We start from the raw sequence: 57460 nt of genomic DNA, 5'->3' as shown, positions 1-57460 counted from the left end.
TTGAGCGGCACCAGCGTCTCGCGCAGCGCGTCGTTCGGCGCATGCAGCGACACCGCCAGCGACACGTCGCTTTCGGCAGACAGGCGGTCGATCTGCGGCACCAGGCCAGAGGTCGACAGGGTCACGCGCTTGTTGGCCAGGCCGTAGCCCAGGTCGTCGCGCATCACACTCATGGCGCGCACGACGTTGTCGAAATTCATCAGCGGCTCGCCCATGCCCATCATCACCACGTTGGTGAGGCGGCGCATCTGGTGCGGCACGTTGCCCAGGTGGCGTGCGGCAACCCACACCTGGCCGATGATCTCGGCGGTGGTCAGGTTGCGGTTGAAGCCCTGGGTGGCGGTGGAGCAGAACGTGCAGTTCAGGCCGCAACCGACCTGCGAGGACACGCACAGCGTGCCGCGGGTCTTGTCCGGGATGTACACGGTCTCGATGGCGTTCTTGCCATCCACGCCCATCGCCAGCAGCCACTTGTGGGTGCCGTCGGCGGAGGGCTTGTCGAACACGATGTTGGGAACCAGCACCTCGGCATGGGCCTGCAGCTTGGCGCGCAGGACCTTGCCGAGGTCGGTCATTTCATCGAAGTCGGTGACGTAGCGATGGTGGATCCACTTCATCACCTGATGGGCACGGAACTTCTTTTCGCCGAGAACCTCGACGAAAAACTTCTCCAGGCCCGCGCGATCGAGGTCGAGCAGGTTCTGCTTGCCAGCCGTGGGTGCCGACTTCGGCAGCGGCTGGATGGCGGGGGACTGTACGACCTCGTTCACGGCATTACTCTCAGCGCGAGACGACTTCGGTGGCGGCGAAGAAGTAGGCGATCTCAATCGCGGCATTCTCGACCGAGTCCGAGCCGTGGGCGGCATTGGCATCGATGGATTCGGCGAAGTCGGCGCGGATGGTGCCCGGCGCGGCTTCCTTCGGGTTGGTGGCGCCCAGCAGGTCGCGGTGGGCCAGGACGGCGTTCTCGCCTTCCAGGGCCTGGATCATCACCGGGCCGGAGATCATGAACTCGACCAGCGCGTTGAAGAACGGACGCTCGCGGTGCACGGCGTAGAAGCCTTCGGCTTCACGGCGGGACAGCTGCTTGTACTTGGCGGCCACGACCTTCAGGCCGGCCTTCTCGAAGCGGGCGTAGATTTCGCCGATGACGTTCTTGGCAACGGCGTCCGGCTTGATGATCGAAAGGGTGCGCTCCAGCGCCATGGGATGTCTCCAATGGAATCGGGCCGCTGATGGCCCGAAGGGTAACATGAAAAAAACCCGCGTCGGGACGCGGGCTTAGCCTGATAAACGTAGGCGAATTGTAAAAGATAACGCGGCTGGGTGGTAGAGGGCCTGCGGCCCTCCTGTAGAGCCGAGCCCATGCTCGGCTGACCTTTGGAAAGAGCAGCCGAGCATGGGCTCGGCTCTACAGGTTCAGATCCACCCATTCACCCACCTGAGTGAAATCTGACCGGCCCGGGCAATTTTGCTGCACTGCAAAATGCCATACGCTACCGTCTGGTTCTAGTATCAAACAATCGTTTGATTAAGGTCCGCCCACCGATGGCCAAGCCCGCACACTTCTCGACCAAGGACCGGATCCTCGGCGCGGCCGAGGAGCTGTTCGCACAGCACGGCTTCGCCGGCACCTCGCTGCGCCAGGTCACCAGCCAGGCCGACGTCAACATCGCGGCGGTCAACTACCACTTCGGTTCCAAGGAAAACCTGGTCAACGAGGTATTCCGCCGCCGCATGGACGAGATGACCGGCGCCCGCCTGTCTCAGCTCGAACGCGCCCGCGCCGAGCACCCTGGCGAACTGCGCCCGGTGCTGGCCGCCTTCGTCGAGCCGGCCCTGGCGCTGGCCCAGGACCGCCAGAACGGCGGCGCCTTCGTGCGCGTGATCGCCCGCGCCTATGCCGAGAAGAACGACAACCTGCGCAAGTTCCTGTCCGACCACTACGGCCACGTGCTGCGTGCATTCGGCAAGGCCATCGGCGAATGCGTGCCCGGCCTGAGCAAGGAAGAGTTGTACTGGCGCCTGGACTTCCTGGCCGGTTCGCTCACCTATGCCATGGCCGACTTCGGGCTGATCAAGCGTCCCGCCGGTGTCACCGAAGCGGCGCATCGTGCCCATGCCGCCCACGAACTGATCCATTTCGCCGAAGCCGGGTTCCGCGCCGCCGCACGCGCCAGCGCCCTGCCCGCTTCCGTTTGATTCCACCCAGTAACTGCTGACCAACAAAGGCCCTACACCATGTCCAATTCCCTGCTAGTCCGCCGCGCCGCCGTGCTGGGTGCCGGCGTCATGGGTGCCCAGATCGCCGCCCACCTCACCAACGCCGGCGTCGACACCGTGCTGTTCGACCTGCCTGCAAAGGAAGGTCCGGCCGACGGCATCGTGCTGAAGGCGATCGCCAACCTGGGCAAGCTGAGTCCCGCGCCGCTGGCCAGCAAGTCGCTTGCCGAAGCCATCACCCCGGCAAACTACGAGTCCGGCCTGGAGCAGCTGAAGGACTGCGACCTGATCATCGAGGCCATCGCCGAGCGCATGGACTGGAAGCAGGACCTGTACAAGAAGATCGCCCCGTTCGTGGCCGACCACGCGGTGCTGGCCTCCAACACCTCGGGCCTGGGCATCAACAAGCTCGCCGACGTGCTGCCCGAGCAGCTGCGCCACCGCTTCTGCGGCGTGCACTTCTTCAATCCGCCGCGCTACATGCACCTGGCCGAGCTGATCCCGGCCACCACCACCGATGCCGCCGTGCTGGAAGGCCTGGAAGCTTTCTTGGTCACCACCCTGGGCAAGGGCGTGGTGTACGCCAAGGACACCCCGAACTTCATCGGCAACCGCATCGGCGTGTTCTCGATCCTGTCGACCATCCACCATACCCAGCAGTTCGGCCTGGGCTTCGACGAAGTGGACGGCCTGACCGGCCCGCTGGTCGGCCGCCCGAAGTCGGCCACCTACCGCACCTCCGACGTGGTCGGCCTGGACACCATGGCGCACGTCATCAAGACCATGGGCGACACCCTGCCGAATGACCCGTGGCATGAATTCTTCAAGTCCCCGAAGTGGCTGGACGCGCTGATTGCCAAGGGCGCGCTGGGCCAGAAGACCGGCGCCGGCATCTTCCGCAAGGTCGGCAAGGACATCGTCGTGCTGGACCTGGAGAAGCAGGACTACCGCCCGGCCGACCGCACCGCCGCCCCGGAAGTGGTCGAGATCCTGAAGATCAAGAACCCGGCCGAGAAGTTCGCCAAGCTGCGGGAAAGCCAGCACCCGCAGGCGCAGTTCCTGTGGGCGACCTTCCGCGACCTGTTCCACTACAGCGCCTACCACCTGGCCGACATCGCCGAGACCGCGCGCGACGTCGACCTGGCCATCCGCTGGGGCTACGGCTGGTCGCTGGGCCCGTTCGAAACCTGGCAGGCCGCCGGCTGGAAGCAGGTCGCGCAGTGGATCGCCGATGACATCGTGGCCGGCAAGAGCATGAGCAACGCACCGCTGCCGGACTGGGTGTTCGATGGCCGCGATGGCGTGCACGCCGCCGAGGGCAGCTACAGCCCGTCGCGCAACGCCAAGCTGCCGCGTTCGTCGCTGCCGGTGTACCAGCGCCAGCGCTTCCCGGATCCGCTGCTGGGCGAGAAGTTCGCGCCGGGCGAGACCGTGTTCGAGAACGACGGCCTGCGCATGTGGCACGACGGTGACGGCATCGCCGTGGTCAGCTTCAAGACCAAGATGAACACCGTGTCCGACCAAGTGCTGGATGGCCTGCAGGAATGCGTCAGCCGCGCCGAGAAGGACTTCCAGGGCCTGGTGATCTGGCAGCAGAAGGAACCCTTCTCCGCCGGTGCCGACCTGGCCGGTGCACTGGGCCTGCTGCAGGCCGGCAAGGTCGACCAGTTCGAAGAGATGGTCGCCAACTTCCAGCGCACCAGCCAGCGCATCAAGTACTCGCTGGTGCCGGTGGTGGCCGCCGTGCGCGGCCTGGCCTTGGGTGGTGGCTGCGAGTTCCAGATGCACAGCGCCAAGACCGTGGCCTTCCTGGAAAGCTACATCGGCCTGGTCGAAGCCGGTGTCGGCCTGCTGCCGGCCGGTGGCGGCCTGAAGGAACTGGCGGTGCGCGCCTCGCAGGCTGCGGGCCCGGGTGGCGACGTGTTCGCCGAACTGAAGAAGACCTTCGAGACCGTGGCGATGGCCAAGGTGTCCAACTCGGCGGTCAACGCCAAGGAGCTGGGCCTGCTGCGCAGCACCGACAAGGTGGTGTTCAACAGCTACGAGGCCCTGCACATCGCCAAGGCCGAAGCACGCGCCCTGGCCGAAGCCGGCTACCGTCCGCCGCTGCCTGCACGCCGCATCCAGGTCGCCGGGGACGTGGGTATCGCCACCTTCAAGATGATGCTGGTCAACATGCTGGAAGGCCGCTTCATCAGCCCGTACGACTACGAGATCGCCGAGCGCATCGCCACCGTGCTGTGCGGCGGCAAGGTCGATCGCGGCACCCTGGTGGACGAAGAGTGGCTGCTGACCCTGGAGCGCAAGCACTTCGTCGAACTGGCCCAGCAGGAAAAGACCCAGGCCCGCATCGCGCACATGCTCAAGACCGGCAAGCCGCTGCGGAACTGACGGAAGACATCGGTAGTGCCGGCCGCTGGCCGGCAACCTCTTCCAACCCCTATTCAAGAGATCACTGCAATGACCAAGCAAATCCAGGACGCCTACATCGTCGCCGCCACCCGTACCCCGGTTGGCAAGGCGCCCAAGGGCATGTTCCGCAACACCCGCCCCGACGACATGCTTGCGCACGTGCTGCGCAGCGTCGTCGCCCAGGCCCCGGGCGTGGACGTCAACCGCATCGATGACGCCATCATCGGCTGCGCCATGCCGGAAGCCGAGCAGGGCATGAACGTGGCGCGCATCGGCGTGCTGCTGGCCGGCCTGCCGAACACCATCGCCGCACAGACCGTGAACCGCTTCTGCTCCTCTGGCCTGCAGGCCGTGGCGCAGGCCGCCGACGCGATCCGCCTGGGCAACGCCGACCTGATGCTGGCCGGCGGTACCGAGTCGATGTCGATGGTGCCGATGATGGGCAACAAGATCGCCATGGCACCGAGCGTGTTCGACAACGACCACGTCGCCATCGCCTACGGCATGGGCATCACCGCCGAGAAGGTGGCCGAAGAGTGGAAGGTCTCGCGCGAAGACCAGGACGCGTTCGCCCTGGCCTCGCACCAGAAGGCCATGGCCGCGATCCAGAACGGCGAGTTCAAGGACGAAATCAGCCCGTACGAGATCGTCTCGCACCTGCCGGACCTGGCCGACGGCCAGCGCATCATCACCCGCAACAAGATCGCCGACACCGACGAGGGCCCGCGCCCGGACTCCTCCGCTGAAGGCCTGGCCAAGCTGCGCCCGGTGTTCCGCAACGGCCAGTTCGGCGGCACCGTCACCGCCGGCAACTCGTCGCAGATGAGCGATGGCGCCGGTGCCGTGCTGCTGGCCTCGGAGCAGGCGATCAAGGACTACGGCCTGACCCCGCTGGCCCGTTTCGTCAGCTTCTCGGTGGCCGGCGTGCGCCCGGAAGTGATGGGCATCGGCCCGATCGCCGCGATCCCGAAGGCCCTGAAGCAGGCCGGCCTGACCCAGGACCAGCTGGACTGGATTGAACTGAACGAAGCCTTCGCCGCGCAGTCGCTGGCAGTGATCCGCGATTGCGGCCTGGACCCGAGCAAGGTCAACCCGCTGGGCGGCGCGATCGCCCTGGGCCATCCGCTGGGCGCGACCGGCGCGATCCGTACCGCGACCCTGCTGCACGGCCTGCGTCGTCGCCAGCAGAAGTACGGCATGGTGACGATGTGCATCGGCACCGGCATGGGTGCGGCGGGTATTTTCGAGGCGCTGTAAGGTTCAAGGCGTTGCCTCGTTGGGCTTCATGGCGTGGGTCGGGTTGGCAGGGCTGCCCGGGACACGCCGTGAACCCTTCCATGGGGGCTCGATGGCGCCATCCATGGCGCCAACGGTCCCGGGCAGCCCTGCCAACCCGGCCCTTCCAGCCCCCCCCCCGCGGCGGAGGGATGAGCAAAGGCAGGGTCAAAGGCCGGGGTCAGAGCCCTTTGCTACGCAAAGGGCTCTGACCCCAACAAGCAAAAAAGGCAACCTATGGCTGCCTTTTTTGCTTTTGCTTCTGCCTTTGATTCCGCCCTTCCCGTCCGCGCCCGCAGGAAACTGTCGAGAGGGGGCGGATGGCCCTCTCCAAAACCGTTGGCGCCAGGGATGGCGCCATCGAGCACCATGGAAGGGCTTTGGCGTGTTTTGGAGAGGGCCATCCGCCCCCTCCCCCATGTATCAATCAAAGCGCTGACGGAGCGCTTGCTAAATCCCTTACTCCGCCAGCATCGCCGCCAGCTTCTCCCGCGCGGGGCCGGCCAGCTTCGGGTTGTCCAGCGCGAAGCGGATCGTCGCCTCCACCAGCCCCAGGTGCGTACCGCAGTCGAAGCGGGTGCCCTCGAAACGATAGGCATCGACTTCTTCGGTCTTCAGCAGCTCGGCAATCGCATCGGTCAGCTGGATCTCACCGCCGGCACCAGTCCGGGTCTGTTCCAGCAGCTCGAAGATCTTCGGGCTCAGCACGTAGCGGCCGACCACTGCCAGGTCACTCGGCGCGTCCTCCGGCTTCGGCTTCTCGACGATCTGCGAAATGCGGCCCTTGCGGCCATCGAACGCCTCAGTGGCGACGATGCCGTAGCTGGCGGTCTTTTCGTGCGGGACGTCTTCGACCGCGATCACGCTGGCACCGCTGGCTTCATTGAGGTCGGCCATCTGCTTCAGCGCACCGGCACCGCGGTTCCAGATCAGATCGTCGGGCAGCAGCACCGCGAACGGCTCGTCACCGATCACAGCCTTGGCACACAGTACTGCGTGCCCGAGGCCCAGCGCCTCGGCCTGGGTCACGAAGATCGCGCGCACGCCATTGGGCAGCACATGCCGGATCAGCTCCAGCTGCTCCTGCTTGCCGGCGCGCTCGAGCTTCTGCTCCAGCTCGTAGGCCTTGTCGAAATAATCGGCGACCGCGTGCTTGTAGCGGTTGGTGATGAACACCAGCGTGTCGCAGCCGGCTTCGATGGCTTCATCAACGGCGTACTGGATCAGCGGCCGATCAATGATCGGCAGCATCTCCTTCGGCACAGTCTTGGTTGCTGGCAAAAAACGCGTTCCCAGTCCTGCCACCGGGAAAACTGCCTTGCGAATTCGCTTGCTCATTGGTGCCTGTTTGCCTCACGTGCCGGAAAGGGCACGACTTTAGCGGATGAAATGTAAGCATCCTGTTCGATTGGCGAGAATTCCGGCATCGTCGCAAACAGGATTTCCTGGATGCTGGCAGTGTCGTAGCTGGCAATCGCCTCGCGCAGGCGCGGAACATTGCCCAGCACCAGGTCGCGCGAGAACGTACGCACGCCGGCCTCGAGAATCTTCGGGTGGGCGGTCGAACGGTAGTCTTCGTCCGAATAGAACAGGGTCTCGTGCAGCTTCTCGCCCGGGCGCAGGCCGGTGTAGATGATCTGGATGTCCTTGTACGGCTGCTTGCCGGTCAGGCGGATCATCTGCTCGGCCAGCACGCGGATCGGCACCGGCTCGCCCATGTCCAGGGTGTAGATCGCACCATGCGACGCCGACGCGGCCGCCTGCAGGATCAGCTGGCAGGCCTCGGGGATGGTCATGAAGTAACGGCTGACTTCCGGGTCGGTGACCGTGACCGGACCACCGCGCAGGATCTGCTCGCGGAACAGCGGCACCACGCTGCCGGCCGACGCCAGCACGTTGCCGAAGCGCACCGTGACGAAACGGGTGTGCGTGGACTTCTGGTCCAGGCTCTGGCAGATCATCTCGGCGTAGCGCTTGCTCGCACCCAGCGCATTGACCGGGTCGACCGCCTTGTCCGTGGAAATGAACACGAAATGCTCCACGCGGGCTTCCAGGCACGCGCGGGCGACGTTCTCGGTCGCCAGGATGTTGTTGCGCACCGCTTCGCGCAGCTGCCGCTCCAGCACGGGCACGTGCTTGTAGGCGGCGGCATGGAAGGCGGTATCGACCGGGTGCAGTGACAGCGCGTGGCGGATCACGGCAGGGTCGCCACAGTCGCCCAGCACCGCCTCGATCTCGACATCGGGGAAGCTGCGCCGCAGCTCGCCTTCGATGGTCAACAACAGCAGTTCACTGATCTCCAGCAGGATGATGCGACCAGCACCGTGCCGCGCGCACTGGCGGCACAGCTCCGAGCCGATCGAACCACCGGCGCCGGTAACCATCACAGTGCGCCCACCCAACCAGCCGCGGATCAGGTTCCAGTCCGGCATGATCGGCTTGCGGCCCAGCAGGTCTTCGATCGCCACTTCCTTCAGCTGGCCCGGCAGCGACTGGCCCTGCAGGATGTCGCTGAGCTTGGGCACGGTACGGAACGGCACACCGGTGCTTTCGCAGATCGCGACAACGCGCTGCATGCCTGCGGCGTCCAGTGACGGCATGGCAATGACCAGCAGCTTGGCAGCGGTCTCGCGGACCACCGTCGGGGCGTCATCCAGGGTGCCGAGGATCGGCAGGCCCTGCAGCTTGGCACCCCGAAGGTGCGGTGCATCGTCGAGCAGCCCGACCGGCTCGAAGTTGCCGGAACGACGCAGGTCGCGCACCAGTGTTTCCGCCGCCTGGCCAGCGCCGAGGATCAGCACGCGGCGGGCGCTGGAATCGGACTGCAGTGCCTGGTAATCCTTCCAGGCCCGGTACAGCAGGCGCGGTGCGCCCAGCAGGGCCGACAGCGCGAACGGGTAGATCACCAGCACCGACATCGGCACGCCGTCGAAGCGCTTCCACATCAGCACCAGGACGATGGCGACCATGCCGATGAAGCTGGCCTTGAAGATGTTCAGCAGGTCGCTGACGCTGGCGAACCGCCATAGCCCGCGATACAGGCCCACGCGCCAGAACACCAGGCCCTGCAGCAGCAGCACCAGGGTGGTATCGACGTTCCACAGGGGCAGCGCCGGAGCGTTGGGCAGGATCGAGTAACGCCCTGCATGGAGCAACTGCCAGCATGCCCAGACCATGAAGAGGTCGTGGCAGACGATGGCCGAACGCGGCATCAGGCCGAGGATTCTGTCCCGCCAGGGTGAAGCCATAAGTCAGGTATTTCCTTGTCGGTAGCGCATTCCATTGCGCAGGAGGAGCCAGAGGACGCTCAGCGCGGTGAACCACGCGATCGCCACGGCAGCCTCCCACCTCGGCTGCAAATTGGAGCAGACATTGAACACTGTAATACTGAACAGGCCCAAAGCAAAGTACATCCCTGTCACCTGGGGGTGACTGGCTCCTGCCTGCACCGCGCGCTGGTAGACGTGCTGGGTATGGGGTTCCATCCAGCGTTGTCCCGAAATGATGCGCGCCAGCAGTGTGAAGCCCGCGTCCACGAGGAACGGCGAAACCGGGACCAGCAGCAGGATCCAGTTGATATCGGTACGCACGCTGGCGAGCGCCAGCACCGCTGCGACCGCGTACCCCAACGCGCCGCTTCCGACATCGCCCATGAAGATCCGGGCCCGAGGGAAGTTGAACGGCAGGAATCCAAGGCAGGCCAGGCCCAGGGCCACGGCAGCCAGCGAGTACGGCCACGGCAGCACCGGCGCCAGCCCCAGCATCGCCACGACGGCCTGGCTGGCGGCAATGCCGTTGATGCCGTCCATGAAATTCCAGATGTTGATCAGTGAGGCGGTGAACAGCAGCACCAGCGCCGCCAACAGCCAGCTGCCGCCATTCACCTTCACCAGGCCGGCCAGCAGCGCCGCGGCGATGAAATGCACCAGCAGGCGACGCATCGCTGGCAGGGGCCTGTGGTCGTCCCACCAGCCGATGCCGGCCACCAGCACCAGCCCAAGGCTGGCCACCAGCACTGTCGGCGTGCTTTCGGGCCAGGCCCAGACGGCCACGGCTGCAGTCACCAGCAGGCTGATGACGATGGCAATGCCGCCACCGCGCGGGGTAGCGACACTATGGCTGCGGCGTTCGCCGGGCTGGTCCATCAACTGCTGGCGCAGCGCATAGCCACGTGCAGCCCAGGTCAGCACCGCACTCAGCAGGGCGAGCCCCAGCAGCGCGCCCATCACAAGCCAGGGCATGGATCAGAGCACCGCGTAGTTCAGCAGTGGCTTGACCGTTCCCCACTCCTTGCAGCTCGGGCACTGCCAGTGGTGGGTACGCGCACCGAAGCCGCAGCGGGTGCAGCGATAGGCCGGGTTACGCACCAGCAGCTGGTCAGTGATGTGCTTGAGGTCATGCAGGGTGGCGGTGGAATCGGCGCCCTCGGCGAGGGTGAGGTCGATCAGCGCGGACTCGCCACGCACCGACGGGCGATCCTTCAGCTGGCGGCCGAGGTAGGCACGCGCCGGGGCCACGCCTTCCTGCTCCTCCATCAGCCGGGTCAGCGCCAGCACCGGGGCAATGCCACGGTAATGCTCGGTCATCTCCGACAGGAACGCGCGCGCACCTGCCAGATCGCCCACCTTGCGATAGTTCTGCATCAACGCCGGCAGCAGTTCCGGCAGGTATTCGGGATCGTTGCGCGCGGCGCGCTCGAAGGCGCGCACGGCGGCCTCAGGATTGCCTGCGTCGGTTTCCAACCGGCCCTCGATGATGCCGGCGCGCACCGACATCGCGTCGGCCTGATAGGCGCGGGCGATCGCTGCCCTCGCCTCTTCCAGCTTGCCGGCGCCACGGAATCGCTCGGCCAGTTCGCACTCGAACTGCCCGATCAGCTTGCCCATCGGCTCGCCGGTGACATCCTCGAAACGGGTGGCGTTGTCGATCGCCTTTTCCCAGTCACGCTCGGCCTGGTAGATGCCGATCAGGTGCTTGAGCGCCTGCGGTGCGCGCTGATCCAGCTGGGCCAGCTCGGTGAACACGGTCTCGGCACGGTCCAGCAGGCCGGACTTCATGTAGTCCTCGCCCAGGGCCAGCAGGGCCTGCACGCGTTGTGCGTCACTCAGGTCATGGCGATTGACCAGGCCCTGGTGCAGGCGGATGGCGCGGTCGACCTCGCCACGACGGCGGAACAGATGGCCCAGCGCGACCTGGGTCTCGAAGGTTTCCTTGTCCAGCTCGGCGATGTGCAGGAACAGCTCGATGGCCTTGTCCGGCTGCTCGTTGAGCAGGTAGTTCAGGCCACGGAAATAGGTGCTCGACAGGCGGCTGACCTGGCTGTCACCGTGGCGTTGGCCACCACGCCGCCCGATCACCCAGCCGGCCAGTGCGGCCAGCGGTACGAACAGGAAGAACCAGAACCACTCGGTGACGAAATCCATCTTCGATCAACGTCCATCAAAAGATTGGGGGGAAGCAACCGGTGCCGGCGAAGCGGCAGCGGACTTGTTGGCGCGACGCAGCTGGCCGTAGAGCGGAATGACCACGCTCACCAGCACCAGGCCAGCACCGACGATGACGCCGATCAGCAATGCGGCAATGATTGCCACGCCGACCGAGGTCTTCAGTTGGGTGAAAACAAGGTTGATGGTCATCTCGTCCATGTTCATGGCACCGATGATCAACCCAAGAATGAGTACCGCCAGCAGGACCAGCAGACGAAAAACCTTCATGCGACAGCTCCAGTGGCAGGAGTCCGTAGCTTATCCGACTCGCGGCTGGATTCGCACGCGGTGGCGCGACGGCAGGCTCAGGCCGGATCGGCGTCCAGCGGCAGCACACTGCTGACCCGCTCGCGCAGTTCCTTGCCCGGCTTGAAATGGGGGACATGCTTGCCCGGCAGGGCAACCGATTCGCCGGTCTTCGGGTTGCGACCCAGGCGCGGCGGACGATAGTGCAGCGAGAAGCTGCCAAATCCACGGATTTCGATGCGATCCCCGGCGGACAGCGATCCGCCCATCATTTCCAGCAACGACTTCACCGCCAGATCGACATCATCGGCCTTCAGGTGCGCCTGGCGGCGCGCAAGGATTTCGATCAGTTCGGATTTGGTCATTACCGGCTCACATCAGGGGCATCTCAGCCTGAAACGGCCCGGGCAATGCCCGGGCCGTCCAGGAAACATCAAACAGCCTAAGGCCGATTACTCGGACTTGTTGCCGTTCAGCTGTGCACGCAGCAGCGCGCCCAGCTGGGTGGTGCCGCTGGAAGCCGAAGAGGACTGGTATTCCTCCAGCACTTCGCGCATTTCAGCGTCGTCCTTGGCCTTGATCGACAGCTGCAGGGTACGGCCCTTGCGGTCCATGCCCACGAACTTGGCTTCGACCTTGTCGCCGACCTTCAGGTGCTGGGTGGCGTCGTCAACGCGCTCGTTGGCGATGTCGCGGGCCGAGACGTAACCTTCGATGCCGTCAGCCAGCTCGATGATCGCGCCCTTGGCGTCGACTTCCTTCACCACGCCTTCGACCTTGGAACCCTTCGGATTGGCAGCCATGTACTGGCCGAACGGATCCTGCTCCAGCTGCTTCACGCCCAGGGAGATGCGCTCGCGCTCCGGATCGACGGCCAGGACGACGGCGTCCAGGGTATCGCCCTTCTTGAAGTTGCGAACGACGTCTTCGCCGGTGGTGTTCCAGCTGATGTCGGACAGGTGGACCAGGCCGTCGATGCCGCCGTCCAGGCCGATGAAGATGCCGAAGTCGGTGATCGACTTGATCTGGCCCGACACCTTGTCACCCTTCTTGTGGGTGGCAGCGAAGGTTTCCCACGGATTGGCGGCAACCTGCTTCATGCCCAGCGAGATGCGGCGACGCTCTTCATCGACGTCCAGCACCATCACTTCGACTTCATCACCCACCTGGACAACCTTGGACGGGTTGACGTTCTTGTTGGTCCAATCCATCTCGGAGACGTGCACCAGGCCTTCGACGCCCGGCTCGATCTCAACGAACGCGCCGTAATCGGTGACGTTGGAGACCTTGCCGAAGACGCGGCTGTTGGCCGGGTAACGACGGCCGATGTTGTCCCACGGATCCTCGCCCAGCTGCTTCAGGCCCAGCGAAACGCGGTTGCGCTCGCGGTCGAACTTCAGCACGCGGACGTCCAGCTCGTCGCCGACGTTCACGACTTCCGACGGGTGACGCACGCGCTTCCACGCCATGTCGGTGATGTGCAGCAGGCCGTCGATACCGCCCAGATCCACGAACGCGCCGTAATCGGTCAGGTTCTTGACGACACCCTTCAGGATCGCGCCTTCCTGCAGCTTGTCCATCAGCTGCTCGCGCTCTTCCGAGTGCTCGCTTTCGACGACAGCGCGGCGCGAGACCACGACGTTGTTACGCTTGCGGTCCAGCTTGATGAGCTTGAACTCGAGTTCCTTGCCTTCCAGGTAGGCCGGATCGCGCACCGGGCGCACATCGACCAGGGAACCCGGCAGGAAGGCGCGGACATCCTTGATGTCCACGGTGAAACCACCCTTGACCTTGCCGCTGATGCGGCCGGTGATGGTTTCGTTCTTCTCCAACGCTTCTTCCAGCTCGTCCCACACCATCGCGCGCTTGGCCTTCTCGCGCGACAGGACGGTTTCGCCGAAGCCGTTCTCGATCGAGTCGAGGGCGACCTTGACGATGTCGCCTTCGGCGACGTCGATTTCGCCAGCGTCGTTACGGAACTGTTCGATCGGCACGATGCCTTCGGACTTCAGGCCAGCGTTGATCACCACGACGTCGCCGCGGACTTCAACAACGGTACCGCTGACGATGGCGCCCGGCTTCAGCTTGGCCAGGTTGGCCTGGCTGGCTTCAAACAGTTCGGCAAATGATTCGGTCATTAGATTTACTCTGTTGGACACATGGGTCGGTGGCGTCCCCTTCAGGGGAATGGCGACCGCCCGCCTGTTGGTCGACCCCGGAAACGCAGGTCGTGTGTAGTAGGAAAACCGCCACGCATCATTGCGCGACGGGGCTGGTACAGCACTGCTATGCGCGACCACTGCCGATGCGGCTGGCAGTGCTCCCGCGCGAACGGATCAGGCAGCCGGAACCGGAAGCAGATCCATCACTCGGGCAACGACATCATCGATGCCGATGCCTGTGGTGTCGATGAGGACAGCATCGTCTGCCGGCTTCAGGGGCGCCACGGTACGCTGAGCATCACGGGCGTCGCGGGCCATGATCTCGCGCAGGAGGTCATCAAAGTTAACAGAAACCCCCTTGTCTTTCAACTGCTTATGCCGGCGCTCGGCGCGCTCCTCGGCACTGGCGGTCAGGAAGACCTTGTAGGGGGCGTCCGGAAAGATCACCGTGCCCATGTCGCGGCCGTCGGCGACCAGGCCTGGCAGTTCCCTGAATGCGCGCTGCCGCTCCTTCAAGGCGGCCCGGACCTCCGGGATGGCGGCAATGGCCGAGGCCAGCGCCCCGGTGGTCTCCAGGCGCAGCTCGTCGGTGGCATCGGTGCCGTTGACCATGACTCGCATGGCATCGCCCTGCTCGACAAACTGAACGTGAGTGTCAAAGGTGCAGCGGACCAGCGCGGAGGCGTCGGAGGTGTCGATGTCGGCCCAGCTTGCGGCCACGCCCACCGCCCGGTACAGCGCGCCCGAATCCAGGTAATGCCAGCCCAGCCTGCGCGCGATGATGCGGCTGATGGTACCCTTGCCGGCCCCGGATGGGCCGTCGATGGTCAGGACGGGAGCGAGTGGATTCATGGGGGTCCCAGAGCGTGTGAAGAGGCCATTCTAGCCCCTGCCAGACGCCCCCAGCGGGATCTTTTGTGCAACCACTTGAAACCATGAGGAAAAGCCCGGTAGAATGGCGGGCTTGAACGAGCGTCAACTGCCGATTGTCTTTCGCATATCGCGGCCACGCTCCACCCGAACAACTACTGTTTACGCCGAGGTATGCCATGAAAGTCCTGTCCTCCCTGAAGTCGGCGAAGGCCCGTCACCGTGACTGCAAGGTCGTGCGTCGTCGTGGCAAGATCTTCGTCATCTGCAAGTCGAACCCGCGTTTCAAGGCGCGTCAGCGCTAAGCCTCACAGCCTTCCGGCTGCGGCTGGCCCTACGCGGGGCCGACCCGATGCAAGAAACCGCCTTCGGGCGGTTTTTTGTTTATGCGGCTTTTTCCTGCCGTTTTTGCTGTAATCGCCTTTCTTGACCACTGGGGAGTAGATCGAGATGAAGCGTTACCTGTCCGCCCTGGCCGTAATGGCCACCCTGGCCGCCGCCACACCGGCACTGGCCGATACCCTGCTTGTCGACCGTGCCCGCGAGAAGCCGGCCGGTGCCCTGCCCGTGCGCGGCCAGAGCATGCAGCAGGTGCAGGCGCAGTTCGGCGCGCCCAGCGAACAACTGCAGCCGCGTGGCGGGCAGAAGCGGCAGTGGCCGACCATCAACCGCTGGGTGTACCCGCAGTTCACCGTCTACTTCGAGAAGCAGAAGGTGATCGACGTGGTGGCCAACCAGGCGGACCCGAACGAAATCGGCCCGAAACCACCGATCCGTTGATCCCTTTACCCGCCGTGGGCGGGCCTGTGTAGCGAGACCATGAACCAGACCCTTCGTTTTCCTGCCGAGTGGGAAGCCCAGAGCGGCGTCCTGATTGCCTGGCCCACCGCCGACACCGACTGGGCCGACCGCCTGGGCCAGGTGGAAGAGACCTACATCGCCCTGGTCGCGGCCATCACCCGCTTCCAGCCGGTGCTGATCTGCGTGGCCGACGACGATGTGGAGACCTATGCCGAAATGCGGCTGCGCTCCAACCGCATCGACATGGACAAGGTCCACTTCACCACGGCCGCCTACGACGATACCTGGCTGCGCGACTCCGGCCCGATCACCCTGCGCCGCGCCGACGGCGGTTTCCAGCTGCTGGACTTCCGCTTCACTGGCTGGGGCGGCAAGTTCGACGCCACCCTGGATGACCAGCTGGTGGGCGTGCTCGACCAGGCTGGCGTGTTCAACGACGCCCCGGTGCGCAGCATTCCGTTCGCGTTGGAAGGCGGTGGCATCGAAACCGACGGCGAAGGCACCCTGCTGACCACCTGGAAGTGCCTGCACGAACGCCACCCGGACCGCGACCGCGCCAGCCTGAGCGCCGACCTGGCCGACTGGCTGCAGCAGGACCGCGTGCTGTGGCTGGACCACGGCTACCTGGAAGGCGACGACACCGACGCCCACATCGACACCCTCGCCCGCTTCGCCTCCGCTGACAGCATCGTCTACCAGGCCTGCGACGACGAGAGCGATTCGCACTACGCCGAGCTGCAGGCGATGGGCAATGAGCTGGCCGCGCTGCGCACCAAGGACGGCCAGCCGTATCGCCTGTTCCCGCTGCCGTGGGCGCGGCCGGTGATCGACGAAGGCCGCCGTCTTGCTGCGTCGTACGCCAACTACCTGATCGTCAACGGCGCGGTGCTGATGCCGGCCTATGGCGACCCGGCCGACGACCTGGCCCGTGATGTGCTGGCCCAGGCGCATCCGGGTCGCGAGATCGTGCAGGTGCCTTGCCGCTCGCTGATCTGGCAGAACGGCAGCCTGCACTGCATCACCATGCAGCTGCCGGCCGGGTTGTTGAAGGTCTGAGAAAAGGGAGTGCCGGCCGCTGGCCGGCAACCAGGCAATGCCTGACGGATTGATGGGGATGCCGGCCAGCGGCCGGCACGACCATCACCCATTCAGCGCGCAACACGCCGTCGCCGCCCATCCGCGCTAACATGCAGGTTTTCCCCCGCAGGAACGCCCCGCATGAACTCGCGCAGCCCCCTTACCGTCGCCCTGATCCAGGAGCGCAACCACGGTGATGCCGCCGCCAACCTGGCGGTGATCGAAGCACGCGTGGCCGAGGCGGCTGCGCAGGGTGCCAAGCTGGTGCTGCTGCAGGAACTGCACAACGGCCCGTATTTCTGCCAGCACGAATCGGTGGACGAATTCGACCTGGCCGAATCCATTCCGGGCCCAAGCACCGAGCGCCTGGGCGCACTGGCGAAGAAGCATGGCGTGGTGCTGGTCGGCTCGCTGTTCGAGCGCCGCGCTGCCGGCCTGTACCACAACACCGCCGTGGTGTTTGAAAAGGACGGCAGCCTGCTCGGCAAGTACCGCAAGATGCACATCCCGGACGACCCGGGCTTCTACGAGAAGTTCTACTTCACCCCGGGCGACATCGGCTTCAAGCCGATCGACACTTCGGTGGGCCGCCTGGGCGTGCTGGTGTGCTGGGACCAGTGGTACCCGGAAGCGGCGCGCCTGATGGCGCTGGCCGGCGCCGAACTGCTGCTGTACCCGACCGCAATCGGCTGGGACCCGGACGACGTGCAGGACGAGAAGACCCGCCAGCGCGACGCCTGGGTGCTGAGCCACCGTGGCCACGCCGTGGCCAACGGCCTGCCGGTGCTGAGCTGCAACCGCGTCGGCCACGAGGCGTCGCCGCTGGGCGCGTCGGGCATCCAGTTCTGGGGCAACAGCCACGTGCTCGGCCCGCAGGGCGAGTTCCTGGCCGAGGCCGGCACCGAGGCCACCGTGCTGCTGTGCGACGTCGACCTGCAGCGCAGCGAGCATGTGCGCCGCATCTGGCCGTTCCTGCGCGATCGCCGCATCGATGCATACGGCGACCTGCTCAAGCGCTACATCGACTGAGCCGGAGCCCGCGCATGGCCGTCCTCATCCGTGATGCCGGCCCGGCCGACATCGACGCGATCACCGCCATCTACGCGGTGGAAGTGACCGATTTCGTCAACACCTACGAGTACGACATCCCGGACGCGACCGAGATGCTGCGCCGCATGCGCGACATCATCGATCGTGGCTTCCCCTACCTGGTCGCCGAGATCGACGGCCAGGTGGCTGGCTATGCCTATGCCAACACCTATCGCACCCGCATTGCCTACCAGTGGACCGTGGAGAACTCGGTCTACGTCGATGCCGCGTTCCAGGGCAAGGGTGTCGGCACCGGCCTGCTGCAGGCCTTGATCGACGCCTGCGTGGCACGTGGCTACCGGCAGATGGTGGCGGTGATCGGCGAACCGACCAACACCGCCTCGATCAAGCTGCACGAACGCTTCGGATTCGAGCTGGTGGGCGTGTTCCGTGGCCTCGGCCGCAAGCATGGCCGCTGGCTGGACACCGTACAGATGCAGCGCGCGCTCGGCGATGGCGCCGACACCGCACCCTCCAATGAATGAACCCATGACCGAAACCCTTCCCGAGACCGGCGACGACCTGTTCGCCGGCCAGCCGGTGCGCGTCGTCGAACGCGACGGCGTGCGCTACACCCTGCTGGGCACCGCCCACGTCTCCCGCGCCAGCGTCGAGGCCGTTGAAAAAGCCATCGACAGCGGCCGCTTCGATGCCGTTGCCGTCGAGCTGGACCCGCAGCGCCTGCAGGCGCTGAGCGACCCCGACACACTCGCCAAGCTCGACCTGGTCGAGGTGATCCGCAAGGGCCGCGTCGCCCTGTTCGCCGCCAACCTGGCTCTGTCCGCCTATCAGCGCCGCCTGGCCGAGCAACTCGACATCGAGCCCGGTGCCGAGCTGAAACGTGCGGTGGAACTCGCCCGCGAACGCAACCTGCCGGTGCACCTGATCGACCGCGAGGTTGGCCTGACCTTCCGCCGCGCGTCGCAACGGCTGGGCTTCTTCGGCAAGCTGAAGCTGGTTGCCGGCCTCGGCGCCGGCCTGTTCTCGTCCGAGGAAGTGGGCGAGAACGAGATCGAGAAGCTCAAACAGGGCGACATGCTGGAATCGAGCTTCGGTGAGTTCGCCAGCGAGAGCCCGGCGCTGTACGAAACCATCATCGGCGAGCGCGACCGCTACATGGCCACCCGCCTGCGCGAAGAACACGACCCGCACCAGCGCGAAGTGCTGGCAGTGGTCGGAGCCGGCCACCTGGCGGGTCTGGCACGCCACCTGGAAACCGACACCGAGGCACCGGCGCCGCTGCGCGCCGAGCTGGAGGCGGTGCCGAAGAAGCGCAACATCCCGTGGTTCACGCTGGGCATCCTGGCGATCGTGGCGACCGGCATCGGCGTAGGCTTCTACCGCGGCGGCCTGGGCGTAGGCACCGAGCTGCTGGCAACCTGGGCGATGTATACCGGCGGCCTGGCCGGCCTGGGCTGCCTTCTGGCCGGCGGTCACCCGCTGAGCATCCTCACCGCGATCGCGGTGGCCCCGTTCAAGCCGTTCCGCCTGAGCATCCCGACCGGCGCCTTCTCGGCACTGGTGGAAGCGCGTGTGCGCAAGCCAGCCTACGAGGACTTCCTGAAGCTGCGCGACGATGCGCAGAGCCTGAAGGGCTGGTACCGCAATCGCGTTACCCGCGTGGTGCTGACCTTCATGCTGACCAACATCGGCAGCATGCTCGGCCTGTGGCTGACCACGTTCAAGGTGTGGGGCAAGGTGGCGGGGTAAGCCTCAACCGGCCACAGAATCTGTAGCGCCCGAGCCCATGCCCGGGCGATGCCGCAACGCGGCGAACAGCAGCCGAGCATGGCTATGCCGGCCGTCCTGGCCGACACCCTCCGGGCCGTCGCAAGCGACGTTGGCAGCGGCTCCTGCCGCTGCCTTCGGCTCTACAGAGGCAAGCAGACGCGGCGAGCAAAAAAAGGGGGAGACCGCCCCACTACGACCGGCCTCCCCCACACCACAACACGTTGACGTGCGTTACAGCCGGGCAGCGCCCGGCTCTACCATTTCCACTCCACGCGCACGGCGGATCAGGCGCGTCACGGCATTACGCAGGTCATCGAGCACCGCGTAGATCGTCGGCAGGAACAGCAGGCTGACCACGGTCGAGAACGCCAGGCCGCCGGCAATCGCACGCGCCATCGGCGAGTACTCCGGGCCATTGCCGAACATCTGCGTGTCGGTCAGCGAGATCGGCACCATCGCCAGGATCGCCGTGCCCATGGTCATCATGATCGGGCGCAGGCGTTCGCGTGAGCCTTCCACCAGCGCCTGGGTACGGCCCATGCCGCTGCGCCGCAGGTTGTTGATGTGCTCGATCATCACGATGCCGTTGTTCACCACCACGCCCATCAGCACCAGGATGCCGATGAAGGACATGATCCCGAACGAGGTGCCGGTGATCCAGAACAGCCAGAACACGCCGAAGATCGAGAACAGCACGCCACTCATGATTGCCGCCGGGAACAGCAGCGACTCGAACACCGCCGCCATCACCACGTAGATCATCACCAGCGCGATCAGCAGGTTGAACACCATCTGCTGCATGGCTTCATCATCGTTGCCGTAGTCGCCGCCATCGAAGGTGAAGCCGTAGCCGGCCGGGAAGTTCATCGGCTTGAGCACGGCTTCGATCGCCTTGCGCCCGTCCGGCGCGGTGACCTTCCCGGCCAGGTTGGCCTTGATGGTCAATGTCGTCTGACGGTTGGTACGGCCGATCTGGGTGGCCGACGAACCAACGTCCACGGTGACCAGGCTCAGCAGCGGCACGCTGCGGCCATCGCCGGTACGCACGCTGAAACCGGCCAGGTCTTCCGGGCTGCTCTGCTCGGCGCCGGCAAAGCGCACCCACACCGGCACTTCATTGTCACCGCGGCGGAACTCGCGCATCGGTGCGCCGCGCAGCGCCAGGCCGACGAAGCTGGCCACCTGTTCGGCGTTGAAGCCGAACGCTGCGGCACGCTCACGGTCGACGCGCACCTTCAGCTCGCCGCCCTTCTCGCCATTGTCGATGCGCACGTCCCGCAGTTCGGCACGCTGCGCCAGCAACGGCACCACTTCCTGGCCGATCTCCTGCAGCATCGAGCTGGAATCGCCCACCAGCTGCACCTGCACGCCCTGGTTGCCGCCACCCCCACCATCGCCGCCCTGGTTGCCGACGAAATAGTCGGTGCGGGCGGACTTCGGCAGGCCCTTGCGCAACTCTTCCTGCAGCGCCTTGATGTCCTTGGCGTACTTCTCGTCCAGGGTGACCACCGTGGAGCTGCCTTCCTGCTCGCTGTACCAGGAGTACACCTGCTTGACGTGCAGGCGCTCGCGGTTCTGGTCGATCCAGCTCTCCACGCGCGCCACTTCCTCGGACATCTGCCGGTAGGTGTAGGCGCCCTTCCACATGTAGCCGATGAAGATGTCCTTGCCGCCCTCGCCACCGAACATGTCGACCTTGGTCAGCTTCATCGGCACCAGGCTGACCAGCACCACCAGCAGGATGCCGAGCAGGCTCCAACCGCGGTGATGCAGCGACCAGTCCAGCAACTGTGCATAGCGCCGCTGCAGGCGCGCGATCAGGCCGGTCTGCGAGTGCACCAGCTTGGGTGTGGCCATGCGTGCGGACAGCATCGGAATCAGGCTGACCGCGACCAGCCACGAGGCCAGCAGCGAGACCGAGATGGTGATCGCGATCTGCGCCATGAAGATGCTGATGTTGTTGGTCTCGCCGAACAGGTTCGGCACGAACACGATGCAGTGGCACAGCGTACCGGCGCTGAGCGCGATGGCCACGTTGCGGGTGCCGATGATCGAGGCCAGCCGTGGCTGCCCCGGCATGCGCTCGCGCTCCTGGTAGATGCTCTCCACCACCACCACGGCGTTGTCGACCAGCATGCCCACGGCCAGCAGCAGGCCCATCATGGTCAGGATGTTCAGCGTCACCCCGACGAAGTACATGAAGCCCAGGGTGATGGTGAAGCAGATCGGAATGGCCAGGGTCACCATCAGCGTCGACGGCCAATGGCGCAGGAAGAAGAACAGCACCGTCACCGACAGGATCAGGCCGACCGCACCGGCTTCGGCCAGCTCCAGCAGTGACGAGGTCACTGCCTTGCCCTGGTTGTCGATCACCTTGATCTGCACGTCGCGCATCGACGGCTGCGCGCGGATCGCCTCGACTTCGGCCAGCGCCGCACGCGAGACGTCCACCAGGTTGGCACTGCGCTCCTTGAAGATGTCCAGGCCCACCGCCGGGTTGCCGTCCAGACGGCGCCCGTAGTTCATCCGCGCCGGCTTCAGGCGCACGTCGGCGATATCGCCCAGGCGCAGGCCCTTGGCGTTGATCACCAGGTCGCGCATTTCCTGCAGGTCGGTGATCTCGCCCACCGGCTGCACGCGCACGCGCTGGCCGTTGTCGTCGATCTGACCGGCCGAGATCGAGAAGTTCAGCGTGCGCAGGCGCTCGCTCAGCTCGTTGATGCTCAACCCATGCGCGTTGAGCCGGTTCGGATCGATGGCGATCTCCACCTCGTTCGGCGGTGCACCGGTGATATCGACGCGGGCCACACCCGGGATGCGCTCGATGCGCCGCTTGAACTCACGGTCGAGCATGTCATAGGCAGTGGTCAGGTCGGTGGTGCTGGCCAGGCGCACCTTCAGTACCGGCTGGTCACTGCTGGACCACTTGAACACGTTGTAGCGCTGTAGGTCGTCGGGCAGGTCGCTGCGGATCGCATCGATACGCTCGCGCGCGTCGGACGCGGCAATGGCGATGTCGCGGTCCCAGTCGCTGAACTCGATGTAGATCAGCGCCGCCTCGGAGGTGGCCGATGAGCGCATGCGTTTGATGCCGGTCATCGTCGCCAGCGACTCCTCGACCGGGCGGATGATGGTCCGCTCCACTTCCTCGGGCGTCGAACCGGTGTACGGGATCTGCACGAACAGGAACGGCGCCGAGATGTCCGGCAGCGCCTCCAACGGCAGCCGGAACGAAGCGATCAGGCCGATCACCACCAGCGACACGAAGCACATGATGGTAGTGACCGGGCGGCGGATGGAGAACTCGGCAACGCTCATGCCGGCTCCTCCACACCCGCCGCGCTGCCTGCTGCGCCCGGCTCGATCTCGCCGGCGTGCTTGCGGCCGCGCTCACGGTAGTAGGCGTCGCCGCGACGATCCATCAGGTCGTACACCACCGGGATCACCAGCAGCGTCAGCAGCGTCGACACCAGCAGGCCACCGATCACGGTGATCGCCATCGGTGCACGCACTTCGGCGCCCTCGCCCATCGCCACCGCCAGCGGCAGGAAGCCGAACAGCGTGCACAGCGTGGTCATGATGATCGGGCGCAGGCGCGAGCGCGCACCTTCCACCAGCGCCTCATGCTTGGCCACGCCGGCTTCGCGCAGCTGGTTGACCTTGTCGATCAGGATGATCGCGTTCTTGGTGACCAGGCCGACCAGCAGGATCAGGCCGATGAACACCACCACCGAGATGGGCTTGCCGGTCAGCATCAGCGCCAGGATCGCGCCGACCAGCGCCAGCGGGATGGTGAACAGGATCACGAACGGGTGCAGCAGCGACTCGAACTGCGAGGCCATCACCAGGTAGACCAGGAAGATCGCCAGTCCAAAGGCGAAGATCAGCGACTTCGCCGCCTGCGCCAGCTCCTCGCCCTGGCCACCGATGTGCAGGCCAACGCCCGCGCCCAGCGGCTGCTCGGCCACCATCTGCTGCACTTCGCGCATGGCGGCGCCAAGGTCGATGTCGCGCAGGTTGGCCGATACCACCGCCACCCGGGTCTGGTCGGCACGATGGATCTCGCTGGGGCCGGTGGTGGCGACCACGTCGGCCACCGCGTCCAAGGTGACCGGGCGGGTGCTGCCCGGATTGACGATCAGACGGCGGATGCTCTCGACGCTGGCGCGGTCACCTTCCTGGGCACGCACCAGCACGTCGATCTTGCGATCTCGGAAGCTGTAGCGGGTGGCGACGTCGCCGCGCACCTTCTTCACCACCACGTCGGCGATCTGGCGGGTGGTCAGGCCCAGCGCACCCGCGCGCTCCTGGTCGAAGCGGATCTGGATTTCCGGGAAGCCCTCTTCCACCGTCGATTTCACGTCGGCGTAGTGCGCATTGCCGCGCAGCATCGCCGCCAGGCGTTGCCCGGCCACTTCCAGGGTGGCCATGTCCTGCCCGCGCAGTTCGATTTCCAACGGCGTGGAGAAGCTGAACAATGCCGGCCGCGCGAAGTCGACCTGGGCGCCCGGGTGCTGGCTCATGGTGCCGCGCAGGCGCTCGGTGATTGCTGCTTCGGTGCGCGCGTTGCCACCACCTTCCATCACCACAGTCAGCTTGCCGATGTTCTCACCGCTTTCGGTCGGACTGGCATCCAGCCGGGTGCCGCTGCCACTGACGCCATACAGCGAGGCCACGCCCTCCCCCTTGCCGTGCGCCAGCTGCAGCTCGCGCACCAGCGCATCGGTCTGCTTCAGCGGCGTGCCGGCCGGCAGCTTCACCGTCATTTCGAACCGGTCCTGCGCCAGCTGCGGAATCAGGTCCGCGCCAAGCATCGGTACCAGCGCCATGGTCGCCACGAAGATGATGGCTGCCACGCCCAGCACCTTGCCGGGATGCGCCAGCGCACTCGGCAGCAGGCGCAGGTAGCCTCGCTCGGCGCCTGCATAGGGCTTCATCGCCAGATCACTGGCCTTGCGCATCACCGGGCCGACCACTGCCACCACGCCACGCCACACGCGCACGACAAGCCAGGCCAGCGCATAGAAGCTCCAGCGCACGCTGGCAACCACGCCACGGCGGCCCAGCGCGACCGGCTTCTGCCAGCGCTTCTGCGGCTGCCATGCTGCGTTCGGCGCCTCTTCCGGGAACGCCAGCGGTGGCCGCCCCTTCAGCGAGCTCAGCATCGGGATCAGGGTCATCGACACCAGCAGCGAGATCGCAATGGCGATCGCCACGGTCAGCGCCTGGTCGCGGAACAGCTGTCCGGCAATCCCGTCGACGAACACCAGCGGCAGGAACACGGCGATGGTGGTCAGGGTCGAGGCAACCACCGCCATGCTCACTTCGCGGGTGCCGGCAATGGCCGCCTGCAGGATGCCCAGGCCACGCTCGCGGGCCTTGGCGATGCTCTCCAGCACCACGATCGAGTCATCCACCACCAGGCCGGTGGCCAAGGCCAGGCCGCCCAGCGACATCACGTTCAGACTCAGGCCGAGCTGGCCCATGAAGAAGAACGTGGCGATGATCGAGACCGGCAACGACAGGCTGATCACGAACGTGCTCCAGCCATCGCGCAGGAACAGGAAGATGATCAGGATCGCCAGCAGGCCACCGATCACCGCATCCTTCTTGACGTCGGCGATGGCGTGCTCGATGAAGCGCGACTGGTCCTCGATGGTGGTCAGCTCGACATCGGACGGGAACGTGCCCTTGATCTGCTCCAGGCGCTTGCGCAGCGCTTCGGCGGTCGACACGGTGTTGGCATCACCTTCCTTGTAGATGGCCAGCTCGACCGCCTCCTTGCCGCCCAGGCGGATGATCGCTTCGCGCTCCTTGTAGCCCTGGCGCACGGTGGCCACGTCCTTCAGGCGCACCGGCACGCCGTTGGCGACCACGCTGGAGCCGCCGCCGGATGATGCGCTCTGTGCCGCCGACGCCGCCGCGATGGCTGCCGCCGAACCGGTCGACGCGGCGATGTTGAACATCTGCTGCAGCGCCGAATCCGCTGCGCTGCCGTTGGCGGCCTGGGTGGTGACCAGCAGGTTGCGGATTTCCTCGAGGTCAGCGAACTGGTTGACGGTACGCACCAGGAAGCGCTGGGAGCCCTCTTCCAGGCGGCCGCCGGAGATGTTGATGTTCTCGTCCTTGAGACGCTTGATGACGGTGTCGATCGGCAGGTTCAGCTGCGCCAGCTTCTGCTGGTCGATGTCGACCTGGATCTCGTCTTCCAGGCCACCGCCCACCTTCACTGCTGCCACGCCGGTGACCGGCTCCAGCTTCTTCTTCAGGTCTTCATCGGCATAGCGGCGCAGGCCGGTCAGCTCGCGGACCGCATCGGCATCGCTGGTCGGCGCCGTCTTGTTCGACAGCACCAAGCGCATGATCGGCTCGGTGGACGGATTGAAGCGCAGCAGCACCGGAGCCTTGGCCTCCAGTGGCAGGTTCAGCGCTTCCATCTTGTCGCGCACCTCCAGGCTGGCCTGGTCCATGTTGGTGCCCCAGGCGAACTCCAGCACCACATCGCTCTGGCCGGTGCGCGAGACCGACTTCAGCTTGCGCAGGTTCTTGACCACGCCCACCGCTTCTTCAACCGGCTGGGTGATCAGGGTTTCGATTTCGGTCGGCGCCGCACCGGTGTATTCGGTGCGCACGGTCAGCGTCGGGTAGCTCAGGTCGGGCAGCAGGTTGACCTTGAGGTTGCCGAGCGCGATCAGGCCGAACAGCAGCAGGGTGACCGTGCACATGGCGATGGTCACGCGGCGGCGCGTGGCGAATTCCACCAGGCCGCCGCGCATGCCGGCGGCGGCGCCGTCGCTCGCCGGCGAGGCACCGTGGTCGAGGCCCGGGGCAGTCATTGCTTGCTCCCGGCCTTGTCTGCGGGCTTGGCGGCCGCCGCGACCGCCTTCGCCTTCGGATCGGCAATCACCTGCACCGTGGTGCCGTCGCGCAGGGCGACCTTGCCGGCGGTGACCACCTGATCACCGGCCGCCAGGCCATCACGGATCTCCACCCACGGGCCCTCGGCGTAACCCAGCTTGACCGGAACGCGTGCGACCTTGCCTTCGCGCACGCGGAACACCGCAGGTTCACCGTCATCGAGCAACGCCAGGCGCGGCACCACCAGCGCATCGGCACGCTGGTCGTAATCGATGCGGATGCGGCCGAACATGCCGGGCTGCAGCGCGTGGGCGGCGCCATCGAAGGCACTGACCACGCGAAACGTGCCGCTGCCCGAGTCCACCACCGGCGCGATGCGGTCAACGGTGCCGGTGAAGCTCTGGCCCGGAAGTGCGTCGGCCGCCAGCGTCACCGGCTGGCCGGCACGCAGGGTGGCCAGCTCACGTTCGGGTACGTTGAGGGTGGCCTCCAGCCGCGAGTTGTCGACGATGCGGAAGATCGGTGTATTGATCTGCACGAAGTTGCCGGTCTTGATCGAGCGTGAGGCGATCACACCCGAGATCGGTGCCACGACCGTGGTGTAGGACAGCTCCAGCGTGGCCAGGCGGTACTGCGCACGGACGTTCTCCAGGTCGTAGCGCAGCTGGTCGACATCGGCGGCGCTGACCATCTGCTGGCCGACCAGCTTCTGTGCGCGCTGGTAGTTGTTTTCCAGCTTGCGCATCTGCGCTTCGCTCTGCGCCACGGCCAGGCGTGCACGATCCGGGTCCAGCCGCACCAGCGGCTGGCCGGCGGTGACCCGCTGCCCTTCCTCGACCAGCACCGCCAGGGCTACGCCGGAGGTCTTGGCGACCACCTGCGACTCGGCGCGTGGCTCCAGTGCAGCGGTACCGGTGTAGCTGGCCGCGACGGCACGATGGCTGGCCACCGCCACTTCGACCGGGACGGCGTCGACCTTTTTCTCCTCCTTGGTCTCGGCAGCCTTGGCTTCGGAATTGGGCCCTGCGGCGCAACCGCCCAGCAGCAGGGAGGTGGAGATCAGCAGTGCGGCAGCGCAGATTCCGCTGCGACGGCCGGACAGGAAGGTTGGGTGCGACATCGTCGGGTCCCTGGAGGATGCGTGGACAGGTGTGGTAGCAAAGTAATGCACCACTTCACGGCAACACCATATCCCAAAGGTCATGGTGTCTTCACGCCGCTGGTCGGCCCGCCCCCATTTCAGCTAGATGAAACCTGAGGCTATACTCGGGTCGTTCCGTACCCCACGCCGGAACGACCAGACCCGAATCCCCGGAAACGACACCATGCGCCCGCAGCCGCTCGCCGCTTGTCTCGCTCTGGCCGTCCTCCTGCCCCTTGGGGCCGCCGCACAGCCCGCTCCCGCTCCTGCCACACCCGCCCCGGCGCCTGCCGCCGCGCCGGCGCCTGCCACGCCCACCGGCAACTTCGACAATGGCCGTGTCCTGGCCTACACCTGCCAGGGGTGCCACGGCATCACCGGCTACAAGAACGCCTACCCCAGCTACCGGGTGCCGAAGATCGGCGGCCAGACCCAGCAGTACCTGGCCCAGGCCCTGACCGAGTACCGCCAGGGCAAGCGCCGGCATCCGACGATGCAGGCACAGTCGATGAGTTTCAGCGAACAGGAGATCGCCGATCTCTCTGTTTACCTGTCCACCGTCAAGTAAGGCCCGCCCATGTCGAAAGCCGCGCATCCGATGCGTCACGCCATCGCCCTGTCCGTTGCCCTGCTGCTGGCGGCCTGTTCGCAGTCGCAGGTGGAAAACAGCGAGAAATCCGCCGCCGACCCGGGCCATGCCAGCGGCGAACACGGTTCTTCGTCCTCCGCTGGCCTGCCGGCAGGCCGCGAGGCCGCCGGTGAAGCCCGCGCCAAGGTGAAGGGCAAGGCCACCAACCAGAGCTGCATCGACTGCCATGGGGCCGACGGCAATGCGCCGATCGATCCGACCTATCCGAAACTGGGTGGCCAGTACGGCGACTATCTGGCGCATGCGCTGCAGGCCTACCGCGCCGGCGACCGCCAGCATGCGCTGATGACGCCGCAGGCGAAGGACCTGAGCGATCAGGACATCGCCGATCTGGCGGCGTATTTCGGCAGCCGGCCGAGCCAGTTGCGGGATCTGCACGGGGTCAAATGACCGCTCTGCGCGGATCATGACTGCTGCAATCTGATGCGTTCATGGGCGTTACTTTTCTTGATGACGCACATCCTTGTGCGTCACCCTGCGGGCCGGCTATGCCGTTCCGCTCTGCTCCTGCAGTGCGGTGCTCGCAAAGAAAAGTAACCAAAAGAAACGCTCCGCCGTCCGCGAGCCGATGCTACGCACCGGTACCCTGCGCTCCTCGGTCCACCGAGGGACGGCGCGGGAACTCGCTGCGCTCAGACACCCGCGCCTCTTCGCCCTCGCCGGACCTGCGGTGCTCGGCTCGCTTCAAGGCGGAATCAGATCAAAAACCACAGCCGCCCGCAGGGCGAGACGGCCGTGGTAGCCGCTCAGCCTTCCAGCTCTTCCCAGCGCGCGTACGCGGCATCCAGCTCGGCCTGCACCTTGGCCAGCTGCTGGGTGTGCGCGGTCACTTCGGCACTGCTGCGGGTGTAGAACGACGGATCGTTCATCGCCGAGGTCAGCCCTTCGACATCGCTTTCCAGCTTCTCGATGGTCTTCGGCAGCTGCTCCAGCTCGCGCGCTTCCTTGTAGGCCAGCTTGCGCTTGGGCGCAGCCGGGGTGGCAGCAGCCGGCGCGGCAGGTGCTGCGGCTGCCGGCTTGGCGGCGGGGGTCGCGGCAGGCGCTGCCACGCTGGCCGCATAACGCTGCCAGTCGCTGTAGCCACCGACGTACTCGCCGATCACGCCGTCGCCTTCCATCACCAGCGTGGAGGTCACCACGTTGTCGATGAAGTCACGGTCATGGCTGACCAGCAGCAGGGTGCCGGTGTACTCGCCCAGCAGCTCTTCCAGCAGCTCCAGGGTTTCCACGTCCAGGTCGTTGGTCGGTTCGTCCATCACCAGCAGGTTGGACGGCTGCGCGAACAGCTTGGCCAGCAGCAGGCGGTTGCGCTCGCCACCGGACAGGCGGGTGATCGGCGCACGCGCGCGTTCCGGGGTGAACATGAAGTCCTGCAGGTAGGCATGCACGTGCTTGCGCTTGCCGTTGAACTCGAGGAAATCGCGGCCTTCGGCCACGTTCTCGATCGCGCTCCAGTCTTCGCGCAGCACCGCACGGTACTGGTCGAAATAGGCGATCTGCAGGTTGGTGCCGGCGTTGACTTCGCCCTTGGCCGGCTGCAGCTCGCCCAGCAGCAGCTTCAGCAGCGTCGTCTTGCCGCTGCCGTTGGGGCCGATCAGGCCGATGCGGTCGCCGCGCATGATGGTGGTGGTGAAGTCGCGGACCATGGTGCGCTCACCGAAGGCGAACGAAATATCCTTGACGTCGATGACCTTCTTGCCAGAGCTGATGCCCTGTGCGGCTTCCATCTTGACGTTGCCGCTGAGATCACGGCGCTGCGAACGCTCCACGCGCATCGCCTTCAGGCGGCGCACGCGGCCCTCATCGCGGGTGCGGCGCGCCTTGATGCCTTGGCGGATCCAGACTTCTTCCTGCGCCAGCAGCTTGTCGAAGCGCGCGTTTTCCTGCGCCTGCGCGTTGAGGCGTTCCTCCCGGCGACGCTCGTAGTTGGCCCAGTCGCCCGGCCAGCTGGTGACCTGGCCACGGTCGATCTCGACGATGCGGGTGGCCAGTGCGCGCAGGAAGCGGCGGTCATGGGTAACGAACACCACGCTGCCGCTCCAACCCTTCAGGAACGCTTCGAGCCAGTCGATGGCTTCGATATCGAGGTGGTTGGTCGGTTCGTCCAGCAGCAGCACGTCGGGGCTGGACACCAGCGCACGGGCGAGCAGCACGCGGCGCTTCATGCCGCCGGACAAGCGGCCGAACTCGGCCTCGCCGTCCAGGTCGAGCTTGGTCAGGGTTTCGCTGACGCGCTGATCGAGGCCCCAGCCGTTGGCGGCGTCGATCTTGGCCTGCACGTTGCCCAGGGCTTCGCCATCAAATACTTCGGCGTGGCTGAGGTGATGGAATTCGGCCAGCCACTGGCCCAGTTCACCGAGGCCATCGGCGACGACGTCAAACACCGAGCCGGCGGCGCCATGTGGCACTTCCTGCTCCAGGCGGGTGACGCGCACGCCCTGCTGCACGCGGACTTCGCCGTCATCGGGCTTGTGGTCGCCGGACAGCAGCTTGAGCAAGGTGGATTTGCCGGCGCCGTTGCGGCCGATCAGGGCGATGCGTTCACCCGGCTCGATCGACAGTTCGGCCTTTTCCAGCAACAACGGGCCGCCGACGCTGAAGTCGACGTTCTGCAGAGTAATCAGAGGCATCCGGATATTGTACGGGTTGGGGGCGTCGGCCGGGTTGCACCCGGCACCCGCGGTAGTGCCGACCGCTGGCCGGCAGCCTCAACGGCAACGTCAAAAAGCTGGTTTCCTGTGGGACGGCGGGGCGCGGATCCCGTCGTGGAATTCGCGCTGTGCGGATGGATCCCGGCTACCCCACCTCCCCCAGCAACGCCTGCAACCCCGGCAGCCATTGCTTGCCGGGGTGGCGTACCAGCCACAGCGTGCGCTGCAGCGGAGGCAACGGGGTTTCGAGCACGCGCAGACGACCCAGCGCCAGCGGCTCTTCCAGCGCGTGACGCGAGAGGCAGGCCAGGCCGAGGCCGGCGATCGCGGCCTGCTTGATCGCTTCGGTATTGCCCAGCTGCAGCGTCTGGGCGAAGCCACGCAGGTGCGGCAGCAGGGCCTGTTCCACTGCTTCACGGGTGCCGGAGCCCGGTTCGCGCAGCAGCCAGCGGGCGCGGCGCAGTTCGTCCAGCGACCAGCGCGGGAGAACGTCGGCGGCGCCGACGATCACCAGCGGATCCTGCTGCCAGGCCGTGACCTGCAAACCGCGCTCATGGCACGGGCCTTCGATCAGGCCGGCGTCGACGTCCAGGCGCTGCACGGCGCCGACTACGCCAGCACTATTGTCGATGCGCAGGTCGACTTCGGCCTGCGGCGCCTGCCGCAGCAGTTCAGCGATGCGCTGCGGCAGCAGGTAGTTGCCGATGGTGGTACTGGCGGCCAGCACCAATCGCAGCGGCGCGCCCTGCGACGGGTCGCCGCCGGCGGCCAGCTGCCGCTCCAGATCGGCGGCGTTGACCAGTAGGGTGCGCGCCGGCTCCAGCAGCGCGCGGCCATGACCATTCAGGGCCAGGCGGCGGCCGATGCGGTCGAACAGTGGGGTGCCGAAGTGCGCCTCCAGCTCCTGCAGGGCGGCGCTGCTGGCCGACTGCGAGAGCGCGATGGCCTGGCCGGCGGCGGTGGTGCTGCCGTGGTCGGCGATGGCAACGAAAACCTGAAGCTGGCGTAGGGTCAGGCGCATGCAGATTACCCATCTTATAGGTAGCTTTTACCCATAGTATTCGTTTTACAGGTCATGAACGAAGGCGCACGCTTGCCTCGTCACCACAGCCCTGCCCTGCCATGAACGCCCCCGCCCTCTCCCCCTGGTCCCTGCCCGCCCTGCGCCAGCGCTGGCAGCCGCGCCTGCCTGGTCTACTGCTGGTGGGCCTGATCGCGGCGGTATCGCTGTACCTGGCCGAGCTTTCCTGGCTGCAGGCGCGTGGTCTGAGTGCACTGACGGTAGCCATCGTGGGCGGCATCGTGGTGGGCAACACGCTCTACCCGCGGCTGGCACCGAGCAGCGCGGCCGGCGTCGGTTTCTCCAAGCACTGGCTGCTGCGCGCCGGCATCGTGCTGTACGGCCTGCGCCTGACCTTCCAGGACATCGGCCATGTCGGCGTCAGCGGCGTGCTGATGGACGTGCTGGTGGTCGCCAGCACCTTCGGCCTGGCCTGCTGGCTGGGCGTTCGTGTGTTCAAGATGGAACGCGAGGCGGCAATGCTGATCGGCGCCGGCAGCGCGATCTGCGGTGCGGCAGCGGTGATGGCCGCCGAACCGGTGGTGCGCGGCCGCGCTGCGCAGGTCACTGTCGCGGTTTCCACCGTCGTGGTGTTCGGCACGCTGGCGATGTTCCTGTACCCGGCGCTGTACGCGCTGGTGCAGTCGCACGGCTGGCTGGCGATGGACGCGCGGCAGTACGGCCTGTTCACTGGTGCGACTGTGCACGAAGTGGCGCAGGTGGTGGCCGCCGGCCGCGCGGTCAGCGAAGCCGCCGCCGATACCGCGGTGATCACCAAGATGGTGCGGGTGATGCTGCTGGCGCCGTTCCTGGTCGTGTTGTCGTTGTGGCTGGCGCGTGGCGGCAAGGCCAGCGCCGACGGCAGCAAGGCGCGCATCGTGGTGCCGTGGTTCGCGTTCGGTTTCGTGGCCGTGGCCGGTTTCAACTCGCTGCATCTGCTGCCGGCCGGCCTGCAGGCCGGGCTGGTGCAGCTGGACACGGTGCTGTTGGCGATGGCGATGGCCGCGCTGGGCCTGACCACCCACGTCTCGGCGCTGCGCCAGGCGGGCCTGAAACCGCTGCTGCTGGCGCTGATCCTGTTCGCCTGGCTGCTGTTCGGTGGCCTGGCGATCCACCAGGGTGTGTTGGCGGTGCTGGGCTGAGCAGGAGCGTACCGACCAGGGTCGGCGCCCACCCGTAGATCCACGCCATGCGTGGATGACGGCACCGTTGGGGTCAGATCCCGTTCCTGAGGAAAGGGATCCGCCCCCGGGCCCACCAGGCGGGACCAGCCGCGCAGGCAGGTACAATGCGCCATGACTGATTTCTCGACCCTGCCGCTGAGCCCGGCCCTGCAGCCCGGCCTGGACGCCCTCGGCTACACCACCCTCACCCCCGTGCAGGCGCAGAGCCTGCCGGCCATCCTCGATGGCCGCGATGTGATCGCACAGGCGCCGACCGGCAGCGGCAAGACCGCCGCCTTCGGCCTGGGCCTGCTGCAGGCCATCGACCCCAGCCTGATCCGCGTGCAGGCGCTGGTCCTGTGCCCGACCCGCGAACTGGCCGACCAGGTCGGCAAGCAGATCCGCAAGCTGGCCACCGGCATTCCCAACCTGAAGCTGTTGCTGCTGGTGGGTGGCGTGCCGCTGGGCCCGCAGCTGGCGTCGCTGGAAGGCCACGATCCGCACGTGGTGGTCGGTACGCCCGGCCGCGTGCAGGAGCTGGCACGCAAGCGCGCGCTGAATCTTGGCGCGGTGCGCACGCTGGTGCTGGACGAGGCCGACCGCATGCTCGACATGGGCTTTGAGGAGCCCATCCGCGAGATCGCCGGCCGCACCCACAGGGATCGCCAGAGCCTGCTGTTCTCCGCCACCTTCTCCGACAGCATCCGCGCCATGGCGCGTGACCTGCTGCGCGACGCGGTGGAGGTGACCGTGGAAGGCGCCGACCAGGCACCGGCCATCCGCCACCTGTTCTGCGAGGTGGAACCGGCGCATCGCCAGAAGGCGCTGGCCGGCCTGCTCCTGAAGTACGCGCCGGAATCGGCGGTGGTGTTCTGCAACACCCGCAAGGATGTGGACGAAGTGGCCAACTCGCTGCAGCAGTTCGGCTTCTCCGCACTCGCCCTGCACGGCGACATGGAGCAGCGCGACCGCGAGGAGGTGCTGCTTTTGCTGGCCAACCGCAGCTGCAACGTGCTGGTGGCCAGCGACGTGGCTGCACGCGGCCTCGATGTGGAAGAGCTGGCGGCGGTGATCAATTACGAGCTGCCGACCGACGTGGAGAGCTACCAGCACCGCGTGGGCCGTACCGGCCGTGCCGGTGCGAGCGGCCTGGCGATCAGCCTGGTGGCTGGCCGCGAAAAGACCCGCGCCGAAGCCATCGAAGCGCAGATGGGGCAACCGCTGGATTGGCAGAAGACGCCACTGGCGACCTCGCGCCCGGCCGAGTTGCCGCAGGCGGCGATGCGCACCCTGCGCATCGACGGCGGCAAGACCGACAAGCTGCGCCCGGGCGACATCCTCGGCGCACTGACCGGCGATGCCGGCCTGTCGAGCAAGTTCATCGGGAAGATCGCGATCTTCCCGACCCGCTCCTATGTGGCGATCGCGCGTGAACAGGCCAACAAGGCCGTCACCAGGCTGGAAGCCGGCAAGATCAAGGGCCGTCGTTTCCGCGTACGGATGATGTGATTGAAGCCGCGTTGCCAACCACGGTTGGCAACGACCGGCTCCCGGCCCTTCGCTCTGGTAGATGCCAACCCTGGTTGGCATTCACCCTTCGATCAGAACACCAGTTCGGTGTGCAGTGGCAAGCCCGCCTCCCAGCGGGCCCGGCCGCCCAGGCCGTCGAGCTCGACCAGCACGCCTGCACCGACCACTTCAACACCCAGGCGGCGAACCAGCGACAACGCAGCGACCAGCGTGCCGCCGGTGGCCAGCACGTCATCGATGATCGCGACGCGGGCACCGGACGGCAACGCGTCGGCGTGCACTTCGATGCAGTCGCTGCGGTACTCCAGCGTGTATTCCTCACGCAGCACCTGGCCCGGCAGCTTGCCCGGCTTGCGCACCGGCACGAAGCCCACGCCCAGCTCCAGTGCCATCGCGGCGCCGAGGATGAAACCACGCGATTCGATGCCGACCACCGCGTCCAGCTTCTGGTCGCGCCAACGGTCGGCCATCGCGGTGATCGCGCCGCGGAAGTCCTCGCCGTGGGCGAGCAGCGGCATGATGTCCTTGAACAGGATACCGGGCTTGGGGAAGTCGGCGATGTCGCGCAGGCGGGAGGCCCACTGCGGAGCGACGAGGGCGTCGGTCATGTCACATTGGCTATCTGATGGCGGCATAGGGTACCTGTTCCGGGCGCCGGCTGCCTGTTGGGGGTGTCGGCAGGGCTGCGCCCTGCACCTGCGGAGGCTTCAAGCAACGGCAACGGCAGAAGCTGGTTTCCTGTGGGATGGCGGGGTGGATCCGATGGCGGGAGACGCCGTAACCCGTCCATGGGGGCTTGGCCGCGGCATCCATGCCGCGGACACTCCCGCCACCGGACCCACCCCGCCTTCGACAGAGTCCTGCGATCTGTCGTGGATCCACGCCATGCGTGGATGAATCTCAATCGAAATCGAATATTTCGAGAATTGAACGAAAAGCATCCACGCATGGCGTGGATCTACCGTGTCGACCAAGGTCGACACCTACCAACAGCCGCCGGAATCTGTCGGAGGTGGGGCGGTGTCGGAGTGCGGGGTGTCAGCCGCATGGATGCGGCTGCCAAGCTTACAGGGACGTACTTGCAGCGCCCTCGCATTCCGACACCGCCCCGCCAAGCCACGGGATCCAGCTCTGGCCGTTGACTTGGCCTCTGCAGGTGCAGGGCGCAGCCCTGCCGAAACCCACCCTCAGGAACTGCAGGACAGCATCGAGCAGCCGGCGCGGTTGTCGGCCCACGCCGGGCGCTTGCCGGCGAAGTGTTCAAGCCCCGGGCGTTCGGTGTATGGGTCGCGCAGCACGTCCTGCAGCGCATGCACACCGCCGAGGTCACCCTGCTCTGCGCGGTCGATCGCCTCCTGGGCCAGCCAGTTGCGCAGCACGTACAGCGGGTTGGCCGCTGCCATCTTCGCCAAGCGTTCGCGGGCCGACAGCGGATCGCTACGCAGGCGCGCTGCGTAGTCCTGCAGCCATTGCTGCAACGGCGCCTGCACCGAATGCTTGCGCGCCTCGTCGTAGTACACCGCGTCCAGAACCGTAGCGTCCGCTGCCGACGGGTCGATGCGCATCAGTGCACGCCAGGCCAGGGTCATGTCCATGGCGCCCTCCTGCATCAGCTGCTGCCAGCGCTGGTAGAGCTGCAGGTCGTCATCGTCGGCAGCAGCCAGCCCCAGCTTCGATGCAGCATCGCGACGCGTGCAGGCCACGAAGGTGGACTGGTAGGCCGCCAGGCCCGCCTGCAGCGGTGCGACATCGGCGAACAGCGGCGACAGCGCCTGCGCCAATCGGCTCAGGTTCCAGTACGCCACCTGCGGCTGGGTGCCGAAGCGGTAGCGGCGCCCCTGGGCGTCGGTGGTGTTCGGCGTCCACTCCGGATCGAAATCCTCGACCCAGCCATAGGGGCCGTAATCAAGTGTGAGACCGAGCACGGACAGGTTGTCGGTGTTCATCACACCATGCACGAAGCCGACACGCATCCAGTGCGCGATCATCTCGGCGGTGCGCACCGCGATCTGCGCGAACCAGTCGCCATACAGTGCCTCGCCCTGCCCCTCCAGCCCGGGGAAATCACGGGCGATGCAGGTGTCCACCAGCTGTTGCAGCAAGGCCGTCTCGCCACGCGAGGCCGGCAGCTCAAACGAACCGAAACGCAGGAACGACGGCGAGACCCGGCACACGATGGCGCCAGGCTCGGCACGCGGGTGGCCGTCATAGAACATGTCGCGCACCACCTCCTCGCCGGTACCGACCAGCGACAACGCGCGCGTGGTCGGCACGCCCAGGTGGTGCATCGCTTCGCTGCACAGGAACTCGCGGATCGACGAGCGCAGCACTGCCCGTCCATCGGCACCGCGCGAGTACGGGGTCGGGCCGGCCCCCTTCAGCTGCAGCTCCCAGTGGCGGCCATCGGGTGCCACCAGCTCGCCCAGCGAGATCGCACGTCCGTCGCCGAGCTGGCCGGCCCAATGGCCGAACTGATGGCCACCGTAATTGGCGGCCCATGGCTGCATGCCGGCGTACAGCGCGTTGCCGCCGAATACATCGGCGAAGCCTTCGCTCTCGATCTCGGCAGCATCGAAGCCGAGCATCGTGGCAACCTCAGGCGACCACGCCAGCAACGTGGGCGCCACCACCGGGGTCGGCATCACCGGCGACCAGGCCGCGCCCAGCACTTCGCGCCTGCGCGGGCCGGATTCGGGGTCGCCCGGCAGGGTGTGCAGCAGGCGGTTGTCGAAACGGAGGCTGTCGGTATCCATGGTGCTGAAGATGGGGGCGACGGCCGCCCGCCTCAATTGCCGCTGAGCGCCTGCAGGTGGCCGCCGTGGGCCTCGGCACGCTGGTAGGCCGGGCGCTCACCAATACGCTTGAGAAAGCCGCGCAGCGCCGGCTTGTCGTCGAGCCCATCGCCACGTGCGGCAGCGGCCTGGATCGGGAAGCTCATCTGGATGTCGGCCGCACTGAAGCGCTCACCGGCAAACCACGGGCTTTCAGCCAGACGGCGCTCCATCCAGTCCAGATGCAGCCGCCGCTGCGGGCCGATGAAGCCGCGCTCGGCCTTGTCGGCAATGCTGCGTGCGATCGGGCGCGCAAAGAACGGCATCGGCGCGTTGCGTATGCGGCCCATCACCAGAGTCAGCAGCAGCGGCGGCATCGCCGAGCCTTCGGCGTAGTGCAGCCAGTAGCGGTAAGCGATGCGTTCGGCCCCGTCAGCCGGCATCGGTGACGGCGACAGCTGGCGTTGCGTGTCGTAACGGTCAGCGAGGTAGTCGAGGATCGCACCGGACTCGGCCAGTACCAGCTCGCCATCCTGCAGCACCGGTGACTTGCCGAGCGGATGCACGTTGCGCAGTTCCGGCGGCGCCAGCAGCGTCTTCGGATCACGCGGATAGCGGCGCAGTTCGTAGTCCAGCCCCAGCTCCTCCAGCATCCACAGCACGCGCAGGGAACGGGAGTTTTCCAGGTGATGAACGATGCGCATGGGGACGGTCCTCGGGAAGGTCTCCATCCTACCGCGCCGGCTGCATGCCCTTTGTAGAGCCGAGCCATGCTCCACTGTCTTTGAGAACTGTCGAGCGTGGCTCGACTCTACAAAAAACAGCGGGCAATAAAAAACGCCGGAAGCTCTCGCTTCCGGCGTTCTCTGGCTACCCAACGGTAGCAGACGGATTAGACCGCCTGCACCTGGTCAGCCTGCATACCCTTCTGACCCTGGACGGCGATGAAGGTAACCTTCTGGCCTTCCTGCAGGGTCTTGAAGCCGGTGCCCTGGATCGCGCGGAAGTGCACGAACAGGTCCGGGCCGCTTTCCGGGGTGATGAAGCCGAAGCCCTTGGCGTCGTTGAACCACTTGACGGTGCCGGTCTGACGTTCAGACATTTTACTAACTCCTGAAACACATGTTGAAAAAAATCGCAGCCACCGGGTATCGGGGCCGAGACTGAGTTGCAGGCGTTGGTAAAGCGGATCGATGAGCGGATCGTGAGATCAACTGCACCAGGCCACGATTCACGGTGACCCTAGCAAACACAGTGGGTCGCACGATACGCGTGTTTTCCGCAAAAAGCGATAGTCCCGACGTTCATGGGAACAGGTCACCCGCTAGGCGTGACAAGGGTTGGCAGCCGTTCGCGGCTAACCCCGAGCCCCCATTCAGGTTTTTCCTACCCTACACTGGGGAAATGACTGAAGCTGAAATCCCCGCTGAATACGCGCCCTCTCGCATCTGGGTGGACGCGGACGCCTGTCCCACTGTCATTCGCGACATCCTGTTTCGTGCGGCTGAACGGGTGGGGATCGAACTGACCCTGGTCGCCAACCAGTGGATCCGCACCCCGCCCTCACGCTGGCTGCGCTCGATCCAGGTGCCGCAGGGCCTGGACGTGGCCGACAGCGCCATCGTCGAGCGGGTCGCCGCCGGAGACCTGGTCGTCACCCAGGACATCCCACTGGCTGCGCTGGTGCTGGAGAAAAAGGCCGTGGCGCTGAACCCGCGCGGCCAGCTGTACACCCCGAACAACATGGCCGAGCGGCTGTCGATGCGCAATTTCATGGAGGAACTGCGCGGCGCCGGGGTCCAGACCGGCGGACCGCCGCCCTTGGGACCCCGCGACCGGCAGCTGTTCGCCGCCGAGCTGGACCGCTGGCTGGCGCGACGCCCGGCCCGCTGAGCGCCTGGCCGCCCTATGCCGGAAGGCTCAGGCTGCGGCCGCTGCTGAACATCCGTCGTGCGCCACTCAACGGGTCGTCGAAGGCCAGGCCCCGCGCCAGCAGCTGCAGCGGTGACTCGGCCACATTCAGTGGCCGTTGCCGAAGCTGAGGGTACAGGTCGTCACCCAAGATCGGCGCCCCCAGCATGGCCATGTGCACGCGCAACTGATGCTTGCGGCCGGTCTCCGGCAGCAGCCGGTAGCGCCAGATCGCCCCTTCGGCCTCGATCAGCTCGATCCGGCTGCGCGCATTGGGCTGACCGGTCACTTCGGACATGCGGAAGAACGGCTCGCCCGGCACCAACCGGCTGTCCCGCTGCAACGGAAACGCCAGCCCCGGCAGCGACGGTGCCAGGGCCTCATAGGTCTTCTCGATGCGCCGCTCACGGAACAGGCGCTGGTAAGCATCGCGCGACCCTCGCTGGGTCGAGAACAGCGCCAGCCCGGCCGTCAGCCGATCCAGCCGGTGCAGCGGTACCAGATCAGCATTGCCGGTGCGGGCGACCAGCCGCGCCAGCAGCGTCTCGCGCACATGCCCACCCCCAGGTGTCACCGGCAGGAAATGCGGCTTGTCGGCTACCAGCAGGTGCGCATCCAGATGGACGATGGTCTCGACAAAGGGAATCACCGGTTCGTCGGCCACCTCGCGGAAGTACTGGATCTCCCGCCCGACCTGCCAGGGCATGTCCGCAGTGAGCGCCCTGCCCTGCGCATCCAGCACACGGCCACGCGCGAAGCGATCCTGCCATTGCGCGCGCGCGATGCGCGGGAAACGTGCACACAGGCCATCCAGCAGGGTGGCCCAGGGCCCGGGCGGCAACTGCAGTCGGCTGGGCAAGGTCATGGCGTCCACTCCGGCCACGGGAAAGAACGCAAGCGTGCCACCGTTGACGCTGCGCAGACAGCCCGGCCACGGACACCCCCGGAGCAAACCTCTATCATTGTCCTCTTTAGTCCACGGATCCCCCATGGCTCTTACCGCCACCATCCGCAAGGCCGAACTGCAGATCAGCGACATGGATCGCGGCTACTACGCGACCCACAACCTGACCCTGGCCCAGCATCCGTCCGAGACCGACGAGCGCCTGATGGTGCGCCTGCTCGCCTTCGCGCTGAACGCCGGCGACCGCCTGGAGTTCGGCCGCGGCCTGAGCACCGATGACGAACCCGACCTCTGGGAACACGACTACACCGGCGACATCCTGCAGTGGATCGACCTGGGCCATCCGGACGAATCGCGCATCCGCAAGGCCAGCAACCGCAGCCGCCAGGTGCAGGTGGTCAACTATGGCGGCAACGCCTCGGAGATCTGGTGGGGCAAGCAGAGCAAGGGCCTGGCGCGCTTCGACAACCTCTCGGTGGTCGACCTCGACGGTGCCTTCGTAGAGCTGTGGGGCCAGCAGATCCAGCGCGCGATGCGCTGGAGCGTGCTGATCCAGGACGGTGAAGTGCAGCTGCTCAACGATCAGATGCAGCTCGACGTGATCCCGACCTGGCGCAAGCGCGCCAAGGCATGAGCACGATCCGTTGTGACGTGGTGGTCATCGGCGCTGGCGCAGCCGGGCTGATGACCGCGATCACTGCCGGCCAGCGCGGCCGCCAGGTGCAGGTGATCGACCATGCCAACAAGGTCGGCAAGAAGATCCTGATGTCCGGCGGTGGCCGCTGCAACTTCACCAACACCGGCACCACACCGGCCAACTTCCTGTCGGCCAACCCGCATTTCTGCAAGTCGGCGCTGGCCCGCTACACACCCTGGCATTTCATCGAGCTGGTGCACAAGCACGGCATCGCCTATCACGAAAAGGAACTGGGGCAGTTGTTCTGCGATGTCTCCTCCAAGCAGATCGTGAAAATGCTGGTGGACGAATGCCAGGCGGCCGGCGTACAGATCCGTACCGACTGCAGCGTGCAGCGCATCGAGCATGGCAGCGATGGTTTCCGCGTGCACACCACGCACGGCCTGTTCCATTGCGCCTCGCTGGTGGTTGCCACCGGTGGCCTGTCGATTCCCAGCATGGGGGCCAGCGGCTTTGGCTATGAAGTGGCCCGCCAGTTCGGTCACCAGGTGCTGCCGACCCGCGCCGGGCTGGTACCGCTGACCCTCAGCGGCAAGCACCAGGAGCGGCTGGCCGACCTCAGCGGCGTCGCACTGCCGATCGAGGCGCGCTGCAACGGCAAGAGCTTCCAGAACTTCATGCTGCTGACCCACCGTGGCGTGAGCGGCCCGGCCATCCTGCAGATCTCTTCGTTCTGGCAGCCCGGCGATGCGCTGGAGCTGGACCTGTTGCCGGGCCAGGATGCGGGCGAGTGGCTGCGCCAGATGAAGCGCGACCGCCCCGCCGCCGAGCTGCGCACGGTGCTGGGCGAGGTACTGCCGAAGCGGCTGGCACAGCGGCTGTGCGAGCACTGGCTGCCCGACCGCCCCGTGCGCCAGCTGGACGAGCCGGTGCTGCGCCAGGCTGCGCAGCTGCTGGGCGCATTCCCGCTGGTGGCCAGCGGCACCGAAGGCTACCGCACCGCCGAGGTCACCCTGGGCGGCGTGGACACCGCCGAAGTGTCATCCTCAACGATGGAATCCAAGCGCGTCCCCGGCCTGCACTTCGTTGGCGAGGTGCTGGACGTGACCGGCTGGCTGGGCGGCTACAACTTCCAATGGGCCTGGGCAAGCGGGCACGCAGCGGGCGGCGTGGTGTGAACCACTTCGCCGTTCCATGCGCGCAAGGGGGACGCGCATGGACGGTTCGCCGCGCATCGTGTATCTAGATTCGCAGATTGGGGAGCAGTGCATGCAGAACGCGAACGACATCACCATCCGCCTGCTGATCGTCGATGACAGCGGCGAGAATGCCGAAGCCATCGTCAGCACCCTGCGCAACAGCGGCATCGCGGTACGCCCGTGGCGCCCACAGGATGCAACCGAGCTGGCCCAGGTGCTGACCAGCCAGGCCATCGACCTGGTGCTGGCCTCGCCGTCGCAGGGCATTCCGCTGCAGCTGGCAGCCCAGCACATCGCTGCCAGCGGCAAGGACATCCCGCTGGTGCTGCTGGCCGAGCGCATCGACGAGGACGAACTCGTGCAGGCCAGCAGCCATGGCATCCGTGCCCTCGCCCTGCGCCAGCGCCCCGAGCACCTGCTCGCCGTGGTCCGCGACCAGTGGGTCGACCTGCAGGCACGCCGCGGCCTGCGCCGCATCGAGGCGCAGATGCGCGAGACCGAGCGCCGCTGCGACGCGCTGATCGCCTCCTCGCGCGACCCCATCGCCTACGTGCATGAAGGCATGCACATCCGCGCCAACGACGCCTACCTGGAGATGTTCGGCTACGAGCATTTCGACGACATCGAAGGCATTTCGCTGCTGGACATGGTCGCCGCCCAGCACGTGGAGGGCTTCAAGCAGCTGCTGAAGGGCCTCAGCCGTGGCGAGGCGCCGCCGCCCCAGTACCAGCTCGACGCGCGCCACCAGGACGGCAGTGCGTTCCCGGCGACGATGGAATTTGCGGCGGCCACCTACGAGGGCGAGTCCTGCCTGCAGGTGGTGCTCCGCCGCCGCATGGAGTTCGACCCCGAACTGGCACGCGAGGTCGAGGACCTGCGCCAGCGCGACCAGGTCACCGGCCTGCTCAATCGCCCGACCTTCATGCTGCAGCTGGAAAGCGCGGTGGCCCAGGCCGGGCGCAGCGAGGGCCAGTTCGGCCTGCTGCTGATCGAGCCGGACCACTACGCGCGCCTGCTGCCGGATATCGGCCTGGCCTCGGCCGACACCCTGATCGGCGCCCTCGCCGCCCTGCTGGCCGAAGTGGTTGGCGAGGACGCGCAACTGGCCCGTTTCGGCGAGCACAATTTCGTCGTGCTGCAGGCCGGGCCCTACGCACAGACCGTGGCGCTGGCCGAGCGCATCCGAGAAGCCTACGCCGCACACGTCTTCAGCATCGGCGCACGCTCGGCCACGGTGACGGTCAGCATCGGTGGCGTGCAGGTCGGTGAGAAGATCGCCAGCATCGGCCAGGTGCTGGCGCGCGCCAGCGAATGCACCCAGGCTGCAGCCGAGCTGGGTAACACCTGCCGCATCTTCGACCCGGCTGCTGCCGACCGTGTCGAGGAAGAGCGTGTGCAGCGCTGGGTGGCGCGCATCCGCGAGGCGCTGGCCGGCGACGGTTTCCAGCTTCACTACCAGCCGGTGCTGAACCTGCAGGGCGAACCACTGGAGCTGTACGAAGCCTATCTGCGCCTGGAAAACAATGGCGAGCTGCTGAGCCCGACCGCGTTCCTGGGCATCGCCGAGGAACACGGCCTGCTGGCCGACATCAACCGCTGGGTGGTCTCGCAGGCGATCGCGGTGCTGGGTGAACGCGCACGTGCGGGTCATGCCACCCAGGTGCTGGTGAAGGTCACGCCGGAATCGTTCGATGACCCACAGATGATCGCCACCCTGCGCCGCGAGCTGCAGGCACAGGGCGTGCCCGGCGAACGGCTGTGGCTGCATGCACCGGAAGCGAAGGTGTTCACCCACCTGCGCAGTGCACAGCAGTTCCTTGCCGAAGTGGCGCCACTGGGCTGCCGCATCGGCCTGGAGCAGTTCGGTTCCGGGCTGGACTCGTTCCAGCTGCTGGCCCACTTCCAGCCGCAGTTCCTCAAGCTGGACCGGGGCTTCACCAGCGACTTGGCCGCCACCCGCGAGAACATCGACCGCATCAGCCAGATCACCGCGCGTGCTCAGGAAGCGGGCATCTGCACCATTGCCGAATTCGTCAGCGATGCCAACTCGATGACGCTGCTGTTCAGTGCCGGCGTGGATTACGTGCAGGGCGATTTCGTCGGCCCGGCGCTGCCGGAGATGGGCTTCGAATTCGGGTGATGCCTCTCTGTAGCCGAGCCATGCTCGGCTGCGGGACTCAAGCGAAGAGCAGCCGAGCATGGCTCGGCTCTACACAAACCAGAAGGCCGGCTTTCGCCGGCCTTCTGCTTGATCAGGTCATGTCGACGAGATTTTCGATCTTCACGTCCGGATTGACGTCGGCCTCGTAGTCGACGCCCTCCACGCCAAAACCGAACAGGCGCAGGAAGTCGGCCTTGTAGCCGGCCAGGTCGCTGATTTCGTACAGGTTCTCGTTGGTCACCTGCGGCCACAGCGCGACCACCTTGCCCTGCACGTCTGCGGCCATTTCCTTGTAGTCCGCACGCAGGCGGCCTTCCTCATCGACCAGCGCGACGGTGTGGCCGCCGCCATCGACCAGGTCATGGCGCAGGCGATCAACCGCCGTGCCATCAGCCTTGCCGCCGTAAAGGATGTCGTACAGCACGTCGAGCTGCTCGATGCAGCCTTCGTGAGTGCCCTTTTCCTTCATCACCTTGAACAGCAGCGACAGGTACAGCGGCATGGTCGGAATGGCCGAGCTGGCCTGGGTCACCACGGCCTTCAGCACCGACACGCGCGCGTCGCCGCCGATTTTCGCCAGCTTTTCGCGCAGGCCCAGCACCTTGGTGTCCAGGTCCTTCTTGGCCGCGCCGATCGAGCCATTCCAGTAGATCGCCTGGGTGATCTCTTCGCCCACGTAGGTGAAGGCCGTGGTGGTACAACCATTGGCCAGCACGCCGGCATCGGCCAGTGCATCGATCCACATCTGCCAGTCCTCGCCGCCCATCACCGCGACGGTGCCGGCGATTTCTTCCGGGGTGGCCGGCTGCAGGGTGGTTTCGGTGATCACTTCCTTGTCGGTATCCAGCCCGCGCAGGGTGATCGGCTCGCCGATCGGCTTCAGCGTGGAGCTGATGATCTCGCCGGTCTTCGGGTGCTTGCGGCGCGGCGCGGCCAGGCTGTAGACAACCTGGTCGACCTGGCCCAGATCGGCCTTGATCATTTCGATGGTCTTCGCCTTCACTTCATCGGAGAAGGCATCGCCATTGATGCTCTTGGCATACAGGCCGGCTTCGTCGGCGTACTTGTGGAACGCGGCCGAGTTGTACCAGCCCGCGGTACCCGGCTTGGTTTCACTGCCCGGTCGTTCGAAGAAGATACCGAGGGTGGCAGCGCCACTGCCGAAGGCAGCGGTGATGCGTGCGGCCAGGCCGTAGCCGGTGGAGGCGCCGATCACCAGCACACGCTTGGGACCGTTCTGGATCGGCGGGCGCGCACGGATGTAGTCGATCTGCTGCTTGACCGCGGCCTCGCAGCCGGTCGGGTGGGTGGTGACGCAGATGAAGCCGCGGACGCGCGGTTTGATGACCATGGATACCTCGGGTTGGCAGATGCGGCGCACGGGGCGCTCAGCAGGAGTACGGGCGCGCACGCGCGCGAACCGCAGGATCGTAGTGCGCGGGGGAAGATTGCACAACCGACGCTGGCGTAGGGTGGTGTTTCTTTTGCAGGGTTGCACCCTGCACCCGCAGAGGCCTGAGCAACGGCCAGAGCCAGAGCAACGTCAAAAGCTGGGTTCCTGGGGGTGGGCGGGGTGGGTCCGGTTGAGGGGGACGCTGCAAGTCCCCCTCCGGGGCCCGGCCCAGCCGCTGGCGGCTGTGCGTTCGGGCGCTTGCGAAGCAGTGCTTCGCAAGCAAAGCGCCCTCACCCATGTAAGCTCGGTCGCCGCTTGCTCGTGTGCGCTGTCCTGCGCACACGGCAAGACCGGGGTTGGGCGTCCTGCCCAACCCGCCCGAGGCATGCCTCGGGCCCATGCGGCTCACGCCCCCCTCAACCGGACCCGCCCCGCCTTCGACAGTTCTCTGCGATCTGTCGGAACGGCCTTCTGTTCTGGTGGGTGTCAACCTTGGTCGACACAGTAGATCCACGCCATGCGTGGATGACTCATTCGATATCTGACAGATGTGTCGACCAAGGTCGACACCTACCAACAGCCGCCGGAATCTGTCAGAGGTGGGGCGGTGTCGGAGTGCGGGGTGTCAGCCGCATGGATGCGGCTGCCAAGCCTACACGGACGTACTTGCGGCGTCCCCGCACTCCGACACCGTCCCGCCCACCCACGGAATACACGCTGTTGCTGTTGCCGGCCAGCGGCCGGCACTACCGCGGGTGCAGGGCTGCAAGCCCTGCAAACAAAAACCCCGCTTGCGCGGGGTTCTCTGTGTGTTGCGTGCAGCGCGAACGCTTACGGGCGACGGGCCAGGGCCTCGACGTCCTTCGCCTTCGGCAGCAGGTCCTGCTTGCTCACGCGCAGCACACCAATCGTCAGCATCGGCACCGCCACCAGGATCGAGGACAGCACCACGATCACCGCGCCGATCATGTGCGTCTCGGCCAGCCCTTCCATCGAGCTGCCACCGTACAGGTACAGGGCAAGCGCCGACAGGAAGAACATCACGGCAGTGATCACCGTACGCGACAGCGTCTGGTTGATTGAACGGTTCAGCACTTCCATCGAATCCACGCGCAGGCTGCGGAAGTTCTCGCGGACGCGATCGAACACCACGATGATGTCGTTGATCGCAAAGCCCATCACCGACAGCAGGCCGGCCAGCACGGTCAGGTCGAACTCACGGCCCAGCAGCGACACGTAAGCCACCGTCACGATCAGATCGAACATCGCCACGATGCTGGCGGTGACCGCGAACTTCCACTCGAAGCGCACCGCGATGTAGATCAGGAAGCCGGCCAGCATGAAGATGGTGGCATACAGGCCATTCATCGCCAGGTCCTTGCCGATCTGCGGGCCCACGAACTCGTTGCGGAGCACGGTGGCCTGATTGTCGGCAGTGGACAACGCCTTCACCACGGCAGCGGCCGTGGCCTTGTCCTCGTGGGCGGCATCGCCGGTACCCGGAGCATGCTCGCCGTGCGGGGCCAGGCGGATCAGCAGGTCGGTGTTGCCACCGACGCTCTGCACCTGGGCGCCTTCGAAGCCACTCTGCTCGAGCTTGGTGCGGACCTGCTCAACATCCACCGCCTTGTCGAAGCGGGCTTCGATCAGGGTGCCGCCGGTGAAGTCCAGTGCGTAGTTGAAGCCTTTGATGCCGATGATGGCGACCGAGGCCAGGAACACCACGATGGTGACTGCCATGGCGACATGGCGCCAGCGCATGAAGTCGATCTTGGTGTCGTTCGGGAGGATGTGCAGCGGAAACAGTTTCATTGTGCGTGTCGTCCCGTCAGATGGCCACGTTCTGGAGCTTCTTGCGGCGGCCGTAGATCAGCGTCGCCAGCGCACGCGACACGGTGATCGCGGTGAACATGGAGGCGAAAATACCGATGATCATGGTCAGCGCGAAGCCCTTCAGCGGACCGGTACCGAATGCAAACAGCGCCACACCGACGATCAGGCCGGTCAGGTTGGCGTCGAGGATGGTGCCCGAGGCACGCTCGTAACCGGTCACGATCGCCGTCTTGCCCGGCACGCCGGCTCGCAGCTCTTCACGGATACGCTCGTTGATCAGCACGTTGGCGTCCACCGACAGGCCGACCGACAACGCCAGGCCGGCAAAGCCCGGCAGGGTCATGGTGGCACCGAACAGCGACATCACCGCCACTACGATCAGCAGGTTGAACAGCATCGCTGCCGAGGTGATCACACCGAACATGCGGTAGTACACGCTGAAGAACACCAGGGTGAACAGGAACGCGAACACCACCGCGCGCATGCCGTTCTTGACGTTCTCGGCGCCGAGGCTCGGGCCGACCACGCGCTCCTCGACGAAGTCCATCGGCGCAGCCAGCGAACCCGACTTCAGCAGCTTGGCCAGGTCTTCGGCTTCCTTCTTCTGCAGGCCGGTGGTCTGGAAGTTCTTGCCGAACACGCCGTTGATGTTGGCCACCGAGATCACTTCCTCGTTGACCTTGAAGCCACGCACTTCCTGGCCGTCGACGACGGTTACGGTTGGCACGCGCTCGGTGTAGACCACCGCCATCGGCTTGTTCACGTTGGCGCTGGTGAAGTCGAACATGCGCTGGCCACCGACGTTGTTCAGCGTCACGCTGACGGCCGGCGAGCCGCTGTTCGAATCGGTCACCGCCTGCGCACCGACCATCTGGTCGCCGGTGACGATCACGCGCTTGTTCAGCAGGATCGGGCCGCGGCCGTCACGCTGCTGGTAGACCTTCGCTTCCGGCGGAATGCGGCCGGAGTTGATGGCGTCCTGCGCATTGCCTTCAACCACCGCACGGTACTCCAGGGTGGCGGTGGCACCGATCATGCGCTTGGCTTCGGCGGTGTCCTGCACGCCCGGCAGCTGCACGACCACACGGTCGGCACCCTGGCGCTGGATGATCGGCTCGGCCACGCCGAGCTGGTTCACGCGGTTGCGCAGGGTGTTGATGTTCTGCTCGATGGCGCCGTTGGCGATCTGCGTGATCTCGGTCTCCGGCACGGTGACCGTGATGCGGTTGCCGCTGACGTCATAGCCGAGGGTCGGCTGCGCCTTGACCAGCGCGGCGCGGGCGCGCTGCGCGGCGTCATCGCCGGCGGATGGGCTCAGGTTGGCCACGATGCTGTTATCGGCGCGGCGTTCCACCGACTGGTAGGCGATGCGCGCGTCACGCAGGGTGCTGCGCACGTCTTCGGTATAGGCATCCAGGCGCTTGTCGAGGGCAGCCTTCTGGTCGACCTGCAGCACGAAATGCACGCCGCCCTGCAGGTCCAGGCCCAGCACCATCGGGCGACCGCCGAGGTTGGCCAGCCAGTCGGGCACGGTCGAAGCCAGGTTCAGCGCCACGGTGTACTTCTCGCCGACGGTGTCACGCAGGACGTCGCTGGCAGCGGACTGCGACTTCAGGTCCGACAGGCGGACGATCAGGCTTTCCCCTTCCTTTTCGGCACCGATGGTGGCGATGCCGGCCTTTTTCAGGTCGGCCAGCACACGGTCGCGCAGTGCATCGTCGATCTGCCCGCCACGGTTGGCGGTGATCTGGATGGCCGGGTCCTTCTGGTAGATGTTGGGCAGCGCATACAGCGCGCTGAGCGCCAGTACGATCAGGATGACGACGTACTTCCAGCGTGGAAATTCGAGCATTGCTTGGGTCCCGCGCGGCGCCATCCCCGGCGCCGCGGTTGTGCTTCGGAAAGGGAGTGGCTTACTTGGCCGAATCCAGGGTGCCGGTCGGCAGCACGCTGCCGACAGCGCCCTTCTGCACGCGGATGCGCACGTTGTCGGCCACTTCGACGGTGATGAAGTGGTCGCCAATGTCGGTGACCTTGCCGGCGATGCCGCCGTTGGTCAGCACTTCATCGCCGCGCTTGATCTTCTCCAGCATGGCCTTGTGCTCCTTCTGCCGCTTCATCTGCGGGCGGATCATCAGGAAGTACATGATGGCGATCAGGATGATCGGGAACAGCAGCGTGGTCAGGCCCATGCCCTGCGGTTGGCCGCCGGCGGCCTGGGCGTGGGCGGCGGGAATCAGGAGAGCAAGCAGGTTCATCGTTGGTCCTTTGGTTGGGCGGCGCTCCCGTCCCTTGAGGGGGCGGGGGTGTCGACCGCGGATCTGGGTCAGCCTTGAAGTATGCCACGGCCCCGGGCGTTCGTCCTTGGGCCGTTCGGCAGGGGGGGGGCGTCGGGGTTACAGCGGCGGGGCCACCGCTCCGCGTGCCGCGTAGAAGGACTCGCGGAAGGCCAGGAAGGTTCCCGCCTCGATCGCGGCACGGATGTCGGCCATGAGCTTTTCGTAATAGAACAGGTTGTGCAGGGTGCCCAGCATCGGCGCCAGCATCTCGTTGCAGCGGTCCAGGTGGCGCAGGTAGGACCGGGTGTAACCGCCGGTGCAGGCCACGCAGCCGCAGCCCGGCTCGATCGGGTCCATGTCCCGCGCGTACTGGGAATTGCGGATGCGAACGGTGCCGAACGAGGTGAAATAGTGGCCGTTGCGCGCATTACGGGTCGGCATCACGCAGTCGAACATGTCCACGCCGCGCGCCACGCCCTCGACCAGGTCCTCCGGCCGGCCCACGCCCATCAGGTAACGCGGCCGGTCGCCCGGCAGCTCCGGATCCAGGTGGTCGAGCATGGCATTGCGCTCGTGCTCCGGCTCGCCCACGGCCAGGCCGCCGATGGCGTAGCCGTCGAAGCCGATCGCCTGCAGGGCGTCGGCCGAGCGGCTGCGCAGGTCGGTGTGCACGCCCCCCTGGACGATGCCGAACAAGGCCGCGTCGTTGCCCAGCTCGTCATGCGCGTTGCGGCTGCGCTGGGCCCAGCGCAGGCTCAGCTCCATGGAACGGCGGGCAACGTCTTCGGTGGCGGGGTACGGGGTGCACTCGTCAAAGATCATCACGATGTCCGAATCGAGCACCTTCTGGATCTTCATGCTCTCCTCGGGACCGAGGAACACGCGGGCGCCGTCGGTGGGCGAGGCAAAGGTCACGCCCTGCTCGGTGATCTTGCGTCGATGGGCCAGCGAGAACACCTGGAAACCACCGGAGTCGGTCAGGATCGGGCCATCCCAGCGGCAGAAGCCGTGCAGCCCGCCGTGGTCGGCGATGATGTCCAGGCCCGGGCGCAGGTACAGGTGGAAGGTGTTGCCGAGGATGATCTCGGCGCCCAGCGCCCGCACCTGGTCCGGCAGGATGCCCTTGACCGAGCCATAGGTCCCCACCGGCATGAAGGCCGGCGTTTCCACCGTGCCACGCGGGAAGGTCAGGCGGCCACGGCGGGCACGGCCGTCGCGGGTCTGGAGCTGGAACTGCAGTCGGGACATGGAGCGGTCATTCGGGCAAATAGTTGCTCATTGTCTCCCAAAACCGGCTCGACCGCCCATTCAGGCCTGAACGGCACGGCAGTAGAGCCACGCCATGCGTGGCTTTCCTGGTCTCCAGGCACCTGCAAGTGCGCACCAACGGTGCGCACCCACCACAAGCAAGCAGAGGTCAGCCCCTACTCCGCCTGCGGGAACAGCAGCATCGCGTCGCCGTAGCTGAAGAAGCGGTAGCGCTGCTCGATCGCGTGCCGGTAGGCCTCGAACACGCGGTCCTTGCCTGCAAACGCCGAGATCATCATCAGCAGCGTGCTTTCGGGCAGGTGGAAATTGGTCACCATCGCGTCGACGCTGCGTATGCTGTAGCCCGGGGTGATGAAGATCTGGGTCTCGCCGGCGAACGGCAGCAGTTCGCCATCGCGCATCGCGCTTTCCAGCGCGCGGACCACGGTGGTGCCGACGCCGATCACCCGACCGCCGGCGGCGCGCGTGCGCCGCACCTGCTGCACCAGTTCGGCGCCGACGTTCAGCCACTCGCGGTGCATCACGTGGTCCTTCAGGTCATCGGCGCGTACCGGCTGGAAGGTGCCCGCGCCCACGTGCAGGGTGACGTGGCCGAACTCCACGCCCTTGTCCTTCAGCGCCGCCAGCAGTGGCTCGTCGAAATGCAGGCCGGCGGTCGGCGCCGCCACCGCGCCCACTTCGCGCGCGAACACGGTCTGGTAGCGCTCGCGGTCGTCCACGCCCGGTTCGCGCTGGATGTAGGGCGGCAGCGGCAGGCGGCCGGCGTGCAGCAGCCACTGTTCCAGCGATTCCGGCACATGGAACTGCAGCACGTAGAACTCGCCATCGCGGCCCAGCACCTCGGCTTCGCCACCGGCATCCAGCGCGATGCGGCTGCCGGCCTTCGGCGACTTGCTGGCGCCGACCTGCGCACGCGCCTGCTGAGCGCCGAGCAGGCGCTCGATCAGGATCTCCACGCGGCCGCCGCTGGCCTTCTGCCCGAACAGGCGCGCCGGAATCACCCGGGTGTCGTTGAACACCAGCAGGTCGCCCGGCTGCAGCAGCGACGGCAGGTCGCGCACCTGCAGGTCGGTGAAGGCACCGGGCGCCGGCGGTACCACCAGCAGGCGGCTGGCGGAACGTTCGGCCAAGGGAGCCTGCGCGATCAGTTCAGCCGGCAGGTCGTAATGGAAATCGGACTTCTTCAAGGCGGTGGGCGGCAACAGGTCGACAATGGCGCGCATTGTACGTCCAGCGTCTGCGAGCCGGCGCACTTCGCGGCGAACGTCGCGCAAAATGCTGCTATGCAGCAGGTTTCTGCGGGGTTATCGCGCAAAAAAACAAGTGCTAGCATCGAACCGGAAGTCCGCTGCACGAGCCTGCCCCAAGCGCGCGTGATGACGCGCGTTTTGCTTTTGATGGCCCGTGCGACCCATTGTTTCAGGAGATCTGCAATGAGCTTCATCGAACGCCTCGCCCCCCTGCGCAACCAGCCCGGCACCCGCCTCACCACCGGCCTGGACGATGCCACCCTGACCGCCCTGTCCGCCAACCACCCGCAGCTGATCGCCGCAGTGGACGCCGCCGCCGAGGAATTCGCGCGCGTGCAGGCCGACCTGGGGCCGCTGCTGGCGCAGGACGAACAGGCACAGATCGACGCGATGCAGGACGGATTCGTCAATTTCTATGCCGATGACGCGGTGACCCCCTACGTGGCGCTGGCCGCGCGCGGCCCATGGGTGGTCACCCTGAAGGGCGCCGTGCTGTACGACGCCGGCGGCTACGGCATGCTCGGCTTCGGGCACACCCCGGACGCCGTGCTGGAAGCCATGGCGCGCCCACAGGTGATGGCCAACATCATGACCCCCAGCCTGTCGCAGCAGCGCTTCATCACCGCCCTGCGCGCCGAGATCGGCCACCGCCGTGGCGGCTGCCCGTTCGCCCGTTTCATGTGCCTGAATTCCGGCTCCGAAGCCGTCGGCCTGGCCGCGCGCATCGCCGACGTCAACGCCAAGCTGCAGACCGATCCGGGTGCACGTCACGCCGGCGCTGCGATCAAGCGCGTGGTGGTCAAGGGCAGCTTCCATGGCCGTACCGACCGCCCTGCCCTCTATTCGGATTCCAGCCGCAAGAGCTACATGCAGCACCTGGCCAGCTACCGGGGCGAGGACTCGGTGATCACCGTGGCGCCGTACGATGAGGCCGGCCTGCGCAAGGTGTTCGAGGATGCCGCGCGCAACCAGTGGTTCATCGAAGCGGTGTTCCTCGAACCGGTGATGGGCGAAGGTGACCCGGGCCGTTCGGTGCCGCCGTCGTTCTATGCCGTTGCCCGTGAGCTGACGCGTGCACACGGCAGCCTGCTGCTGCTGGACTCGATCCAGGCCGGCCTGCGTGCGCATGGCGTGCTGTCGGTGGTCGACTACCCGGGCTTCGAAGGGCTTGACCCGCCGGACATGGAGACCTACTCCAAGGCGCTCAACGCCGCGCAGTACCCGCTGTCGGTGCTGGCGGTGACCGAGCACGCCGCGCAGCTGTACCGCAAGGGCATCTACGGCAACACCATGACCAGCAATCCGCGTGCGCTGGACGTGGCCTGCGCCACCCTGGCCCAGCTGACCCCACAGGTACGCGCCAACATCGCCGAACGTGGTGCCGAGGCCGTGCGCAAGCTGGAACAGCTGAAGAACGAGCTGGGCGGGCTGATCACCAAGGTGCAGGGCACCGGGCTGCTGTTCTCCTGCGAGCTGGCCCCGCAGTTCAAGTGCTACGGCGCCAACTCCACCGAGGAATGGCTGCGCCAGCACGGCATCAACGTGATCCATGGCGGCGAAAACTCGCTGCGCTTCACCCCGCACTTCGGCATGGACAGCGAGGAGCTGGACCTGCTGGTGGGCATGGTCGGCCGCGCCCTGCGTGAAGGCCCGCGCCGCGAGCAGGCTGCGGCGGCGTAAGCCGCCGCTTGCGTAGAGCCAAAGGCAGCGGCAGGAGCCGCTGCCAACGTCGCTGGCGACGGCCCGAAGGGTGCCGGCCAGGACGACCGGCATAGCCCTTGCTCGGCTGGCCTTTGCCGCGATCTGAACGAAGAGCAGCCGAGCATGGCTCGGCTCTACAGAAGGGCTCATAATCCAAGGGCACCCCGTCTCTGACCGCCATGCGGTCGGTGACGGGGCGTTTTCGTTTCCGGTCAAGAGACAGAAGATCCATGAAATCGATCTGTGTGTACTGTGGTTCCAACGCTGGCAGCAAGCCGGCCTACACCGAACGCGCCATTGCCCTGGGTGATCGCATCGCCCGCGATGGCCTGCGCCTGGTGTATGGCGGCGGCAACGTTGGCCTGATGGGCACCGTGGCCAACGCCGTGCTCGCCGCTGGCGGCGAGGTGACCGGCGTGATCCCGCGCCAGCTGGCCGACTGGGAAGTGGCCCACCGCGGCCTGACCGAACTGGAGATCGTCGGCTCGATGCATGAGCGCAAGTCGCGCATGTTCGACCTCGCCGATGGCTTCGTTGCCCTGCCCGGTGGCTTCGGCACCATGGAAGAGATCTTCGAGATGCTGACCTGGCGCCAGCTGGGCATCGGCAACAAGCCGTGCGCGTTCCTCGATGTGGAAGGTTTCTACGCGCCGCTGATCGGCATGATCGACCGCATGGTGGAAGAGCGTTTCCTGCATCCGGACCAGCGCCAGGACCTCTGGTACGGCTCGGACATCGAGGAAATGCTGGTGTGGATGCAGAACTACCAGCCGGCGCAGGCCTCGAAGTGGATCGACGAGAAACGTCGCTCGGCTCTGCGCTGAAGTGAACCGTCGCGGTGGCTCACGCCAGCGTCCGCGCCCACGGTGCGGGACGGCCCAGCAGGTAGCCCTGGCCATAGTCGCAACCGAGTTCGCGCAGTGTCTGCCGCTGCGCCTCGGTCTCGATGCCTTCGCCAATGGTTTCGATGCCCAGAGTGCGGGCCAGTGACAGCACGCCTTCGACCAGCGCGCGCGTGCTCTGCACTTCCGGCCCGTGCAGGCCGGCGATGAAACTCTGGTCGATCTTCAATGTACTGATCGGGAATCGGTGCAGGTAGGACAGCGCAGAGAAGCCGGTACCAAAGTCGTCCAGCTGCACCTGGATGCCACGCTCGCGCAGGCCCTGCAGGATGCGCAGCGTGTGCGGCGCATCGTCCAGCAGCGCGACCTCGGTAATCTCCAGCCGCAGCCGGCGCGGATCGGCGCCACACGCGTCGAGCAGGCCGAACAGGCGGTCGCTGAACTCGGCCGAGCGGAAATGGCGCGGCGAAACGTTCACCGAGACATAGCTCTGCCCACCTTCGGCCAGGCGCGCGATGACCTGCTCGTAGATCAGCCAGTCGACCTGTTCGATCAGGCCACTTTCTTCTCCCAGCTCCAGGAACGCGCCGGGCAACAGCAGGCCACGACGCTCGTGCTGCCAGCGGAGCAATGCCTCATGTCCCACCACTTCGCCATCGGACAGGCGCACGATCGGCTGGAAGAACGGAACGAAATCACGGTTGTTGATCGCGCGGCGCAGATCGGCTTCCAGGTCGAGGCTGCGCATGGCCTGTTCACGCATGTCCTCGTCGAAGATCGCGCAGCGGTCATGGCCCTGTGCCTTGGCCCGGTACATCGCCGCATCCGCATCACGCAGCAGTTCCTCGCCGGTACGGTAGCGCGGATTCCACAACGCGATACCCAGGCTGCCGGACGGGAACAGCTCGCGGCCGGCGATCCATATCGATTCCTGCAATGCCAGCAACAAGCGCTGGCCGAAATCCAGCGCCTGTGCCAGGCCCTGCGGGCATTGCAGCAGCACCGCGAATTCATCACCGCCCAGCCGTGCCACCACGTCATCGGCGCCGGCCATCGATACGATGCGCTTGGCGACCTCCACCAGCATGCGGTCACCCGCGGCGTGGCCGATGCTGTCGTTGACCAGCTTGAAGCGATCCAGGTCGAGGAACAGCACGGCGAACACCGGCCCACCCTCGCGCTTGGCCAGCGCCAGCGCATCCTGCAGGCGATCGAGCAGGTGCAGCCGGTTGGGCAGGCCGGTCAGCGCATCGTGCATGGCCTGATGGGTCAGGCGTTGCTCGGCCCGCAGGCGCTCGCCGATCTGGCCGAGCAACTTCTCGTTGACCTCGGCCAGCTCACGCGTGCGTTCATCCACGCGCTTTTCAAGTTCGGCATGCGCCAAACGCAGCCGTTGCTGGTCGCGCTGGCGCGCCAACCCGGTTCCGATGTTCTGCGCAACGAACGTCAGCAGCCGCTGATCGTGCACGCTGAACGTACTGTTCTCGCTGTAACTCTGCACCACGATCGCACCGACCACCTCGTCATCGCGCAGCAGCGGCACGCCCAGCCAGCAATGCGAGCGCGCGCCGGATTCACGCACCTCGCCACTGGCCAGCAGCGCATCGATCTGGGCGCGTGAGGCCAGTAGGGGCCGCCGGTTGCGCACCACGTATTCGGTCAGGCCGCGACTGAACGGACGAGGTGCACGGCTGGCATTGTGCTCGTCCACCGAATAGACGAAGTCCAGGCCGTTGCCGCTTCCGTTCACCAGCGCGATATAGAAGTTGCGCGCATCGAGCAGGCGCCCGACCACGCCATGCACCTGCCCGTAGAACTGGGCCAGGCTGTCGGCCGACATCGCCATTTCGGCAATGTTGTACAGCGCGGTCTGCAGTTGCTCGGCGCGCCGGCGCTCCGCCACTTCATCCTGCAGGCTGCGGTTGGCACGCTGCAGTTCCAGCGTGCGCCGCTCCACCTGTTGCTCCAGCCGGACCTGCGCCTGGCGCCGATCCATCGCAGTCTGCACGTGCTGCGCGACAAAGCCCAGCAACGCCCGCTCGGCCTCGCCATAACGGGCCGCCAGCTCATAGCTCTGCACCACGATTGCGCCGCATACCCGGCCATCGCGCAGCATCGGCACACCCAGCCAGTCCAGGCTCTCGGGGCCACGCTGCGGGTCGTGCTCCTGCTCGACCACGCGTGCCAGAAGTTCGCGCGAGGGTCCGCTGAGCGGCTTGCCGTGGCGCAGCAGCGCGACGGTCAGGCTGCGCGGCATCTCGGCGGCGTCATGGCTCTGCGACGGGTCGGCGACGAAATCGTCGACCTGGTCGGCGAAGTACAGGAAGCGGATCTGGTCACGCACATCATCGTATTCAACGATGTAGCAGTTCTCCGCATACATCAGCGTGCCGAGCACGCCGTGCACGTGACGCAGCATCTCCGACATCTCCAGATCGGCGCCGGCCAGATCGGCGATCTGGAACAGCGCCTGCTGCAACCGTTCAGCCTCTTCCAGCGCCTTGATCTGCCCGGCCTGGCGGCCACGCTGCAGTGCCAGTTCCATGGCCTGACGGGCCAGCCCCCACCACGCCGCGGAAGGCACGGCGCCTTCCACCGACAGCTGCAGGCGTGCACCGTCATGTTCCCAGCCATGGCAGCCGTCGCCGATGCCCGGCGCAGTGAACGCGCCTGCCGCCCCATCGGCCGGCCACCCGTCCTGACCCCGCCCGAGCTGCGGGTCGTCCCAGCCGACGCGGACCACAGCCGTTTCCGGCAAAAGCGCATGCAACGCGCGCACCAGCGCCGTGCTCAGCACGGCCTCGTGTGGTGGCTCTTCCGCCGGTTCAGCATGCGTGGACAAATGACAATCTCTTGGCGCCGTCTATGCGTCGCCTCCCCTGAGCC

At 66.3% G+C, this 57460-nt stretch carries 46 protein-coding genes (1 of these 46 only partly in view); 19 read left to right on the top strand and 27 right to left on the bottom strand.

All coding sequences use genetic code 11. The features are described from left to right. Both rlmN and ndk read right to left on the bottom strand, forming a co-directional pair. Positions 1-770, bottom strand: the 5' portion of a protein-coding gene (rlmN, locus tag AC5P8U_RS07030; protein ID WP_005409296.1) for a dual-specificity RNA methyltransferase RlmN. The gene continues 436 nt to the left of window position 1, outside the view; only the first 770 of its 1206 coding nucleotides appear in the window; its start codon is at positions 768-770; its stop codon lies off the left edge, out of view. Between the two features lie 10 nt (positions 771-780). Continuing rightward, positions 781-1206 carry a nucleoside-diphosphate kinase gene (ndk, locus tag AC5P8U_RS07025; RefSeq protein ID WP_005409295.1) on the bottom strand — a complete coding sequence of 142 codons (426 nt, stop codon included), beginning with the start codon at positions 1204-1206 and terminating at the stop codon, positions 781-783. 342 nt (positions 1207-1548) lie between these two features. On the opposite strand from ndk, the gene AC5P8U_RS07020 reads away from it, so the two are divergent. The 3 genes from AC5P8U_RS07020 (at position 1549) to AC5P8U_RS07010 (ending at position 5892) form a co-directional block, all read left to right on the top strand. Further along, positions 1549-2202 (top strand): TetR/AcrR family transcriptional regulator, encoded by a 654-nt coding sequence (locus AC5P8U_RS07020; RefSeq protein WP_061477903.1) that lies wholly within the window; start codon positions 1549-1551, stop codon positions 2200-2202. A 39-nt stretch (positions 2203-2241) separates the two neighbouring features. Then, on the top strand, positions 2242-4614 hold the full coding sequence (locus tag AC5P8U_RS07015; protein ID WP_088496169.1) for a 3-hydroxyacyl-CoA dehydrogenase/enoyl-CoA hydratase family protein: 2373 nt from the start codon (positions 2242-2244) through the stop codon (positions 4612-4614). A gap of 69 nt (positions 4615-4683) precedes the next feature. Further along, the gene (locus AC5P8U_RS07010) at positions 4684-5892 is read left to right on the top strand and encodes an acetyl-CoA C-acyltransferase (protein ID WP_005409292.1); all 1209 of its coding nucleotides are present in this window, start codon (positions 4684-4686) and stop codon (positions 5890-5892) included. A 477-nt stretch (positions 5893-6369) separates the two neighbouring features. On the opposite strand, the gene galU is transcribed toward AC5P8U_RS07010, so the two are convergent. The 8 genes from galU to cmk all read right to left on the bottom strand — a co-directional run bounded on the left by galU (position 6370) and on the right by cmk (position 14656). Then, the gene (gene galU / locus AC5P8U_RS07005; RefSeq protein ID WP_072168277.1) at positions 6370-7248 is read right to left on the bottom strand and encodes a UTP--glucose-1-phosphate uridylyltransferase GalU; all 879 of its coding nucleotides are present in this window, start codon (positions 7246-7248) and stop codon (positions 6370-6372) included. Further along, on the bottom strand, positions 7245-9158 hold the full coding sequence (locus AC5P8U_RS07000; RefSeq protein WP_032954120.1) for a polysaccharide biosynthesis protein: 1914 nt from the start codon (positions 9156-9158) through the stop codon (positions 7245-7247). The genes galU and AC5P8U_RS07000 overlap by 4 nt, the downstream gene beginning before the upstream one ends. Before the next feature lie 3 nt (positions 9159-9161). Continuing rightward, entirely contained in the window at positions 9162-10151 is a 990-nt protein-coding gene (locus AC5P8U_RS06995; protein WP_188241274.1) for an MraY family glycosyltransferase, read from the bottom strand. A 3-nt stretch (positions 10152-10154) separates the two neighbouring features. After that, positions 10155-11333, bottom strand: a complete 1179-nt coding sequence (gene lapB / locus AC5P8U_RS06990) for a lipopolysaccharide assembly protein LapB (RefSeq protein ID WP_005416232.1) — start codon at positions 11331-11333, stop codon at positions 10155-10157. Between the two features lie 6 nt (positions 11334-11339). Continuing rightward, on the bottom strand, positions 11340-11624 hold the full coding sequence (locus AC5P8U_RS06985) for a LapA family protein (RefSeq protein WP_061477908.1): 285 nt from the start codon (positions 11622-11624) through the stop codon (positions 11340-11342). 77 nt (positions 11625-11701) lie between these two features. Further along, positions 11702-12007 carry an integration host factor subunit beta gene (locus AC5P8U_RS06980; protein WP_005409286.1) on the bottom strand — a complete coding sequence of 102 codons (306 nt, stop codon included), beginning with the start codon at positions 12005-12007 and terminating at the stop codon, positions 11702-11704. A gap of 87 nt (positions 12008-12094) precedes the next feature. Next, positions 12095-13780, bottom strand: coding sequence for a 30S ribosomal protein S1 (gene rpsA, locus AC5P8U_RS06975; RefSeq protein ID WP_005416230.1), 1686 nt, complete (start codon positions 13778-13780; stop codon positions 12095-12097). 198 nt (positions 13781-13978) lie between these two features. Then, complete coding sequence (cmk, locus tag AC5P8U_RS06970; RefSeq protein ID WP_061477909.1) at positions 13979-14656, bottom strand: (d)CMP kinase; 678 nt, start codon at positions 14654-14656, stop codon at positions 13979-13981. 197 nt (positions 14657-14853) lie between these two features. On the opposite strand from cmk, the gene ykgO reads away from it, so the two are divergent. The 6 genes from ykgO to AC5P8U_RS06940 all read left to right on the top strand — a co-directional run bounded on the left by ykgO (position 14854) and on the right by AC5P8U_RS06940 (position 19351). Then, complete coding sequence (ykgO, locus tag AC5P8U_RS06965; protein ID WP_005409283.1) at positions 14854-14979, top strand: type B 50S ribosomal protein L36; 126 nt, start codon at positions 14854-14856, stop codon at positions 14977-14979. 175 nt (positions 14980-15154) lie between these two features. Beyond that, the gene (locus AC5P8U_RS06960; protein WP_227837998.1) at positions 15155-15454 is read left to right on the top strand and encodes a hypothetical protein; all 300 of its coding nucleotides are present in this window, start codon (positions 15155-15157) and stop codon (positions 15452-15454) included. 39 nt (positions 15455-15493) lie between these two features. Next, positions 15494-16531, top strand: a complete 1038-nt coding sequence (locus AC5P8U_RS06955) for an agmatine deiminase family protein (RefSeq protein WP_005416227.1) — start codon at positions 15494-15496, stop codon at positions 16529-16531. 162 nt (positions 16532-16693) lie between these two features. Beyond that, a complete protein-coding gene (locus AC5P8U_RS06950) occupies positions 16694-17581 on the top strand; it encodes a carbon-nitrogen hydrolase (RefSeq protein WP_005416226.1) in 888 nt (295 codons plus the stop codon). 14 nt (positions 17582-17595) lie between these two features. Beyond that, positions 17596-18126, top strand: a complete 531-nt coding sequence (locus AC5P8U_RS06945) for a GNAT family N-acetyltransferase (RefSeq protein WP_005416225.1) — start codon at positions 17596-17598, stop codon at positions 18124-18126. Positions 18127-18130: 4 nt separating this feature from the next. After that, entirely contained in the window at positions 18131-19351 is a 1221-nt protein-coding gene (locus AC5P8U_RS06940; protein WP_088496762.1) for a TraB/GumN family protein, read from the top strand. 252 nt (positions 19352-19603) lie between these two features. Here AC5P8U_RS06940 and AC5P8U_RS06935 read toward each other — a convergent pair whose 3' ends face one another. The 3 genes from AC5P8U_RS06935 to AC5P8U_RS06925 are packed head-to-tail and all read right to left on the bottom strand — an operon-like array spanning position 19604 to position 27350. Beyond that, entirely contained in the window at positions 19604-22690 is a 3087-nt protein-coding gene (locus tag AC5P8U_RS06935) for an efflux RND transporter permease subunit (RefSeq protein ID WP_065185171.1), read from the bottom strand. Then, positions 22687-26148: an efflux RND transporter permease subunit gene (locus AC5P8U_RS06930; protein WP_447897344.1), complete on the bottom strand. Its 3462-nt coding sequence runs from the start codon at positions 26146-26148 to the stop codon at positions 22687-22689. Before AC5P8U_RS06930 ends, AC5P8U_RS06935 begins: the two co-directional genes overlap by 4 nt. 56 nt (positions 26149-26204) lie before the next feature. Next, on the bottom strand, positions 26205-27350 hold the full coding sequence (locus tag AC5P8U_RS06925) for an efflux RND transporter periplasmic adaptor subunit (RefSeq protein ID WP_049411461.1): 1146 nt from the start codon (positions 27348-27350) through the stop codon (positions 26205-26207). Positions 27351-27555: 205 nt separating this feature from the next. Here AC5P8U_RS06925 and AC5P8U_RS06920 point away from each other — a divergent pair, with 205 nt between their 5' ends. Together AC5P8U_RS06920 and AC5P8U_RS06915 are read left to right on the top strand one after the other, a co-directional pair. Then, positions 27556-27939: a c-type cytochrome gene (locus AC5P8U_RS06920; RefSeq protein ID WP_061477913.1), complete on the top strand. Its 384-nt coding sequence runs from the start codon at positions 27556-27558 to the stop codon at positions 27937-27939. A gap of 9 nt (positions 27940-27948) precedes the next feature. Continuing rightward, positions 27949-28410 (top strand): c-type cytochrome, encoded by a 462-nt coding sequence (locus AC5P8U_RS06915; RefSeq protein ID WP_005416218.1) that lies wholly within the window; start codon positions 27949-27951, stop codon positions 28408-28410. Positions 28411-28766: 356 nt separating this feature from the next. Here the strand turns inward: AC5P8U_RS06915 and AC5P8U_RS06910 are convergent, their stop codons facing one another. Together AC5P8U_RS06910 and AC5P8U_RS06905 are read right to left on the bottom strand one after the other, a co-directional pair. Beyond that, positions 28767-30650, bottom strand: coding sequence for an ATP-binding cassette domain-containing protein (locus AC5P8U_RS06910; RefSeq protein ID WP_061477914.1), 1884 nt, complete (start codon positions 30648-30650; stop codon positions 28767-28769). A 166-nt stretch (positions 30651-30816) separates the two neighbouring features. Beyond that, entirely contained in the window at positions 30817-31692 is an 876-nt protein-coding gene (locus tag AC5P8U_RS06905; RefSeq protein ID WP_072168282.1) for a LysR substrate-binding domain-containing protein, read from the bottom strand. Positions 31693-31793: 101 nt separating this feature from the next. On the opposite strand from AC5P8U_RS06905, the gene AC5P8U_RS06900 reads away from it, so the two are divergent. Then, on the top strand, positions 31794-32873 hold the full coding sequence (locus AC5P8U_RS06900) for a YeiH family protein (protein WP_072168283.1): 1080 nt from the start codon (positions 31794-31796) through the stop codon (positions 32871-32873). Positions 32874-33026: 153 nt separating this feature from the next. Next, complete coding sequence (dbpA, locus tag AC5P8U_RS06895; protein ID WP_447897342.1) at positions 33027-34403, top strand: ATP-dependent RNA helicase DbpA; 1377 nt, start codon at positions 33027-33029, stop codon at positions 34401-34403. 92 nt (positions 34404-34495) lie between these two features. Here dbpA and AC5P8U_RS06890 read toward each other — a convergent pair whose 3' ends face one another. From AC5P8U_RS06890 to AC5P8U_RS06875, 4 genes are all read right to left on the bottom strand, one after another. Continuing rightward, on the bottom strand, positions 34496-35032 hold the full coding sequence (locus tag AC5P8U_RS06890; protein ID WP_111008405.1) for an adenine phosphoribosyltransferase: 537 nt from the start codon (positions 35030-35032) through the stop codon (positions 34496-34498). Between the two features lie 579 nt (positions 35033-35611). Next, complete coding sequence (locus AC5P8U_RS06885) at positions 35612-37177, bottom strand: protein adenylyltransferase SelO (protein WP_072168287.1); 1566 nt, start codon at positions 37175-37177, stop codon at positions 35612-35614. Positions 37178-37209: 32 nt separating this feature from the next. Then, the gene (locus AC5P8U_RS06880) at positions 37210-37899 is read right to left on the bottom strand and encodes a glutathione S-transferase family protein (protein ID WP_111007450.1); all 690 of its coding nucleotides are present in this window, start codon (positions 37897-37899) and stop codon (positions 37210-37212) included. 188 nt (positions 37900-38087) lie between these two features. Further along, positions 38088-38297 carry a cold-shock protein gene (locus tag AC5P8U_RS06875; protein WP_005416210.1) on the bottom strand — a complete coding sequence of 70 codons (210 nt, stop codon included), beginning with the start codon at positions 38295-38297 and terminating at the stop codon, positions 38088-38090. Between the two features lie 302 nt (positions 38298-38599). Here AC5P8U_RS06875 and AC5P8U_RS06870 point away from each other — a divergent pair, with 302 nt between their 5' ends. Next, the gene (locus AC5P8U_RS06870) at positions 38600-39088 is read left to right on the top strand and encodes a YaiI/YqxD family protein (protein ID WP_111007451.1); all 489 of its coding nucleotides are present in this window, start codon (positions 38600-38602) and stop codon (positions 39086-39088) included. 13 nt (positions 39089-39101) lie between these two features. On the opposite strand, the gene AC5P8U_RS06865 is transcribed toward AC5P8U_RS06870, so the two are convergent. After that, positions 39102-39971: a pseudouridine synthase gene (locus AC5P8U_RS06865; protein ID WP_495214017.1), complete on the bottom strand. Its 870-nt coding sequence runs from the start codon at positions 39969-39971 to the stop codon at positions 39102-39104. Positions 39972-40095: 124 nt separating this feature from the next. Here AC5P8U_RS06865 and AC5P8U_RS06860 point away from each other — a divergent pair, with 124 nt between their 5' ends. From AC5P8U_RS06860 to AC5P8U_RS06850, 3 genes are all read left to right on the top strand, one after another. Next, entirely contained in the window at positions 40096-40644 is a 549-nt protein-coding gene (locus AC5P8U_RS06860) for a YaeQ family protein (RefSeq protein WP_072168291.1), read from the top strand. Continuing rightward, positions 40641-41825: a BaiN/RdsA family NAD(P)/FAD-dependent oxidoreductase gene (locus tag AC5P8U_RS06855; protein WP_061477923.1), complete on the top strand. Its 1185-nt coding sequence runs from the start codon at positions 40641-40643 to the stop codon at positions 41823-41825. The genes AC5P8U_RS06860 and AC5P8U_RS06855 overlap by 4 nt, the downstream gene beginning before the upstream one ends. Before the next feature lie 91 nt (positions 41826-41916). Further along, complete coding sequence (locus tag AC5P8U_RS06850) at positions 41917-43986, top strand: EAL domain-containing response regulator (RefSeq protein WP_495214015.1); 2070 nt, start codon at positions 41917-41919, stop codon at positions 43984-43986. Between the two features lie 112 nt (positions 43987-44098). Here the strand turns inward: AC5P8U_RS06850 and fabV are convergent, their stop codons facing one another. The 6 genes from fabV to queA all read right to left on the bottom strand — a co-directional run bounded on the left by fabV (position 44099) and on the right by queA (position 52004). Continuing rightward, complete coding sequence (gene fabV / locus AC5P8U_RS06845) at positions 44099-45358, bottom strand: enoyl-ACP reductase FabV (RefSeq protein ID WP_072168292.1); 1260 nt, start codon at positions 45356-45358, stop codon at positions 44099-44101. A gap of 873 nt (positions 45359-46231) precedes the next feature. Continuing rightward, positions 46232-47212 (bottom strand): protein translocase subunit SecF, encoded by a 981-nt coding sequence (gene secF, locus AC5P8U_RS06840; protein ID WP_049413603.1) that lies wholly within the window; start codon positions 47210-47212, stop codon positions 46232-46234. 16 nt (positions 47213-47228) lie between these two features. Then, a complete protein-coding gene (gene secD, locus AC5P8U_RS06835) occupies positions 47229-49085 on the bottom strand; it encodes a protein translocase subunit SecD (protein WP_072168294.1) in 1857 nt (618 codons plus the stop codon). 61 nt (positions 49086-49146) lie between these two features. Next, the gene (yajC, locus tag AC5P8U_RS06830) at positions 49147-49491 is read right to left on the bottom strand and encodes a preprotein translocase subunit YajC (protein WP_447897138.1); all 345 of its coding nucleotides are present in this window, start codon (positions 49489-49491) and stop codon (positions 49147-49149) included. 138 nt (positions 49492-49629) lie between these two features. Beyond that, positions 49630-50760, bottom strand: a complete 1131-nt coding sequence (gene tgt / locus AC5P8U_RS06825) for a tRNA guanosine(34) transglycosylase Tgt (protein WP_014646826.1) — start codon at positions 50758-50760, stop codon at positions 49630-49632. Positions 50761-50936: 176 nt separating this feature from the next. Beyond that, complete coding sequence (gene queA / locus AC5P8U_RS06820) at positions 50937-52004, bottom strand: tRNA preQ1(34) S-adenosylmethionine ribosyltransferase-isomerase QueA (RefSeq protein ID WP_438915184.1); 1068 nt, start codon at positions 52002-52004, stop codon at positions 50937-50939. A gap of 210 nt (positions 52005-52214) precedes the next feature. Between queA and AC5P8U_RS06815 the strand changes: the two genes are divergently transcribed. Next, the gene (locus AC5P8U_RS06815; protein ID WP_072168296.1) at positions 52215-53711 is read left to right on the top strand and encodes an aminotransferase class III-fold pyridoxal phosphate-dependent enzyme; all 1497 of its coding nucleotides are present in this window, start codon (positions 52215-52217) and stop codon (positions 53709-53711) included. Between the two features lie 251 nt (positions 53712-53962). Next, on the top strand, positions 53963-54556 hold the full coding sequence (locus tag AC5P8U_RS06810) for an LOG family protein (protein ID WP_005416197.1): 594 nt from the start codon (positions 53963-53965) through the stop codon (positions 54554-54556). Between the two features lie 19 nt (positions 54557-54575). Here the strand turns inward: AC5P8U_RS06810 and AC5P8U_RS06805 are convergent, their stop codons facing one another. Then, the gene (locus tag AC5P8U_RS06805; protein ID WP_088497659.1) at positions 54576-57416 is read right to left on the bottom strand and encodes a bifunctional diguanylate cyclase/phosphodiesterase; all 2841 of its coding nucleotides are present in this window, start codon (positions 57414-57416) and stop codon (positions 54576-54578) included. Positions 57417-57460 lie beyond the last annotated feature (44 nt).

The sequence above is a fragment of the Stenotrophomonas sp. YJH_SMC_81 genome, from assembly GCF_059370875.1.
Note: the sequence above shows the minus strand (reverse complement) of the source record. Positions and strands in the feature narration are given on the sequence as shown.

Excerpts from the sequence above, each read along its gene's own strand:
- ndk (WP_005409295.1), bottom strand. The coding sequence starts at position 1,206 with ATGGCGCTGGAGCGCACCCTTTCGATCATCAAGCCGGACGCCGTTGCC.
- AC5P8U_RS07020 (WP_061477903.1), top strand. The coding sequence starts at position 1,549 with ATGGCCAAGCCCGCACACTTCTCGACCAAGGACCGGATCCTCGGCGCG.
- AC5P8U_RS07015 (WP_088496169.1), top strand. The coding sequence starts at position 2,242 with ATGTCCAATTCCCTGCTAGTCCGCCGCGCCGCCGTGCTGGGTGCCGGC.
- AC5P8U_RS07010 (WP_005409292.1), top strand. The coding sequence starts at position 4,684 with ATGACCAAGCAAATCCAGGACGCCTACATCGTCGCCGCCACCCGTACC.
- galU (WP_072168277.1), bottom strand. The coding sequence starts at position 7,248 with ATGAGCAAGCGAATTCGCAAGGCAGTTTTCCCGGTGGCAGGACTGGGA.
- AC5P8U_RS07000 (WP_032954120.1), bottom strand. The coding sequence starts at position 9,158 with ATGGCTTCACCCTGGCGGGACAGAATCCTCGGCCTGATGCCGCGTTCG.
- AC5P8U_RS06995 (WP_188241274.1), bottom strand. The coding sequence starts at position 10,151 with ATGCCCTGGCTTGTGATGGGCGCGCTGCTGGGGCTCGCCCTGCTGAGT.
- lapB (WP_005416232.1), bottom strand. The coding sequence starts at position 11,333 with ATGGATTTCGTCACCGAGTGGTTCTGGTTCTTCCTGTTCGTACCGCTG.
- AC5P8U_RS06985 (WP_061477908.1), bottom strand. The coding sequence starts at position 11,624 with ATGAAGGTTTTTCGTCTGCTGGTCCTGCTGGCGGTACTCATTCTTGGG.
- AC5P8U_RS06980 (WP_005409286.1), bottom strand. The coding sequence starts at position 12,007 with ATGACCAAATCCGAACTGATCGAAATCCTTGCGCGCCGCCAGGCGCAC.
- rpsA (WP_005416230.1), bottom strand. The coding sequence starts at position 13,780 with ATGACCGAATCATTTGCCGAACTGTTTGAAGCCAGCCAGGCCAACCTG.
- cmk (WP_061477909.1), bottom strand. The coding sequence starts at position 14,656 with ATGAATCCACTCGCTCCCGTCCTGACCATCGACGGCCCATCCGGGGCC.
- ykgO (WP_005409283.1), top strand. The coding sequence starts at position 14,854 with ATGAAAGTCCTGTCCTCCCTGAAGTCGGCGAAGGCCCGTCACCGTGAC.
- AC5P8U_RS06960 (WP_227837998.1), top strand. The coding sequence starts at position 15,155 with ATGGCCACCCTGGCCGCCGCCACACCGGCACTGGCCGATACCCTGCTT.
- AC5P8U_RS06955 (WP_005416227.1), top strand. The coding sequence starts at position 15,494 with ATGAACCAGACCCTTCGTTTTCCTGCCGAGTGGGAAGCCCAGAGCGGC.
- AC5P8U_RS06950 (WP_005416226.1), top strand. The coding sequence starts at position 16,694 with ATGAACTCGCGCAGCCCCCTTACCGTCGCCCTGATCCAGGAGCGCAAC.
- AC5P8U_RS06945 (WP_005416225.1), top strand. The coding sequence starts at position 17,596 with ATGGCCGTCCTCATCCGTGATGCCGGCCCGGCCGACATCGACGCGATC.
- AC5P8U_RS06940 (WP_088496762.1), top strand. The coding sequence starts at position 18,131 with ATGACCGAAACCCTTCCCGAGACCGGCGACGACCTGTTCGCCGGCCAG.
- AC5P8U_RS06935 (WP_065185171.1), bottom strand. The coding sequence starts at position 22,690 with ATGAGCGTTGCCGAGTTCTCCATCCGCCGCCCGGTCACTACCATCATG.
- AC5P8U_RS06930 (WP_447897344.1), bottom strand. The coding sequence starts at position 26,148 with ATGCGCGGCGGCCTGGTGGAATTCGCCACGCGCCGCCGCGTGACCATC.
- AC5P8U_RS06925 (WP_049411461.1), bottom strand. The coding sequence starts at position 27,350 with ATGTCGCACCCAACCTTCCTGTCCGGCCGTCGCAGCGGAATCTGCGCT.
- AC5P8U_RS06920 (WP_061477913.1), top strand. The coding sequence starts at position 27,556 with ATGCGCCCGCAGCCGCTCGCCGCTTGTCTCGCTCTGGCCGTCCTCCTG.
- AC5P8U_RS06915 (WP_005416218.1), top strand. The coding sequence starts at position 27,949 with ATGTCGAAAGCCGCGCATCCGATGCGTCACGCCATCGCCCTGTCCGTT.
- AC5P8U_RS06910 (WP_061477914.1), bottom strand. The coding sequence starts at position 30,650 with ATGCCTCTGATTACTCTGCAGAACGTCGACTTCAGCGTCGGCGGCCCG.
- AC5P8U_RS06905 (WP_072168282.1), bottom strand. The coding sequence starts at position 31,692 with ATGCGCCTGACCCTACGCCAGCTTCAGGTTTTCGTTGCCATCGCCGAC.
- AC5P8U_RS06900 (WP_072168283.1), top strand. The coding sequence starts at position 31,794 with ATGAACGCCCCCGCCCTCTCCCCCTGGTCCCTGCCCGCCCTGCGCCAG.
- dbpA (WP_447897342.1), top strand. The coding sequence starts at position 33,027 with ATGACTGATTTCTCGACCCTGCCGCTGAGCCCGGCCCTGCAGCCCGGC.
- AC5P8U_RS06890 (WP_111008405.1), bottom strand. The coding sequence starts at position 35,032 with ATGACCGACGCCCTCGTCGCTCCGCAGTGGGCCTCCCGCCTGCGCGAC.
- AC5P8U_RS06885 (WP_072168287.1), bottom strand. The coding sequence starts at position 37,177 with ATGGATACCGACAGCCTCCGTTTCGACAACCGCCTGCTGCACACCCTG.
- AC5P8U_RS06880 (WP_111007450.1), bottom strand. The coding sequence starts at position 37,899 with ATGCGCATCGTTCATCACCTGGAAAACTCCCGTTCCCTGCGCGTGCTG.
- AC5P8U_RS06875 (WP_005416210.1), bottom strand. The coding sequence starts at position 38,297 with ATGTCTGAACGTCAGACCGGCACCGTCAAGTGGTTCAACGACGCCAAG.
- AC5P8U_RS06870 (WP_111007451.1), top strand. The coding sequence starts at position 38,600 with ATGACTGAAGCTGAAATCCCCGCTGAATACGCGCCCTCTCGCATCTGG.
- AC5P8U_RS06865 (WP_495214017.1), bottom strand. The coding sequence starts at position 39,971 with ATGACCTTGCCCAGCCGACTGCAGTTGCCGCCCGGGCCCTGGGCCACC.
- AC5P8U_RS06860 (WP_072168291.1), top strand. The coding sequence starts at position 40,096 with ATGGCTCTTACCGCCACCATCCGCAAGGCCGAACTGCAGATCAGCGAC.
- AC5P8U_RS06855 (WP_061477923.1), top strand. The coding sequence starts at position 40,641 with ATGAGCACGATCCGTTGTGACGTGGTGGTCATCGGCGCTGGCGCAGCC.
- AC5P8U_RS06850 (WP_495214015.1), top strand. The coding sequence starts at position 41,917 with ATGCAGAACGCGAACGACATCACCATCCGCCTGCTGATCGTCGATGAC.
- fabV (WP_072168292.1), bottom strand. The coding sequence starts at position 45,358 with ATGGTCATCAAACCGCGCGTCCGCGGCTTCATCTGCGTCACCACCCAC.
- secF (WP_049413603.1), bottom strand. The coding sequence starts at position 47,212 with ATGAAACTGTTTCCGCTGCACATCCTCCCGAACGACACCAAGATCGAC.
- secD (WP_072168294.1), bottom strand. The coding sequence starts at position 49,085 with ATGCTCGAATTTCCACGCTGGAAGTACGTCGTCATCCTGATCGTACTG.
- yajC (WP_447897138.1), bottom strand. The coding sequence starts at position 49,491 with ATGAACCTGCTTGCTCTCCTGATTCCCGCCGCCCACGCCCAGGCCGCC.
- tgt (WP_014646826.1), bottom strand. The coding sequence starts at position 50,760 with ATGTCCCGACTGCAGTTCCAGCTCCAGACCCGCGACGGCCGTGCCCGC.
- queA (WP_438915184.1), bottom strand. The coding sequence starts at position 52,004 with ATGCGCGCCATTGTCGACCTGTTGCCGCCCACCGCCTTGAAGAAGTCC.
- AC5P8U_RS06815 (WP_072168296.1), top strand. The coding sequence starts at position 52,215 with ATGAGCTTCATCGAACGCCTCGCCCCCCTGCGCAACCAGCCCGGCACC.
- AC5P8U_RS06810 (WP_005416197.1), top strand. The coding sequence starts at position 53,963 with ATGAAATCGATCTGTGTGTACTGTGGTTCCAACGCTGGCAGCAAGCCG.